This window comes from Flavobacterium aquiphilum (genome assembly GCF_027111335.1).
Taxonomy (GTDB): domain Bacteria; phylum Bacteroidota; class Bacteroidia; order Flavobacteriales; family Flavobacteriaceae; genus Flavobacterium; species Flavobacterium aquiphilum.
This window is the reverse complement of record NZ_CP114288.1, coordinates 4,786,316-4,843,986: the sequence shown is the minus strand read 5'-3', so window position 1 is coordinate 4,843,986 and position 57,671 is coordinate 4,786,316. Positions and strand designations below refer to the sequence as shown.

Genomic DNA, 57,671 nt, shown 5'->3' with positions numbered 1-57,671 from the left:
CTCGCCAATGCCGCCATCGCCAATGTTTGTGATGTGGCCAAATTGTTAATTCTGTCTGAAAGTGGATTACTCATTAAAATGTAATTTTTTGGTTTATTCTCTATTAGATAATTATTTATAATGCGGGTTCTAACCCCAATGTTTTTAAATGTTTAAAATGGGCAACAACAGCTGCTGTCATTGTTTTGTATTCGTAATAAGGTAATTGACATTCTTTTGCCGTTTCTTTTACAATTTTTGCAATTTTGCTATAATGAACATGACTAATATGAGGAAAAATGTGATGTTCGATTTGGTGGTTTAATCCTCCTGTGTACCAGTTCACAATCTTGTTTTTTGGAGCAAAATTAACTGTGGTAAACAATTGGTGAATGGCCCAGGTATTTTCCATTTCTCCCACCTCGTTTGGTTGTGGATTGGCTGCTTCGTCAACTACGTGTGCCAATTGGAAAACAATGCTAAGGATTAATCCGGCGGTGTAGTGCATTACAAAAAATCCAACCAAAACTTTCCACCAAGTGATTCCAATTATCATTGGTAAAACAATCCAGATAGCAATGTAAATTAATTTTGTGATGATTAATGTTGTCCAAAGGATTTTTGGGTTTTTGGGTTCACCGTAGGACAGTTTTCTTTTTAGATAACTGCGCATTTGCTTGAAATCGGTGGTGATGGCCCAATTGAAAGTCAATAAACCATATAGAAATACGGCATAATATTGTTGGAATTTGTGGAATTTATGCCATTTGGCATCTTTGGAGAAACGCATGATTCTTCCTGCCTCCAAGTCCTCGTCATGGCCTATGATATTGGTGTAAGTGTGATGTAAAACATTGTGCTGTACTTGCCAGTTGTGTACGTTTCCGGCCAATACATAGATGGTTCCTCCCATAAATTTATTAACCCAGCTTTTGTTGGAATAGGATCCGTGATTCGCATCGTGCATGACGTTCATTCCAATTCCCGCCATTCCAATTCCCATAACGATGGTCAAGAGTAGATGTGCCCAAAAAGGCATATCTAAAGTGAGTATCAAAAAATAAGGTACAAGGAAAACAGTAAAAAGTATTACAGTCTTTAAATGAATTTTCCAGTTTCCAGTTTTTTCAATGTTATTTTCTTTGAAATAACTGTTAACTCGAGAATTTAGAGTCCTGAAAAACTTTAAATTATCTTGTTTAGCAAATATAGGTGCGTTGTTGTTCATGTATTATTTTTGAATATCGGCAAAGGTAACCAATATAAATTTTCAAGATGCAATATTGAGTTAAATATTTCTAAGCGAAAAGCAGTACTTTTGTTAAAAATTTGTAAGATGGATGAGATTCTAAAGTATTTTCCTAACCTGTCTGATAATCAGATAGAACAGTTTAAAAAGTTGGATTTTTTATACCACGATTGGAATGAAAAAATCAACGTTATTTCCCGTAAAGATATTGAGTCGTTATATACCAAACATGTATTGCATTCATTGGCTATTGCCAAAGTAAATAAGTTTGAGCCCGGAACTTATGTTTTGGATGTTGGTACAGGCGGAGGATTTCCGGGAATTCCGTTGGCGATTCTTTTTCCCGAAACCCGTTTTTATCTTATTGATGTTATTGCGAAGAAAATCAAGGTGGTAAAAGCCGTAGCCGAAGCTTTGGAATTAAAAAATGTAAAAGCCGAGCAAATCCGTGCCGAAAATGTGAAAGGAGATTTTGATTTTATAGTGAGCCGTGCAGTGACCAATATGCCCGATTTTGTTTCTTGGGTTAAAACCAAAATCAAGAAGCAGCATAAACACGAATTGAAAAATGGTATTCTTTATTTGAAAGGCGGTGATTTAACGGAAGAATTAAAAGATTTTCCGAAAGCAACTGAATATAATATTTCGGACTTCTTTGAAGATGAATTTTTTGAGACTAAAAAAGTGGTACACCTTCCGTTGAAGTTTGTGGTGTAGAAAGTTTAAAAGGTTAATGTTAGACCCGACAGGTTTTAAAACCTGTCAGGTCTAAAAAAAAGTAAGCCCTCAAATTTACATTGAAATTTGAGGGCTTTTATTTATATAAAATCTTAAATCAGAATTTATTCTCCCAAAAACGGATATCTGTAATCTGTTGGAGTTACAAATGTTTCTTTGATAGTTCTTGGAGAAATCCAACGGAATAAGTTCAATGCAGAACCTGCTTTGTCATTAGTTCCTGAAGCTCTTGCTCCTCCAAATGGTTGCATTCCAACAATTGCTCCTGTTGGTTTGTCATTGATGTAGAAGTTTCCGGCTGCATTTTGCAAAGCAGTTGTAGCTTCTTCGATAGCGTAACGGTCTTGACTGAAAACAGCACCGGTTAAAGCGTATTCAGATGTAGTGTCAACCAATTTCAATGTTTCAGCCCATTTAGCATCTTCATAAACATAAATAGTGATCACAGGTCCGAATAATTCGGTTTCCATTGTTGTGTAATGTGGGTTTGTTGTTACGATGATAGTTGGTTCTACAAAGTAGCCAACAGATTTATCGTAATTTCCACCAACAATAATTTCAGCATCGGCATCATTTTTGGCTTGATCGATATATTTTGCCAATTTATCAAAAGATCCTTCGTGAATTACAGCAGTGATAAAGTTGCTAAAATCTTCGGGAGAACCCATTTTCATTGATTTGGTGTCGAAAATTAATTGTTCTTTAACGGCAGGCCATATACTTTGTGGAATATAAGCTCTCGAAGCAGCAGAACATTTTTGTCCCTGAAATTCGAATGCACCACGAACAATTCCTGTAGCTACTTGTTTAACATTTGCACTTGGATGTGCGATGATGAAATCTTTACCACCCGTTTCTCCAACGATTCTTGGGTATGTTTTGTAATGACTAATGTTTGTTCCAATTTTTGCCCAAATATCTTTGAATACATGAGTAGAACCTGTAAAGTGGATTCCGGCAAAATCACGACTTGCCAAAATAGTATCGGTAATCATCAATGCATCTCCAAAAACTACGTTGATTACACCATCGGGAACTCCTGCTTCTTTGAACACATCGATGATAACTTTGGCAGAGAATACTTGGCTGTCACTTGGTTTCCATACGACAACATTACCCATCATAGCGGCACTTGCAGGTAGGTTTCCTGCTATAGCTGTAAAGTTGAAAGGAGTGATTGCATAAACGAAACCTTCTAGTGGTCTGTACTCTAAACGGTTCCACATATCGGAGGCCGATTTTGGTTGGTCCGCATAGATTTGTGTCATGAATTCAACGTTGAAACGTAAAAAATCGATCAATTCACATGCTGAGTCAATTTCGGCTTGATGAATATTTTTGGATTGCCCAATCATTGTTGCGGCATTGATTTTTGCTCTGTAAGGGCCTGCAATTAATTCGGCTGCTTTTAAAAAGATAGCTGCTCTTTGTTCCCAAGCCATATTTGCCCATGCAGTTCTGGATTCTAATGCGTTTGCAATAGCTTTTTCTACATGTGATTTTTCAGCTAAATGATAGGTTCCAACAACATGTTGGTGATCGTGAGGAGCTGTAATGTTTTTGGTGTTTCCGGTTTTGATTTCTTCGCTTCCAATATAAAGAGGAACATCGACTTTAGAATTCCACATTTCTTTATAGGCAGATAAAATATTTGCCTTTTCAGGGGAATTAGGAGCGTAACTTTTTACAGGCTCGTTTACCGCTTTGGGTACATTGAAAAATCCTTTTAGCATGTCTTTAAATAATTTGAATAGTAAGCAATTATGTAATTTGACGCAAAAGTACAAAGGAAAAATTAAAATTATGACAAAAATATCACAATAAAAATCAGATTAATTCAATGCAAAGGGAGCACACAGTCTAAAAGTTGGAACAATAACCCTGAAAGATTTGGTCGAAGTAAAGTTAATCATATTGAAATAACCTTTCATAGCTCCATAAGGAGAAGATAACAGACACCCTGAGCTGTAAGTGTGTTGTTCACCTGGTTTCAAAACTGGTTTTTTGCCAATAACGCCTTCTCCGTCCACAAATTCTATATCATTTAAGGAATCGTGGATTTCCCAATGGCGTGAAGTTAGCTGAACAGAATCTTTACTATGGTTTTCAATTGTAATTTCATAACTAAAGGCAAAATGAATCTTGTAGTTTTTGAAGTACGTTCCCTCAAAACTAGTCAATACCGAAATTTTAATGCCTCTTGTTATTTGCGAAACCATGCTAATGAGCGGATTAAGTGCTGTATGTGGACAAATCTACAAAAAAATTGAATAATTTATTTAAAAAAAAATTAAAGTTTTCTAATTCGTTACATTTAATGAATTAGCTGTTCCTCTTCCAATAACTTTTTGGTATCGATCGGCACTTCCTTTATAGTAAACTAAAACGGTATACTCATTTTCAGTTTGGTAAAAATTTCCGTTTACAGCATGTTCCTGATCGATAATTCCTTTCGCGTTAACTGTTAGATATTGGTAGTTTGTAAATCCTTGTTTGATTAAAATAGCTTTTTCATAATAACCTGTTTTGGTGTTGAAATCCATTTTAAATTCTGGAGTATTGCTGTAATTATTGAACATTCCAACTACATAAATAGAGGAGCTTGGGTTGGCCAGAGGAGATGAAAGCGTGAAATATACCCAGGAATAGTCCGATTCGATAGTGTTGTTCTCGGCATCAAATTTTCGGATTGTAAAATTACCATTGACGTCCGAGTAGTTAGTGTACGGAAAATTGGCTTTATCATCGTTGGTGTACAAATGGGTGTTGTAAATACCATTGTCCGAGTTCACAAAACTTATATAGTTGTTAGCATTTTTGATGTCTTTGGAATCGAAGTTCAAAAATTCGTTACCCGCCCAAAATTGGGTTTCCTGATCGTATTTGTAAACAAAACTGTTTGCGACTGTATATTGCGGAGGAACATTTTTTATGGCTGTACAGAATTTTCCGTTTTGAAGCAAAAGTACTTTTAGGTTTTGCATCGGGTTTTGAAAAAGTATTTGATCATCGGCTTTGACTTCAAATTCTAGATCGTGCTTAGTGTAAATGTCTTTGACGGTTCGTGCTCTTTTGATTTTTAATGAGACAGAAACAATCTCTTCATATAAAACAAAATATCGTTTCATCACCACTTCTTTGTCAGAGTTTAAAATAGTGAGTACATAATTACCACTTAAGAGTATTCTGGAGTAATTGTTTGGTAGTGATAATTTATAATGGGTAAAAATCTGTAATGTGTTGAAAGAATTGACAGTCTCCTGAATTTTTTGATTGTCAAAACCAGACAGATATTCGCTTTTTGGGATGTCCGTTGGAATCCAGTTGTAATCACAATGAGTTATTTCGTAATAATAGTCGGCTTCATTGCCAAACAGATCATCAAATTCAAAACTAAATTCATCTCCCAATTTGAATATGGGAACTACGTTTAGATTGTTTTGAACAAAAGAAGCCGTTTTGATGTTGTAAGGAGGTGCTATTTCAGTTTGTACTTGGGCAGTTAGACTTAGACAAAAGAAAGAAAGTAGTAAAACGGCTATTGTTTTCATTATTGGCTTTTTATTGAAGTGCTGTAAATATACGAATTAAAGAAAACTTAAAAGGTTTTTAAAACTTGTTAGGTCTAAAAAATACTTCCAAAAATTCTCAAGTCTTGGCTCTTTAGCCCCGGCAGAAGTGAAAATCCTTGTGGACTGGGGTTCAGGTCACAAGATTGCAACGGATGGCGGGAATGATGCCTGCCGGGATGCCTTATCTTTCGCTCTTGATTATTCCAATATAAAATCTAGATTCTCCTCAATTTCGGTGTTGATGAAATTTTCGTCCAAAAGCGAATCGGATAAAAGCTTTTTGCTTTCCTGCAGGCGGATGATTTTTTCTTCGACAGTGTTTTTGGAGATAAACCGAACGACATTTACCTTATTCATTTGTCCAATGCGGTGAGCTCGGCCGATTCCCTGTTTTTCCGAAAAGGGATTCCACCACGGATCGAGAAAAACCACGTAGGAAGCCTTGGTGATGTTGAGACCTACGCCACCGGCTTTCAGGGAGATGAAAAACAATAACGGTTTTTCCTGTTGCTGAAAACGGTTGACTTGATATTCCCGTTCCTTCAAAGGGGTTTCGCCGGTGAGTTCGCAAAAATCGATCTTGTTTTCTTTGCACCACGTTTTGTAGAAATCCAAGTTGGACACAAACGAACTGAAAACAATCGTTTTTTGGTTAGACTGTACCAAGGTTTCTAAATATTGGGTCACAGCAATGTATTTTCCCGAATCTATTTCGGATTTGGAATCGATCATTTTCGGGTGATTGCTCAATTGTCTCAAGCGCATCAAGGTGTTGATGATACTGATTTTGTCAGCTTTATCTCCATCGGTTTTCAAAAGCGAATTGCGTGCTTTCGATTTTTCCTCTTCGTACAGTTTTTCCTGTTCCTGTTCCATTTCACAATAAAAAATCTGTTCGGACAGTTCCGGTAAGTCTTTTAAAACCTGTTCTTTGGTGCGTCGCAAAATAAAAGGGGCGATGAGGTTTTTCAGTTCCTGAAGGCTGTTTTCGTCCTGTTTTTTCTCGATTGGAAGTTTGTAATTTTCGGCAAAGAAAGAATAACTTCCCAATATATTCGGATTGATAAACTGCATTTGCGACCATAAATCATCGAGCGAATTCTCTATCGGTGTTCCGCTCAGCGAAATTTTGGAACTCGCTTTTATCTGATTAATCGCCTTGAAAATTTTGGAGTTTTTGTTTTTGATGTATTGGCTTTCGTCCAAAATCAAATATCTGAAATTGTATTTTTCTAAAATCGAAATGTCTCTGGAAACGATAGCGTAACTCGTGAAAATCAAGTCATATTTTTCGAGTTTTTTCGAAAGTATTTTTCGGTCGTTGCCAATGTATTGCACCCTGCGGAAATGCGGAGTGAATTTTCGGGCTTCGGTGTACCAATTAAAAACTAAGGAAGATGGTAAAACAATCAATGCTTTTAGGTATTCCTTTGCCATTGGAATTTCGTTTCCAAATAAATCTAGCTGAATATTTTCGGCTCTTTCAAAATCCAATTGTTCCTGTACGGCGACTAGTGTGGTTAGGGTCTGTAATGTTTTACCTAATCCCATATCGTCGGCAAGGCAAGCACCAAGGCCGTTATTGTAATGTTCCAAAAGCCATTTGACTCCGTCGATTTGATACGGTCGTAATGTTGCTTTTACCAAAGGCGAAGCTTGGTATTCAATGTCACTCTGTAAACCTGCAGAATCTTTCAGTTCGGGAATGTTTTCCAAAACCGCGAAATTGCTTTTGGGTAAACTAAGGTTTCCGTTTTGGATTTTTGCGAATTTTACCATCGGGCCGTAAAGCGTCATCCATTCTAGTGGAATCAGGAAATAATTGCCGTTTGGTAGAAGAAAAAGGCGGTTTCGGTTTTTTATGTTTGGAACTATTTCTGAGAAATTGAATTCGAATACTTCGCAAACAACCTTCATTTTGATGTCAAACCAATCGCTTTTGATTTCGTTCGAAAATTGAATGCTTACTTTGTGGGTATCAATTTTCTTACTGTCGATTTTTAAATCTTTAATCGAAAAACCATTGGTTTCAAGTGTTTCCTGGTTTTCTATTGCCCATTGTATGCTTGCGTAGGGATCTTGTTTTTCAGTTTTTGGTGAAAGCCCAAAAAAGCCATTTTCGGTTTTGGACAAACCCAATTCTATTAATTTATCTGCAAATGAAGATTCTGTTTCAGATCTTTTGAATTGAATAAGTTTGATGTTGTCCAAATCACTTAAATCAATCGAAGAATTGGTTTTTTTGTTTGAATTTAGTTCAAATGAATATTCATTATAATCAAAAACTAAATTGAGAAAATAGCTGTTTTTGAAAAAATCCAAAACCGGATGAATCGCACAGGAAATTATTTCGTTTCGGGTTTCAATTTCAAATCCCGTTCCGGTAATATTTGCTTTTTTTGCAATGTCTTTGATGAATTTTTCAAAATAGTCAGGAACCAATTTTGAAGGAATCTCAATTGATTTTTTCGTCAAAAAAGGAGTGATTTTTTTGGAATTTATATGTTGCAAATGAAAAAGCTTTTTGTTTAAAACAATCCAACTGGGCTCGTCCAAAAGTATTTCGATAGCAACATCTGATGGATAAAAAGCAGTTTCGTTTTCTTTTAGTGCCAATGTATAGGTGATTCCATTTTCGTGTTTGTCAAAATGGAGTTGGGTTTCCAATGCCGAATGATCGATTGTAATCCTGCTTTTTCTGAAATCTTTTTCAGGATTTAGATTCAGTGACAGCGGATAATTTTCTTGTTTTACCAAAGTGTAGAATTGACCCAAGTTGGTTTTGATGAATTGGCTAATGCCAAAAGCCAATTTGGAATCTTTGAGCAAATCATCAATGGTCTTGGCTGATTTACTGTTTTTGCTGAATTTTTTAAAGACCTTTTCGGGTTTTAAATCTTCGCAAATAGTCAGCGATTTTTTGGTGTTGTTGTCTAAATTGTCAAAAATAACTCCGAAACTTTCTAAGACTTCGGGGCTTGCTTTTTTATCTAAATAATTTATCTCGTTGGTTTGTTCAATGATATATGCCGTTGGAATAGGGCTGTTCAGTTTTTTTTCAAAACTAACATCAAAACAAAACAGAAATGAGGCTTCGGTTTTCAAAAGCGGTTATTTTAAATAAAACGGTTGGCTAAAGTTTTGTAGCCACAGATTCACAGATTAAAAAACATACAAACAAAGAAATCTATGGAAATCTGTGAATCTGTGGCTATTTTTATTAGTTACAGTGTTTTTTACTTGAAGCAAACGGGAATAATTTCGCCTTTTGCCAAACAATATTTTTCCACCAATTCGGGAGCAATTTTGTTGGTGTAATCTTCTTCGACAACGGTAAAACCTATGCTTCTTAATTTGTCAAAATAATCGCGGCCATAAATGCGTACGTGGTCGTACTGCCCAAATATTTTGGCGCGCTCTTTTTGGTCGGTAATGGTATCATCGGCAAAGGTTATGGCTCTTGATAAATCTTGTGGAATTTGTAAAATTGCCATTCCGCCCGGTTTCAAAACGCGGTACAATTCCTGCATGGCTTTGGTATCATCAGGAATGTGTTCCAATACGTGGTTGCAAAGGATTACGTCATATTGGTTGTCCTGAAAAGGCAAATTACAGATGTCAGCTTTTATATCCGCCAAAGGTGAAAATAAATCGGTTGTGGTGTAATCAAGGTTTTTTTGTTTGCGAAACATTTTATAAAAAGCCTGTTCCGGTGCAAAATGTAATACTTTTAATGCTGAATTTTCAGCATCTCTTAATTTAATTTGTTTAGTCTTAGTGATAGAAGAATCTGAATCTAGTTCAGATTGAAAAAAGTCAGTTTGTTCGTTTAGATATAACCAAAGCAAACGGTGTCTCTCTAACGAAAGCGTGCTGGGTGAAAGCACATTGTTACGCTGTGTTTCGTATCCATAAGGCAGGAATGATTTGAAACTTCTTCCGTCGATTGGGTCAGTGTACTTGTCTCCCTTTAATGAAAAAGCAATAAATGGACGAACAACATAACTCAGTCTTATTAATAATGGACGAGGAACGATATTAAGAATTTTTTTAAAAGCAGATTTCATTTGATAAAAATTTAAACACGAATTTACACGAATTAAAAGTGTGTAAAAAAAGAATTTCACGAATATTATGGTTAAAGAATTATTCTTTTGTATTTTAGGCTGTCCTCTCCAAAATTAACTAGTAATCCTAGTCGGTTTTGTGATGCAGCAAGATAATTTAATGTTTGTTTTATTTCACTGTTTGAAAGTTCTTGGATTGCTTTTATTTCTAAAATAATTTCATCAAAAATCACAAAATCTGCAAAATAATAGGTTGGTAAAATAATCTCTTTATATTCGATGTTGAATTTTGATTCTCTGGAATAAGGAATATTATTTTTCTTAAACTCATATTCTAAAGCATCTCCATAAACTTTTTCACTATGTCCTTTTCCAAGAATTTTATGAACCTCCATACAAAGACCAACAATTGTATAAGCTTCTTCCTTTAAATATAAATCGTGCATCTTTTGAAGTTAGTGAAATTTAATAGATTTAGAATTCGTGCCAATTCGTGAAATTAGTGTTTTTCAATTTTAGTTAGCGAAATTTTTTAGAATTTACAATTCGTGCCAATTCGTGGCTTGAGCAACAGCGAACAGGCGAAGCAAATTCGTATTTTTCAAATTTAGTTAGTGAAATTTTAGTGGATTTAAAATTCGTGCTAATTCGCGAAATTCTTATTTAAACAACCAAAGGCACTTTTCTAAATTCATCTTCTTCATTACTCACAATCCCCAATTCTTTGTAGATATAATAGAAAGTCGATAGAATCTCAGGTTTTCCGTCTATGATGGCTACATCATGCTCAAAGTGGGCAGATGGTTTACCGTCGGCGGTGGTGATTGTCCAACCGTCTTTGTGTTGTTTTATATTTTTGGTTCCCATATTGATCATTGGTTCAATGGCGACAACCATACCTTCAATCAAAAGTTTACCACGGCCTTTTTTTCCGTAGTTAGGCATCTCCGGATCTTCGTGCATTTTTTGTCCCACACCGTGGCCAACTAATTCACGAACCACACCATAACCATGTGATTCGGTATATTTTTGAATAGCATTCCCCACATCTTCCACTCGGTTTCCGGCGCGTAATTCGCGAATTCCTACGTAAAGCGATTCTTTGGTTACCTGAAGTAGCTTTTTGGTTTCGGGAGCGACTTCTCCAATTTCAAAAGAATAGGCGTGGTCTCCATGAAATCCATTTTTGAAAGCGCCACAGTCCACCGAAATAACGTCACCGCTTTCCAGAGGTTTGTTGTTTGGGATTCCGTGTACTACTTGTGAATTTGGACTCATGCATAATGAATTCGGGAAACCGTAAAGACCAAGAAAGCTTGGTACAGCTCCGTGATCCCTGATGAATTCTTCGGCTCTTTTGTCCAAATATAATGTTGTAACTCCTTCTTTTATTTCAGAAGCAATCATTCCTAACGTTTTTGATACGATCAACGCACTTTCGCGCATTAACTCTATTTCCTCACGGGTTTTTTGAATAATCATATTTTCAAATTTTCAGTTTGCAAAAATACACTTTTAAAATTATTTAATTTGGATTCGCCATAATTTTAAAAAGTTCTGAATTGGATATGTAAAAGCGATTAGCAAGATTGATTTGTGCTAGTTGTGCACTGACCAAATTGTTTTCGCGGGTGTTGATTAAAAACAATGAACTTTCTCCAAAAGAGAACAAACGCTCCTCCGATTGCAGCATCGTCTGGTTGTCTTTTGACAAGTCTTTAATTAATTTTAGTTGTTTAGCGAGTGAAGTGATTTCAGTTTTTTGAGCTTCAATTTTATTAGCGAGCTGTATTTTTTCTACATCTAAAATATATTCGGTTTCCTGAATTTTGAATTTTGTCAATTTTAATTTGCCTCGTTCTTTTCTTAAAAACAACGGAAACGAAAAGTCTAAACCTATTTTATAATCATCCGTTTCAAATTCATTAAAATATTTGGGTTCCGATAGATAGGAATAGCCAATATCTATTTTCGGCAGCAGTTCATTGGCATTCAGTTTTCGTTCTACATTCAGAATGTCAATCTTGCTTTGCAGCGCATTTATTTTAGGATGATTTTCAATCGAAAAATCGTCAGTGGCTAAATTGTTGGTTTTTAATGTCTCCTGAATCGTATTTTCGAGCTGTGTTTCTGGAATTAATTCATCCGAGATTTCCATTGGGACAGCATTCTCCAGCCATAAAAAATTGGATAATTCCAGTTTCGCTTTGATTAGTTTCAGTTTAGAATCCTCCAAACTCAAAATCCTGTTTTTTACAATGATTCCCGATTCCACACTATCAATAGCAGGTTTATCTCCTTGCTGTATCAAAGACTGAATTCCGGCATTTCGTTTCTTCGCATTTTTGGTATAGTTTTCATATAATTGTACTTCCTCATAGTTTTTTTTCCAGTTGAAATATGCCAAAGACGCATCATATAAAACGCCGATTGCTTCCAGTTTTACTTCAGCTGTGCTTAATTCTATCTGCATTTTTGCCTTGCGCAAATCTGCCATTCTTTTATTAATCCATAAACCTTGCCCTAGCGGAACACTTATTCCTAATGAGGTTAGACCTTGTGCGGGAGTTGTGTTCTGAGGATTCAGGTAATATCCTTCGTTGTCGTCAAAACCAGCTTTTATTTCGACTCCGTACCAAGTTGGAATTTTAAAACTGCTGTTTAAAATCGAATAATATTCTTTGCCCTTAAATTGTTTTTGGGCGTAATCCACTTCAATTTTTGGATCGAAGCTGCCACGCGCCATCATTAATTCGGCTTGCGCTTTATTGAGTTCAAGCTGTGCGTTTTTGACCAATGGATGGTATTTTTTTACATAACCCAAAAACTCATTGTAGCTCAGTTCTTTCGAGGCGGTTTCCTGTCCTTGAGTAACAATTGAAAAAAATAATAATAGGTAGAAAAGTCGTTTCATTATTTCTTTTCTTTAGATGGTTTTGCGTCTTTTTTATAATAATTAGGAGGAAATCCGTTTAAGGTTCTCCATATTTCAAACCAAATGGGTACGGTATCCAATAAAGCCAACGTTTGTGCTCCGGAACCAATACTTACTTGTTTTGGCCATGCTTCTTCGTCTTTGTCCGGAGCAATTAACACTCGGTATTTTCCATTATCGCTGATGAAGTTTTCGATAGCGACCACTTTACCGCCAAAGGTACCGTAAGAAGCATTGGGCCATCCGGAAAAAACGATAGTAGGCCATCCGTCAAACCAGACTCTGACTTTTTCACCTTTGCGGATTAACGGCAAGTCAATAGGATTCACATAGGTTTCTACAGCAATATCGTATACAGAAGGCATTATTGTTGCAATAGCGGTTCCTTCTTTTATGGTTTCTCCAATTCCAGATTGCAAAGCTCTGTTGATGTAGCCGCTTTGTGCCGCTCTGATGTAATACATATTATTACGGATGCTGTAATTGTTGTATTGATTTTCCAATTTGCTTACCTGTGCAGCAGCATCATATTGACTGCTTTTGGCTGTAAACTGATCGCTCTCTGATTTGGCAGCTTTTTCAGAATATTCAGCTGTGATGCGGCTTATTTCTACTTTTGTATTTATATAATCGTTTTTGCTGCTTAATAATTTGTTCTCCTGATTAATGATTTTGGCTTCTGCATCTTGCAGTTTTAGTCTTTTTTCTTCTACATCTGTCAAAGGTTTTAAGCCTTCCTTGTTTAATTGTAAGGAACGGTTGAGTTGTGTAGTGGCAATTTTCAGCTGGGTGTTGGCGGCGATCAAATCAATACTGTCACTTTTGATTTTCAAACGTGCCTGCTTGATTTTGTTTTGAGCCTGTTCGAGTTTGAGCCTTTTTTCAGATTCAATTGCCACTAACTGACTGTTCAGGCTTTCTACTTTCGATTCATAAGATTGTACGGATTGTTTTTTAGCTTCTACTTGGTTTTTGGTATTCGCAACCAAATTGGGGTCCATATAATCCTCTTTTATTTCTGAAATGTATAAAATAGTATCCCCTTTTTGTACAAAGTCGCCCTCTTGAACATACCATTTTTCAATTCTTCCCGAAATGACGCTTTGTATTGATTGAGGTCTTTGATTGGGTTTCAAAGTCGTGACTGCTCCGGAACCCGAGATGTTTTGGGTCCATGGAAGAAATAAAATACAAAAAGCAAGTATTGAAACACCGATTATTATTTTATTTAAAATTTTATAATCCTTCTTGTTTTTAAGCGTTTGCATCGTTTTAAAACGATCAAGCGATTGATTTATCTTGTTATTTTCAGAGATATTTAGCATCTTCTTAATTTTTAGAGTCTAATAAAATTTTACCGTCTTGCATTGTTATGATGCGATTGCATTTGGTTCTCCAATATGGATTTTTGGATGAAACTATAATGGTCCATGAATGTTCTTTGGCGGTTATAAAATCGATAATTTCATTAGTGATGCTTTCGTCCATAGCGTCAGTTGGGTCTTCGTAAAAAAGTATTTTTGGCTTATGGATGATACTTCTTGCCAATAATATTTTTTGACTGTTGGATGATGATAATTGTTTTCCTTCGGGAAAAACGATAGTGTCTAAGCCTTTTGGTAATGATTTTATATAATTGGTAAGTTGTACACCGTGTATTGCCCATTTTAAATCTTCGGTTGAGATTGCGGGATCTTTAAAAGTAATATTGTCAAAAATGCTTCCTTCAAATAAGGTTTCACCATAAATAATACTGCCAATTTGGGAGCGATATTGTTTTAAATTTATTTTCTTGAAGGTGTCGTCATTAATGTAAAAGGAACCAGTTGTAGGTTGCAACAGCCCTGATAGAATGCGGATTAAAGTTGTTTTTCCGGAGCCATTGATCCCATCGACAAAGATGCGTTCACCTTGATTGATTTTTAGACTGATCGTTCGCAAGGAGTTTTGTTTGGCATCAGGAAATTTAAAGGTTAAATTCTCTGTTTCCAAACTGATATTGGTATAGCAATTATCATATGGTTCGTCGGTTTCGTCTTCTAAATCCAAATCGGTTACTTGACCAATTTTTTCGAGAGCAGTTAAAATATCATAAAAAGTTTCCAAGCCCACCACAATTTTTTCTACAGAATTTATAACAAGCAAGATGATGATTTCGGCAGCGACAAATTGCCCGATATTCATTTCCTGTGATAATACTAAATAACCGCCAATAGCTAGCAAACTTGCCGTTATTAAAACTTTGAAAAGTATTAATTGTATAAATTGATTCTTAATTATATTGAAATGTTTTTCTCTGTAATTGAGATAGTCATTAACCAATAAGTCATTTTTATGTAATGCATAATCATAATTTAACTGATTGCGGAAACTGAAATTATTGCGTGCAACTTCCTGCAGCCACCCAGCAACTTTGTATTTAAATTTAGATTCTTTTAGGCTTGTTTCTAAACCAGTCTTGTATGAAAATTTAAAAATGAAGTACAATAAAAAGAATAGCATTATGCCAAAAACAATAAAAAACGGATGATACAATGAAAGCAGTATCAGTCCAAAAGCAATTTGTAATAAGGCTGCCGAAAAATCTATTAATAATTTAGAGGTTCCTTTTTGTATTGTTAATGTGTCGAAAAAGCGGTTGGCTAATTCGGGAGGATAAGTGCTGTAAAGAGCATCAAATTTTATTTTTGGTAAACGTGCTGCAAATTCAAAAGAAGAACGTACAAATATCTTCTGCTGTAAATTTTCTGTGATTCTAAGCTGCATAAGTGACAAAATTCCAACAAGTGCGACTCCAGCCACTACTATAATTGTCAAAACAATCCATGAAGCGCTCACTCGCCCCGATTGGATAAAATTGATGATGGCTTGAATTCCTAACGGCAGCGACAAGCTGATAAGTCCTGCGAAAATTGCGTAGAAAAAAATTTGCAGTACATCCTTTTTATCTAGCTCAAGCAAATTATAAAATCTTTTTAAAGGTGTCATAGGTAGGAGGTTTTTATGATTTTTTTATTTAGAAAGTATCCGGTTTACTAAATCTAAGTAAAATGAAGTTATAGTTTCGGGTGTATTGCAATCCGTGATTGTTTTTAGATGTTCGGTCAAAAAATGCTGATGTAAGCTTCCCTCCACAATACTTGATGCTAAACTTTTGGCATAGCTGTAATCTGGGTTTACTTCCTGTATAATACTGATAAGCCGGTTTATTACTCTTTTATAAACCAAAAAATAACCCTCTTTGTTATCGTCATCTACTTCCTTCGTGTACAGTGTTTTGCTAAATTCTGAAATTATTATTTTATTCAAAATAGCTTCATTAATATGTTTTGTGCTGAGATCATCAGTAATTTTTTCCGTGACAATTGTTATTGCTTTTTGCAGTTTTTCAGCCGGATTTGAAATATTGGTTGTGACAAAAACCAATTTATATTCCATCCATCCCCAATACCAAGATGATAAATAAACTACTAATTTGTGTTTGTTTTCAAAATACCTATAAATGGAACTTTCGTTGGAGCCAATTCTTTCACCTAGTTTTTTGAAAGTGAAATGTTCAATCCCGATTTCATCAATTAAAAGAATACTGTTCTCGATTATTTTTTTACCTAAATCGGAAGTCTCGGGATCCTTTACGTACAGCTTTTCGTTGACTTGAATTTTTATGTTTGATAGTATAGTGTTCATAAGTTGATAATTATGCCTGCAAATATAATAGTATTGCTTTTAATTGTGAAATTTTAACTTTTATTTAAGTTCTTTTATGTGCTGTGCTGCTATGGTATTTATTACATCACAGCTTTTAATGTGCTTTAACAGAACTTAAAGGAAATAGCAAAGAGGTGTTTCAAATTTATGGTATGTGAAAATGTTTTAAATTAGCTAAAAATCAATTTTATTGCATTATGAATACAACGGTAGAACAGGAAAACAGTAAAAAGGAAAAGGATTTGGTTAAAATGAAAAGAAGTGCTTTAATTCTTTTGGGAGCTGCAGTAGTTCTTTTTGTAATTGCCAATGTGTATAGAATTAATTGGCTGAAAGCTTTGAGCGAAGCAGCAATGGTGGGAGGCATCGCCGATTGGTTTGCAGTGGTAGCGTTGTTTAGGCACCCGCTGGGGATTCCGATTCCGCATACAGCTTTGATTCCGAGCAATAAGGACAAAATAGGGGAGAATCTAGGGGATTTTGTTTCTGACGAGTTTTTGACAAGGGAGAAATTAGAAGTAAAAATTGAACAATTTAACGTGGCGATAAAAGCTTCGGACTGGTTGATTGATGATAAAAATGCTCATTTGGTTGCCGATTTAATTGTGGAAAATGTAATTCCGGGAGTTCTGAAAACTGTTGATGACGAGGAAGTAAAGGGTTTTATTCATAGACAGTTCAATAGTCAATTGCGAAAAATAAACTTTAGTGAATGGATTGTCCTTGGTTTAGAATCATTGGTAAAAAGCGAAAAACAAGAGGAATTAGTAACTAATATTTTGAAAACACTAATAGTTGAGCTGAATAATAACAAACATCTGATTGAAGAAAAAGTAAAAAGTTCGACTCCATTTCTTTCTTTTGGCTTAGCCGATAAGAAAATAACTGAAGGTGTTTTTAACGGCTTGTATGATTTTTTGGTGGAGGCAAGCCATAAAGACAGTTCAATTCGGAAAAAAATCAGCGAGTATTTGATACGGTTTATACAAGATTTGAAGGAATCTCCTGAAATGCAGCAAAAAGTAAATGAGTTGGTTCTTGGCTTTGCCGATAAAAAAGAGGTGCAGGATTATATTAATGGGATTTGGCTGGAAATTAAAACGGCTATCGCCAATGATTTGGTACAAAAAGAAAAATCGGTGATAAAGAAAGGTGTTGCGAATATGATTCAGAGTTTTGGAAAAGGAATACAGGCAGACCAATTGATGGTCGATAAGATTAATAATTTTATTAAGAATGATGTGCTTTCGGTGCTTATCAATAATAAAAAAATGATTGGTGACCTGATAGCGTCTACTGTGAAAAGTTGGGATACCGATGAGGTTTCGAAAAAGCTAGAGCTGGAAATAGGAAGCGATCTTCAGTATATCAGAATTAATGGAACTCTCGTTGGAGGTTTGGTTGGGCTTTTGATTTATGCAGTGGAATGTGTACTGCATAGTTTAGTGGTGTAAAATTTTGAAATAAAAAAAAGCCTCAAATTTTCATTTGAGGCTTTTGGAGCGGAAGACGAGGCTCGAACTCGCGACAACCAGCTTGGAAGGCTGGAGCTCTACCAACTGAGCTACTTCCGCATTAATCATTAAAATTTACCCTTTACAATCAAAAAGATTGATTTAGAGCGGAAGACGAGGCTCGAACTCGCGACAACCAGCTTGGAAGGCTGGAGCTCTACCAACTGAGCTACTTCCGCATTTCTGAGGTGCAAAGATAAATAATTAAAAAACTTATTTGCAAATTTTTTTTGAAAAATAAATCGATATTTCTGTATCTGTTTTACAACCGTTTTAAAATTAAAAAGTTATACTTTTATTTTTTTTAAATATTTATGATAAACATTGAAAAAATAACCGATTTAGAGACTTATTCCGTAAGGCATGTTGTTCTTAGAAAGGGAAAACCAATTGAAACTTGTAAATTTGAAGGGGATGATTTACCTTCTACGAGCCATTTTGGATATTATATAAATGACGATTTGGTTGGGATTATATCAGTTTTCAAAACAAATAATAACAGTTTTTCAGATGATATTCAATACCAAATCCGAGGAATGGCCGTTTTAGAATCATATCAAAAAAAAGGAATCGGAGAATCATTGGTTAAACATTGTGAAATATACTGCAATGAACAACAAGCCGATTTAATTTGGTTTAACGCCAGAACAGCGGCTGTTGGCTTTTATGAAAAATTAGGCTACGTCAAAGTTGGGGAAGCCTTTGAAATAAAAGATGTTGGTGAACATTACTTAATGGTAAAAAGCATTTGAAATGAATAAAATTTGTTTTTTTATTGTTTTTACGTTTTTAATAAGTTGCAAAAAAGAGCCAGCCCTAAATTCGGACTCTACAAAAGGAGGTGAACCTACAGTCAAAACAGACAAAGAAGGAGAAGTTCTTGAAATTGACACTATGTTGATTGCTGCTTTTAAAAGTAAATCGCTCATGGATTTTTACAGGTCCAGAGAGGATAAAACCGTATGGCAGTCTGAAAAAAACAGAAAAATAATTCTTGAAACGATTAAGAAATGTGAAAATGAAGGGTTGAGCCCCTCGGATTACAGTGTCTTAAAATTAGAAAAGTTGGAGGAAAATTTCAATGAATTAGACGAAGAGCAACAAATACAATATGATTTATTGCTTTCCTATAACTTTGAAAAACTCTTGAAACAGCTCCATCGAGGAAAATTGAATCCAAAGAATTTGTATTATAATTGGGATTTGCGAATAGAAGATCCGGATGTGACATTGATTTTGAATAATGCTTTGGAAAAAGATTCTTTGGCTGCTGTAATAGAGAAATGCAAGCCTCAAGCTATAACTTACAATAAATTGATAGAGGCATTGGAAATCATTAATAAACTTCCAGAAGATAAGACACAGTCTTTGGATACGGCTTATGTGATGAAGCACAATCATTCAAAAAAGGGAATGATCGACGTCAAAAAGAAATTGATCTATTGGAAGGATTTAGAAACTAACGACAGCCTGACGGCTTTTTATGACGATAAGACATTTGAAGCAGTGAAAAAATTCCAAACCAGACATGGATTATTGTCTGACGGAGTTATTGGTAAAAGCACCATAAAAGCCCTAAATTTTACCAAAGAAGACAGGAAGCATCAGATCATTGCCAATTTAGAGCGATGGAGATGGTATGCCAAATCATTTGCTCCCAATTATGTTCTAATTAATATTCCTGATTATAGCCTGAAAGTAGTCGAAGACCAAAATGTTACTATGACTAAACGCATAGTTGTAGGGAAAAGAAAAAGGAGAACACCGGTATTGACCTCAGTTTTACAGACAGTTGTTTTTAATCCGACCTGGACAGTTCCTCCGACTATTTTGAAAGAAGATATTGTTCCTGAAATGATCAAAGACCGAAACTATTTGAAAAAAATGGGTATCGGAATTTTTGATTCTGATAGTAATGAAGTGAATCCGTCAAAATGGGATTCGACCAGGCCAAGAGGCTATCGTTACATTCAAAAACCGGGTTATAATAATGCGCTTGGAGTCGTTAAAATTAATTTTCCAAACCGATTCAGTGTTTATATGCACGATACCAATCATCGTGATTTGTTTGAACGAAACTTTCGATCACTGAGTTCCGGTTGTGTGCGTATTGAAGAACCTTTGGAATTGGTCGAGCTTTTATTGGATAATCCTGATAAATATTCCAGAGAAAAAATGGATTCTATTATCGACAAAAAGAAGACTCTTTATATCAAAATAATTAAGCGTTATGCTGTATATCAATGGTATTGGACGGCATGGAGTGAAAACGGAGAATTGTTTTTTGTGGATGATATCTACAATTTGGACGCCGATTTATATGCCCAATTACGAAATTAGTCTGGGTTGTTTCAAGTTGTTTAAAGAAGGATGATAGATGTACAAACAGGATTGGTCTTTTATCATTGAAATAATTTCAGATGCAAATTCAACAGGAACTGCCGGGCATCCCTGACTTCTTCCTAATCGGTTGTGTTGTTTTATAAATGATTCCGAAACATAATCGGCGCCATGAACGACAACGGCTCTTTTGCGTGCAGAATCATTTATACCTTTTTCTAAACCATCCAGTTTTAGTGAGATGCCGTGTTTTCCATTATACACTTCTCCTGTTACATAGAAGCCTAAACTGCTTTTGAAAGATTCTGGAGAATTGGAAAAGTTATTAGCGAATTCCTCTCCTGTGTTTCTTCCGTGAGCAACTAAAGATTGAAAAAGTATTTGATCGGTTGCCAAATCAATGATCCAAAGACGCTTTGAATTGGATGATAAACTAAAATCAATTAATGTTAAGATATCTTTCTTGATTGCACCTTTTTCTTTTAATGCATAGAATCCTTTCAAAGCTTCGGCAAAACACTCTTCATTCGGTAACTGAAACTGATTGGTTTGCAGAGAATCATAAATGGAGTGGATCTTACTGTCAATATTTGACAGCACATTTGAAACAATTAATTTTTTTGTTGTTATTTTAGGGGAAACTTCGGTATCACTTTTAAACGAGAAAGAAGCGAATAGAAATATTATTACGATAAAAATCTTATAAATCATTGAAATTCATTTAGTTGAATATTAATTTGGGGGCTACAAATATACAAACAAATTCAGGTTCAAAAAATAAAAATGCAGTTTAACGATAAATTTTGATTTTTTGTCGACTTTTAGTCACAAAATTGTAACCTATGTCAGTATATTTTTAAAATTTTACATTATTTTTGTTAGAAACCAATATCTTTTTATGACCAAAATTAGAAACAGTATTGTTTTTTTTGTAATTATTTGCACAAGCCTACTACTGCACGGTCAAAAAAAGACACTTAATGTGAAATCGATTGCGTCCAAGATTTCCATTGATGGTAAGATTTCGGAAGATACATGGAATTCGGCAGAAATTGCTACGGATTTTGTAATGTATCAACCTGATAACGGTAAGCTGATAAGTGAGAATAAAAAAACAGAGGTAAGAGTAGTTTATGATAATGACGCAATTTATATTGCTGCGACATTATATGACGAAAACCCAGCCAAAATAAAAAAGGAAATCACTAATAGGGATGTTTTCGGTGTGTCTGATTATTTTGCAATATTCATTAATGGATTTAATGACGGGCAACAGGATTTTCGGTTTTATGTAACCTCTGCCGGAGTTCAGTTGGATTGTATTGCTACCGAAGATAATAAAGATTTTTCATGGGATGCTATTTGGGACAGTAAGGCAGTGATAACCGATAAAGGGTGGGTTGTCGAAATGAAAATCCCTTATGCAGCTATACGTTTTCCAAATTCAAATAAACAAACTTGGGGTATCAACTTCCTTAGGAATATACAGCGTGATGTACAGGTGTATTCTTGGAATCGGATTGATACTAAAATTGGAGCGGAATTGACCCAAAACGGATTGTTAGAAGGAATCGAAAACATTAAGACACCAACCCGATTATTCTTCATTCCTTACGCGTCAGTCTACTATCAAAAAGACAAATTTCAATCGGATAAAACATTTAAGGGAGGTGTTGATATCAAATATGGAATCAATGATGCCTTTACTTTGGATGCTATTTTAGTACCTGATTTTGGTCAAACCAAATTTGATAATGCTATTTTGAATCTAGAACCTTTCGAACAACAATTGAATGAAAATCGACCTTTTTTTACAGAAGGAACAGAGCTGTTTTCTAAAGGGAATTTGTTTTATTCCAGAAGGATAGGCGGCTATCCAAGTTCTGAGCCAGAACTGAAGGAAAATGAAAAAATTACCGACTATCCAAGTACTGTTGATTTGCTTAACGCAATTAAAATATCAGGACGTACTAAAAATGGTTTGGGAATAGGTTTTTTGAATGCCCTTACCGAAAAAACATACGCAACCATAAAAGATACCGTAGCTATGACTACCAGAAAAGAAGTCATAGAACCACTTGCCAACTATAATATTATTGTTTTGGATCAGCGGTTCAATCAAAATTCATCGGTTACTTTTATTAATACCAATACTATTCGAAATGGTAGTTTTAGGGATGCTAATGTTGCCGGGCTTTTATTCGATTTGAATACAAAGAAAAACAGTTACAGTCTGAACGGGGATTTTAAATACAGTTCGGTAAATACGATTGATGATTATGACGGTTATAAAACAGCTCTGAATTTTGAAAAGACAAGCGGAAAAATTCGATATCAAGTTTCGGGAAAATACATTTCTGAAAATTATGATGTCAATGATTTAGGACTTATTTATTATACAAACTATCATAATGCTTATGGAAATGCGAGTTATAGAATCTTGAATCCTACCTCTGTTTTCAATACTTTTAAAGTGGTTCAGGAAGCTAGTTTGGAAATCCAAAATACAACAGGAAAAGTTCAGGACGATTATTTAAAGGCAACTATAGGGGCTTCTTCTTTAAAAAATACCTATTATGAATTTTCGTTGCTTTATACTCCAAGACCTACTTTCGATTTTTACGAGCCAAGGGTATATGGACGTTATGTTTATGTTCCAAAAAGAGTATCTTCTTATTTTGGGTTTGAGTTAAACAGGAATCACGCTTTTACAGTTGATGCGACAGTATCATTTGCGAAATTTGATGAAGATGACAGAGATACTTATGGAATTTATATTAATCCGAAATATCGTTTCAATAATCAATTTTCATTGGAGTATGCTTTAGATTATACAGATAAGAGAAATGATAGGGGACGCATAGACAATGATGATTCAGGCATTGTTTTTGCCGAAAGAAATAGAGAAATTCTCCAGAATACACTTACTGGTAAATTTGCTATTACCAATAGAATGTCTCTAAATCTTGATGTTCGTTATTATTGGTCTTATGCTGATAATCATGAGTTTTTTACGTTGCAGGATGATGGCTATCTAACTCCAAATCCAAGCTATAATCTTAATAAAAACAGAAACTTCAATTCCTGGAACTTAGATTTATCGTATTCATGGTGGTTTGCTCCTGGTAGCGAAATGATTGTTTTGTATCGTAATTATGCTTTGGAAGAAACTAATCAAATTGAGAAGGATCTTTCAAATAACTTGAAGAATGTTTTCAATAGCAATTTGACCAATATTATTTCTTTAAGTCTTCGTTATTATATTGATTACAATGTTGTTAAAAATAAATTCTAATCTTTTTTTTACAAAAGTGTAACATTAGTGGTAATCTGCAGTCTATTCTAGCACAAAATATTAAAATCAAATTTTAGAACCCGATTAGAGTTTGGTTTGCTATTTTTTTAAGTGACTAAAATTACCCTATTTCATGAAAAAGTATTTCTTCTTTTGTTTTCTTTTATTCTCAACTTTGATATATAGTCAGAAGAAATCTTTGCAAACAAAATTTACTACTGAAAAAATAACTTTAGATGGGAAACTGGATGAAGCAACCTGGCAATCTGTTCCTGTTGCTACTGATTTTGTTATGTTTCAACCAGACAACGGTAAAGCAATTCCTTATAACAAAAGAACTGAGGTTAGGATTTTGTTTGATAACGAAGCGATTTATGTTGGTGCTTTGATGTATGACGATGAACCAAATAAAATTTTGCGTGAATTAACCAAAAGAGATGATTTTGGTGCTTCCGATTTTTTTGGCGTGTTCATCAATGGTTATAACGATGGACAGCAAAATTTTGAATTTTTTGTAAATGCCGGTGACGGTCAAGCCGATTGTTTGGCGACAGATAACAATGGAGAAGATTATTCCTGGGATGCTGTTTGGGACAGTAAGGCAGTTATTACGGATTTTGGATGGGTTGTAGAAATGAGGATTCCTTATGCTGCATTACGATTTTCGAGCGAAAGCAAACAAAAATGGGGTGTTAACTTTTTCAGGGAAATAAGTAGGGATCGCCAAAAATATTCATGGAATTTAATCGATAACAAAATAGGAACATTTACCCAACAAAATGGAACAGTTGAGGGAATTGAAAATATAAAAACACCTACGAGACTTTTCTTTTTGCCATATGCTTCTTTTTATACGTATGCTAATGCTGACCAAAAAACCTATGGAGAACTAAAAGGAGGTTTGGATATTAAATATGGAATAAATGATGCTTTCACACTTGATGCGATGCTAATTCCTGATTTTGGACAAACCAAATACGATGATCGAATACTTAATTTGAGTCCGTTCGAACAGCAATTTAATGAAAATCGTGCTTTTTTTACCGAAGGAACTGATTTATTCAGCAAAGGAAATCTTTTTTATTCCCGAAGAATAGGTGGTTCACCTTCCTCTAGTCCTGAGACAAAAACTAATGAAGAAGTAATAGAAAGTCCATCAACTGTAGATCTTTATAATGCTACAAAAATTTCAGGAAGAACAAAAAGCGGATTGGGAATTGGATATCTTAATGCGGTTACCCAAAAGACATATGCCGTTATTAAGGACACAATCACTCAGGAAACCCGACGTGTTTTGGTAGAACCGTTGACTAATTACAATGTCTTGGTTTTTGATCAGCGTTTTCATAAAAATTCTTCGGCAACCTTAATCAATACAAATGTTACCCGAGAAGGATCTTTTAGAGATGGAAATGTGACAGGATTGGTATGGGATTTAAACACGGCCAAAAACACTTATAACTTAGCCGGAAATTTTAAATACAGTTATGTCAACGATATTGAAGATAAGAAAAAAGGGATCAATTCCTTATTGAGTTTTTCTAAAACAAGCGGCAAATATCGTTATTATGTTGAAAGTAATTTGGTTACTAAGGATTTTGATAACAACGATTTGGGAATCAATTTTGAAACCAATTATTATAGTTTTTATGGGAATACCAGTTATCGTATTCTTAACCCAACCAAAAGATTCAATTCTTTCAATACCAATGTCAATGCTTATACCCAATTTCAAAAGAAAACTGGAAAGTTGCAATCAGATCAGATTAATTGGAATGTGAACACCACTTCAAAGAAGAATCACTATGTGGGTTTTGGGTTGCAGTATCGCCCTGTTGAGACTTACAATTATTACGAACCCAGATCTGAAGGTCGTTACAGTATTGATCCTACTCGTTTTGGAGGTTGGTTTTCGATATCAACAAATTATAACAAAAAATTTGCTTTCGATTTTAATCCATCTTTTGCGTACTTAAATGAACCGGGCAGGGATTCGTATGGATTTTATCTGAGTCCGAGATACCGTTTTAGCGATCATTTGGCAGTAAACTATGAATTTAATTTTTTCCGCCAAAACAATAACAAAGGCTATGTTGATAATAGTTCCAATAATGATGCTTTGCCTCCGGATATGATAATTTATGCCAATCGTGATGTGATTAATTATACCAATACGCTCAATGGAAAATATTCACTGAACAGTAAAATGAATTTTAATCTTTCTGCCCGTTATTATTGGTCATATACCGAGAACAAAAACTTTTATGAACTTGAAAACAATGGTAGGTTGAGTTCTTATGATAGTTATACCGAGAACAAAAATCAAAATCTGATTACCTGGAATTTGGATGTGTCTTATAATTGGTGGTTTGCCCCAGGAAGTCAAATGACTATTTTGTACCGAAGCAATGCTGCAAAATATGATAATTTGATCAATAAGGATTTTGGAAATAATTATACCAGTTTACTTAATAACGAAGATTTAAGTCATGTTGTGTCTATAAGCGTGAAGTACTTCATCGATTATAATCGAGTTAAAAATATTTTTTAGTTAATAATTACGAAAACGTTTTATACGCAAAAGTATTTTTACAGGATAAAATTCTCTTCAAAATTCTCGATTTTTATACTGGTTTTTTGAGGATTTTTTTTGCGTTTTTTTTACAAAAAAAGGCTTTTTACAACACAATTTTAGGTATTTGTTGTACTTCGCTTTTTTATGTACAATAGTAGTTTTGACGAACTTATATTTTTTGGGAAAGCTTTATCTTTGCAAAAAATTTCATACCATGAACAAAAAAGTAATTTTAATGATTTTAGACGGTTGGGGAAAATCTCCTGACCCGAAAGTTTCTGCAATTGATAATGCAAATGTTCCGTTTATAAATAGTCTTTATACAAAGTATCCGAATGCACAACTTCGTACAGACGGATTAAATGTTGGTCTTCCGGAAGGACAAATGGGAAATAGCGAAGTAGGGCACATGAACCTTGGAGCGGGAAGAATTGTTTATCAAGATTTGGCCAAAATCAATCTTGCCGTTGAACACAAAACATTGGCAAAAGAGCCAGTATTAATTGAAGCTTTTGAATATGCCAAACAAAACAATAAAAAAGTACACTTTTTAGGTTTACTTTCAGATGGAGGTGTTCACTCACACACTTCTCACTTAAGAGGATTAATCGATGCCACTCAAGAGTACGGATTACAAAATGTATTTGTACATGCTTTTACGGATGGTCGTGACGTAGATCCTAAATCAGGGAAAAAATACGTTCAGGATTTAGAAAACTATATTTACCCTACTACTGTGAAATTAGCATCGATAACAGGTCGTTACTATGCAATGGACAGAGATAAACGTTGGGAAAGAGTAAAATTGGCCTATGATGCAGTGGTTAATGGAGAAGGAATCTATTCAACAGATGCCGAGGCAAGTATTAAAGAAAGCTACAAAAAAGATGTAACCGATGAGTTTATCCAACCAATTATTATGGTTGATGGAAATAACCAGCCTGTTGCAACAATTAAAGAGGATGACGTTGTTATTTTCTTCAACTTTAGAACGGACAGAGGTCGTGAGTTGACTGAAGCACTTTCGCAAAAAGACTTCCACGAGCAAAACATGCACAAATTACAGTTGTACTATGTGACGCTTACAAACTATGATGAAACTTACGAAAATGTAAAAGTGGTTTATAATAAAGATAATATCACTGAAACATTGGGTGAAGTTTTGGAAAAAGCCAATAAAAAACAAATTCGTATTGCCGAAACAGAAAAATATCCACACGTAACATTTTTCTTCTCAGGAGGTCGTGAAACTCCATTTGAGGGTGAAACCAGAATTTTGAGAAACTCTCCAAAAGTAGCTACTTACGATTTGCAACCAGAAATGAGTGCTTATGAATTGAAAGATGCTTTGGTACCTGAATTGAACAAAGGAGAAGTTGATTTCGTGTGTTTAAACTTTGCTAATGGTGACATGGTTGGGCATACAGGAGTTATGGAGGCTGCAATTAAAGCTTGCGAGGCTGTTGATGCCTGCGTGAAAGAAGTTGTTGAAGCGGCTCTTGCCAATGACTACACAACTATTGTAATTGCTGACCACGGTAATTGTGAGACGATGATTAACCCTGACGGTACTCCAAATACGGCTCACACTACGAATCCAGTGCCAATTATTTTGGTGGATAAAGAATTGAAAAACATCAACAATGGTGTTTTAGGAGATATTGCGCCAACAATTCTTGCTTTGATGGGAATCGAGCAACCAGCTGCAATGACTAGTCATTCTTTGCTATAAAAAGACGCCGATTGGTACTTTTGAAATAAATAAAAATGGGTGTGAAATTAATTTTTCGCACCCATTTTCTTTACATTTTATCCAATAAATAAAAATACTCCCGCTCGATACTTTCCTGATGATTGGGATGGGCAATTCTGACCATTTCGGCGGCACGTTGTTTTAAGGTTTTACCGTATAAATCGGCAATTCCGTTTTCGGTGATGACATAATGGATATGACCTCTGGTGGTTACCACTCCAGCACCTTGTTTCAAAAATGGAACAATCCTGCTTACCCCGTTTTTTGTGGTTGATGGCAAAGCAATAATAGCTTTTCCTCCATCGCTTAAAGAGGCGCCACGAATAAAATCCATTTGACCTCCAACTCCCGAATACATTCTTGGGCCTATAGAATCGGCACAAACTTGTCCGGTTAAATCAACTTCTATTGCCGAATTAATAGCTATCATTTTTGGATTTTTTCGGATTCTGGCGGTATCATTCACCGTTGAAGATTCCCGTAATTCAATAAACGGATTGTCGTTTACAAAATCATACAAACGCTTAGAACCTAGTACAAAAGTGGATAGCACTCTTCCTCTTAATGAACCTTTATAATTACAATTTATTACATTGCTTTCAATCAGGTCAATAACGCCATCCGAAAACATTTCGGTATGCAATCCTAAGTCTTTGTGATCTCCTAATTTGCTCAAAGCGGCATTCGGAATTGAACCAATGCCCATTTGAAGTGTACTTTTGTTCTCAATCAAAGAGGCGATATAATGCCCTATTTTATCTTCCTCGACTGTAAAAGGTTCTACTTCGTGAGAATAAATAGGCATATCTACATCTACCAAATAATTTATTTCTGAAACATGCAGAATTCCGTCACCAAAAGTTCGGGGCATTTGAGGATTTACTTGTGCAATTACAATTTTTGCATTTTCAATCGCTGCAACCGAAGCTTCCACCGAAACTCCCAAAGAACAATATCCATGACTGTCCGGTGGAGATACATGAATAAAAGCGACATCAATAGGTAAAACATTTCTTCGGAACAAGCGCGGTAATTCGCTTAAAAACACAGGAGTGTAGGAACCGTTCCCAGCTTTTAAAGTATGTCGAACATTTCCGCCAATAAAAAATGAATTGACATGGAAACTTTCGGCAAGCTCAGGATTTGCATATCGGGCTTCGCCTTCCGTGTGCAAATGACATATTTCCACATTTCTTAGTTCCGGAGCTCTTTCGGTCAGTGCATTGGCCAGAATTGTTGGTGTTGCTGCGGCGGCTTGGAGATAAACTCGATTACCTGATTTTATTCTTTTGACAGCCTCTTCGGCAGTGACATATTTTCCCATAAACTATGTATTTGTGACAAATGTATTTAATTAGAGTAATCCAATATATGACAATGCTCATGCTCAATTTGAAAATTCACGAATTCGAATTTATCAGTGATTTGGAAAAATTCCTTTCTTGAGACTGGGCAGGTTTTTTACTTTTTTGGAATATAAATATTTCGTTCAGGTTAGCTATTCTAAAATAGTCACAATCATAAAAACGGTATTTTTTTGTTTTCGACTAGTTCAAAAAACTCAAATCTGCTCCGCTCTCCAGTTCTTCAGGTGATTGATTTTGTCTAAAAAGACGCGCTTGTAAGTTTCCTTTTAAAGTAATTTTGTTTCCTTTTACATCTAACCAACTTCCTTCGCGTAATCCCAAAACCGGCAATGTGTTAAAAGCATGAAACTCTTTGATTCTCGTTTCTCTGGTTTCTCCCATGTGTTTGGATTGTAAGTCTGGATCCAAATAATGCGGATTCAAATTAAACGGTATCAATCCCAAAGTTTGAAAACTTGGTGGATAGATTATTGGCATATCGTTGGTCGTTTGCATGGTCATTCCGCAAATGTTGCTTCCTGCACTGGTTCCAAGGTAAGGGGTTCCGTTTTTTACAGTATCGGCAAGAATTGTCATCAGGTCGTTTTTATACAATTGAGTAACCAATAGAAAAGTGTTTCCACCGCCTGTGAAAATACCTTCGGCTTTTTGAACAGCTTCTTTTGGATTTTCAAATTCGTGCAAGCCTTTTACAGCTATGTTTATTTTTTCGAAAGCCGTAGCAACTTTGGAAGTGTACTCATCATGTGATATTCCGCTTGGTCTGGCAAATGGAATAAACAGAATAGTTTTGCAATCTTTGAAATGTAATTGTAATTCAGGCAGTAAGTATTCCAAGTATTCTCCTTCGTGTAAGGTCGAAGTACTGGCTATGATACAGTTTTTCATTTTTTTTGTTTTTTGTTTTGAGTAAAATTTGGCATAAAGGTATAAAATGATTGTTTTTTAATGTGTTGCCTAAAGATTTTAATTAACAAACTTTTACCAACTAGTTAATAATTAATTTGGATGGCTTTGGGATACTTTTACATTTTATAAATGAGGTTGAGATGAAGTTTTTCTCTTAAAGAACTTATAGGTTAATAGTCAAAGAGAAATGTTTCTGATGGATAATTCAAAAGAATAATAATCAACTCCCAAATTGCGTGTGAAGAAGAATTTTACTTTTTTATTTATTGCCTTTTTTTTGACACAGCTAATCGTTGCACAAGCGAGTATGGAAAAATGGTTAAAAGGGCAGGTGAGTTCGGATGGGATTCCAGTAGAAGGAATTAATATTACAAATGCTTCTACCAAAGTAATGGTTGTGTCCGATTCTAATGGTGCTTTTACAATTCTAGCAAAAGAAGGTGATATATTGAATTTCTCATCAGTGAATTATGAGGATTTACGGAAATACATTAAGATTCAGGAATTCAAGTTGGGAATTATAGCAGTCGATTTGACACCCAAAAGTATCGAATTGAAGGAAGTGATTATTAATGAACATCCGGAAATAAGTGCCGAAAATCTTGGAATAATTCCTCGTAATCAAGTTAAGTTAACTCCGGCAGAGCGAAGATTGCAAACAGCAGGCGATTTTAAACCGATTCAGTTATTGGGGATTTTGGGTGGGGCATTGCCTATTGATCCTATTTTAAACGCCATAAACGGACGGACCAAAATGCTCAAAAAAGAGTTAAGTATTGAGAAAAAAGAGTTTTTGATAGCTAAACTTGATGGTTTGTTTGAAGATAGATATTACATGGAAACCCTGAAAATACCAGAAGATTACATCAAGGGGTTTCAATATTATTGTGTCGAAGACCAAGATTTTGCTAGGTCTTTGAATGAAAAAAATAAAACAATGAGTATGTTTTTAATTGTGGGTTTAGCCTCCACTTTTAATAAATACAGAGAAAGTAATTCAGAGAAACGTTAGTCCAAAATATTTTGAATTGTGAAGAATAGTTTAATAGTACTGCTTGTTTTGTTGGGGCAAAATCAATTATTGATTGCTCAAACCAATGTAGAGAAAATGATAACAGGAATTGTTGCGTCTAACGGCATTAAGTTGGAGGGGATAAGCATTGTTAATTGCTCCAATAAAATGATAGCAGTTACTGATGTTGATGGCTGTTTTTCTATTCAGGCAAAAGATGGAGATATTTTAAACTTTTCAGGGATTGACTATAAGTACCTTCGAAAATATGTTTATATGTTCGAATACAGTTCAGGAACCATGGAGGTAAATATGAATCCTAAGGCAATAGAATTGGATGAGGTAATTATAAATAAGTATGCAAATATAACGGCCGAAAATTTAGGGATAATTCCGAAGGGAATGGTTAGACTCACGCCGCAACAAAGAAAATTGTATGATAATTCTGGAGGAATTCAGGGGCTTTATAGTTATTTGTCTGGTGAAAAGAGTTTTCTAAAAATGAATGTTGAGGTCGAAAAGAAAGAGACGATGCTGAAAAAACTAGACTATCTTTTTGGAAATAAATATTATACCGAAAGGTTGAAAATACCCGAAGAATATATCAAAGGGTTTCAGTATTATTGTGTAGAAAACTCTGAATTTGTTGAATCTTTGAATTTAAAGAATAGAACTAAAACCATGTTTTTGATGACAAATTTAGCGATTGCATATAATCAGAACAGATTAAGTGAATAAATCTGGTTTTGATTTTACTGTGAAAGGATTGGAAAGTGTTGATTGATTGTCTTTTGCTTTGTTAAGCAGTTGCTTTGACTAAAATTATAGTAAAAATAACAGAAGTGTATATCAGTGGGATTAAAATAAATTTGTAATTTTAATAGTTGTAAAAGTATCATTTGGGTACTAAAAATGCTTTTGAGGTTGCTAATCTTTATTTAATTTTAAATGAAAACACTGGTAGGAATATTGATTTTGTTTTTAAGTTGCCAGCTTGGCTTTAGTCAGATTTTGACACGTAAACCTTTGCAGGGAATGGTGGTAAACGATTCGGTTGCTATAGAAAGCGGTTTGGTGTTTAATTTGAATGCAAAATCGGGTGTCATTATTAGTAACAAAGGCTATTTCAGTATTATGGCTAAGGTAAAAGATACCTTGGTTTTTTCCAGTTTAGGTTTTAAAAGCAAAAGAATAGTAATCTCTCAAACGGATCTAAATTCTTCTTTTTTTAGAGTAAAATTAGATGCAGTAGCCAAACAATTATTGACAGTTCTTGTTTATGCCAAACATGGGCCACATGCTGATTTTGGAAACACCCAAAAAATTGTTGACACCCAATATTTCGATGATAATCAAGCTTCACCAGACAATATTTTAATGATGCCGACAGGTACAGGCGATCCGAATGCCATGGACGTTATCCGTGTTTATAAAAAGATTTTTAAAAATTTGTTTAAAAATAATCCTGAAAAAGCTGATTTAGTTTCGGATGTTGGATTTACAACTGTTGCAATGAATCGTATCAGTTATTCCTTTTTTACAGATCAACTAAAATTGAAAGATGATCAAGTTGGATTGTTTTTGATGTTTTGTGAAAACGATCCAAAATCAAAAACATTTGTCAATACCACAAGTCAGGAATTTGAAATCATGGATTTTTTGATTACAAAAAATACGGAGTTCAGAAATATTACTACTTTTGAAAAATGAAATCGCCATTAACCAATAGGTTTGTTGCAAACAAATACCAATAAATAAAAGGCGACCCGAGTGGTAGCGAATTGGCAAAGCATACCATATATGGCCTATGGCAAATAACTTTTACATATATGAAAAAAGGATTAGTAGTTACCCTTTTATTGTTTTTTGCGTTTTCAATAAGCAGTTTTGGCGTGCATAAATTTTATATGGGTATTTTCCAAATTAACTATGCTTCCGAAAAAAAAATGCTTCAGGTTACTTCCCGCATATTTGTTGATGATCTCAATAAAACTTTGGAAAAAAAATACAGCAAAAAGTTTTTTTTAGGAACTGATAAAGAAACTCCCGAATCAGTAGAGTTGTTTAAAAAATACCTTTTAGAAAAGTTTGTCTTAAAAGTAAACGGGCAATCCAAAACGATGAATTTCCTCAGTAAAGAAATGGATGGAGACGTATTGATTTGTTATTTAAACTTAAAAGATGTTTCAAAAATATGTTCACTCGAAATTTATAATTCGGTCTTGATCGATGGTTTTCCCGAACAGCAAAATATAGTTCATGTAACGGCATTTGGTACTAAGAAAAGTTTTCTTTTTACAGAGACTTCTACGAAACAAGTGTTAAAATATTGACAAAAAACAACAATTCTGTTTAAAATTGTTATTTTCACCGCCTGAAATTATTTCAATTCGGGTTTATGAAAAAACTATCACTATTATTTATTCTTCCAACAATCTTATTGGCACAGGAAAAAGCAGTAACACCAACTGCGAAACAATCCGGTAAATATGATACCAATAAATTTAGTCAGATGTATGATTTATTGGCAACGCCAAATATGTTTCGTACAGCAGCAGGGGCGCCAGGTCCGGCTTATTACCAGCAACAAGCTGACTATAAAATTGATGTAGAACTGGATGATAAAATTGCTAAATTAAGCGGTTCCGAAGCGATTACTTACTACAACAATTCGCCTGATAATTTAGAATATCTGTGGATACAATTGGATCAAAACCAAGGTGCTAAAAACTCTCAAACACCATTGGCCGAGAGCAAGAAGATAGTTCCTGTTTTAACTCCGGAAAAATTTACAAATGAATATTTAAAACAAGATTTAGATCGTGGTTTTAATATTGAATATGTAAAAGATGCTAAAGGCAATCCGATGTCGTATGCAATCAATCAAACTATGATGCGTATTAATTTGGCCACTCCAATGAAACCGGGAACAAGTATGACTTTCTCGATAAAATGGTGGTACAATATCAATAATTATCAAAAGGAAACCATTAATGGGCGTTCAGGTTATGAATCTTTTCCTAAAGATGGAAACCGATTATATGTTATAGCTCAATTTTATCCAAGAATGGCTGTCTATAATGATGTTGAAGGATGGCAAAACATGCAGTTTTGGGGTGGAGGTGAATTTGCTTTACCGTTTGGGAATTTTGATGTAAATATTACAGTGCCAGCGGATCATGTAATTGACGCGACAGGTGAATTAATGAACAGAAGCGAAGTTTTTACACCTGAACAGGTAAAAAGATACCAATTGGCTCAAAAATCATTCGACAAGCCTGTGGTTATCGTAACACAAGCTGAAGCTGAAGCCGCCGAAAAAGGATTTTCGGATAAAAAGAAAACATGGAAATTCAGTGCCAAAAACGTTAGGGATTTTGGAATAGCTACTTCAAGGAAATTCATTTATGATGCGATGGCAGTACAAATGGGAGATAGAGTAGTTATGGCTGAATCTGTTTATCCAAAAGAAGCCAATCCGCTTTGGGGAGAATCTTCGACAAAGATAGTTGCACATACGTTAAAAAGTTATTCTTCACATACTTTTGATTATCCTTATCCGAAAGCTGTTTCTGTTTCGGCTGAAGATCAAGGTATGGAATATCCTATGATTTGCTGGAATTACGGACGCCCAGATGAGAATGGATTTGTGAGCGAGCAAGTTAAAAACGGAATGACAGGGGTGATAATTCACGAAGTTGGGCATAACTTTTTCCCTATGATTGTAAATTCTGATGAGCGTCAATGGACATGGATGGACGAAGGTTTGAATTCATTTATGGAATATATGGCCGAACAGGAGTTAAACCCAAATTTTCCTTCCAGACGTGGACCTGCTAAGAATATTGTTCCTTATATGAGCGGGGATCAAAAATTTTTGGAACCGATAATGTCTAATTCCGAAAATATTATTCAGTTTGGTAATAACGCTTATGGTAAACCTGCAACTGGACTTAATATACTGAGAGAAACTATTATGGGACGTGAATTGTTTGATTATGCATTTAAAATGTATGCAAATAGATGGAAGTTCAAGCATCCAACTCCGGAAGATTTTTTTAGAACAATGGAAGATGCTTCTGCAGTAGATTTGGACTGGTTTTTTAGAGGGTGGTTTTATTCTACTGACTTCGTGGATATTGGTGTTAATGATGTAAAGCAATATTACGTTTCAGAAACTCCAACTTTAGCATTGAAAGACTCTAAAATCAATAAAAAACGTTTTGGAACTGAAAAAGGGCCGTTTGTATATTTAATCGCTGGAGATAATTCAGAATTAAATCAGGATTCAAAGAAACCGTTGCAAATAGAGGATGTAAAATTATTATCAGATTATGTTGCCCAAAATGTGACTCCAGAAGACAAACTGAATTTGAAAAACCCTAAATACTTTTACGAAGTAGAATTCAATAAACCTGGTGGGATGCCAATGCCAATTATCGTCCAAATTACCTATGAAGACGGTACAGTTGATAATTATAAATATCCGGCGCAAATTTGGAGACAAAATAATGAAATAGCCAAGAAAGTATATGCTACCACAAAGGCTATTAAGCAGATTCAAATTGATCCAAAACTAGAAACTGCTGATATTGATGTGACCAATAATTCATGGCCAAAAGGAGAAACAAAATCTAAATTCGATTAGTTTAGAAGTAACGAAGATACTAAGATGCTGAGTCACTAAGATTTTTTAAGCGGAATAAGCTTTGAAACCTTAATGACTTAGCATCTTTTTTTAAGACAATTTTAAAAAACAAAGTTTTAAATTTTAATATCTTTGTCCATTAAATAAACTGAAAAATTATGTTTGGAATAGGAGGAGGTGAATTGGTTTTTATTATGTTCATCGTGTTGATGCTTTTTGGGTCTGATAAAGTGCCTGAAATTGCTAGAACTATGGGTAAAGCAATGGCGCAACTTAAAAATGCTACCAACGATATCAAAAGTGAAATTCAAAAAGGAGCTGAGGCTAATGGTTTTGATCAAAAAACCTTGGATGATTTGACTGGCGGAATCAATTCTGAAATCAATAAGGTTAAGTCAAATCTTTTAGGGGATACTTCCAATTCATTAAATAGTATTACCGAAAGTTTCAATAACGAAGTTAATAAAACTGCTGAAAGTGTTGTTAGTGGTACAAAAAATCCTGATGGGACGAGCGTTTTAGATGATCTTGCAGGGCCAATAAAACGTCAGATGTAATGCTTGAAAAATTACTTTCCCTAGATACCCAATTATTTATTTATCTTAATGGTTTAGGTTCTGAAACCTATGATGGTCTTTGGCTTATCATAACCAAACAAGTTAATTGGATTCCCTTTTTTTTACTGTTACTTTATCTTATTTATAAAAAAATAGGTGTAAAGCAAACGGGTTACTTATTGCTTTTTGTAGCTGTTTTAGTTTTGGCTACTGACCAAATCACTAATCTTTTCAAATATATGGTGCAAAGAGAGCGACCATGTAATAATCCGGAAATCAAATCAATTATAAGAGTTGTACAGGTTCGTAATTCGTTTAGTTTCTTTTCGGGTCACGCTGCTAATACAATGGCTGTATCCACTTTTTTATATCTACTATTCAAGAAACAATTCAAATATTTTGGATTCTTGTTTCTCTGGCCTTTAATTTTTGCCTACAGCCGAATTTATTTAGGGCTGCATTACCCATTAGATATTCTTTCGGGATATTTGTGTGGGTTAATAACTGGCTATTTGATGTATAAAGTCTATCAATGGGCGCTTAGGAGATTTAAGGTTTTAAAAGAAGAGTAAAAAAACTACGTATGTTTTTTAGTAATTTGACGATTTTTTGGTAAATCAGAAATTGTTAATCTAAAATCTGCAATCTTTAAAGTACTCTACTTACTGTCAATCCATCTCTTATAGGCAATAAAACCGTTTCTACTCTTGGATCCTCTTTCAATAATTGATTGTATTCAACCAGTACTTTGGTACTAATGTCATTTGGATGTATCGGTTCCAAAACTTTACCACTCCACAAAACATTATCGGATAAAATGATACCGCCTTTGTTCATTTTTGGCAGAATTATTTCAAAATAGTTCAGGTAGTTTTCTTTGTCTGCATCAATGAAAACTAAATCAAATTTCAGTTCTAAAGTTGGAATAATAGCAACGGCTTCTCCCAAATGTTGCACAATTTGATTTCCCCAAGGAGATTTGTCAAAATGCTTGCGTTGGAAATCAACTAATTCTTCTTTGATATCAATCGTGTGTAATTGTCCATTTTCCTGCATTCCTTCGCATAAACACAAAGCAGAATAGCCTGTGTAAGTCCCAATTTCAAGAATATTTACAGGACGAATCAATTTGGATAACATACTCAAAACGCGTCCTTGGAAATGACCGCTTAGCATTCTTGGCAATAATATTTTTTGGTATGTTTCCTTGTTAAGAGCAGCCAGTAATTCTGGTTCTTTTTCAGAATGTTGCTCGATATAATCTTCTAATTCCTGGGAAATGAAATGCATTTTGTGAGTTGTTGAAATTTGCCACAAAGTTATTCATTTAACATTTATAAAAAGAAATATTATTTGATTTTATATGACATGAAAGCGGTGCGTTAAAAATAAAAAATCCTAATTGAGAAATTAGGAATAGTGTATGTGAGTGTGAAAAGAGATTATGATTTAAAAAGAACAAAATGAATTACAAACTCATCTTTTACTTTTATGATACCTCCCATTTTTGTAGGTGGTTCAAGGGCAATGTCTGAGAATTTTACCGCTACGGTTCCGTCTAATGTTTCTTTGGTGTTTTTTAGGACTAGATTTTGATAGGAAAGGGTTTTGTCTGTTATTTTAAAATTCAAACTGCATTTGTAATTGGTTCCAAATGGTTTTATGTTGGTAATAGTTACGGTACTTTTAGGGAATTTTGTTGCCTTAACAGTAGTTTTAAGGTCTTTGTTCATAATCCTGTTTCCGCACTCAAAATTGTTCATTGAAATTTCCGACTTTAAGCTGTTTTTAGTATTTGAGTTAAAGAAAATGGTATCCCTGAAAGAAAATGAGTTTCCACAATTGTATTTCCCTACTGTGGAATTTCCAAGTATTTCGATATCTAGCCTGTCAATAATGACAGTGTTGGGATCAATTACTGTTGAAATGGGCTTAGCGCTTCCCATTAATAAGGAAAGTGCTAAACCCATAACTAGTATTGTTGTTTTTTGCAACATTTTTTTTTTTTTAGAATGAAATTGCTGCTTCAAATACTAGACCGTTGAATTTACCACCATAAAAGTTATTCGCATTAGAAGTTGGTCCTCCAACAAATTGTGTATAATTTTTATAGTTTTGACTAACATAATCTAATTTCGCAACAATGTTTTTAGTCATGAACCAACCAATACTTGATTCAAATCTGTCTACAGTAACTTTTTCAGCATCAGCATTAGATAGTTTCCCAGATACAGTGTTGTATTTTCCAGCTAAATAGAATTGTTCTTTTTTACCGAATCTGTAAACAACGTCTCCAGCAAATTGGTTAGCAGTACGTTTGTCATCGACACCTGCTTTATCACCTCCTGAAGCTAATTCAATAGTTCCAAAGAATTCAAGACCTTTGTATTTTACAAATGGGTTGAACATGTATGAAGTTGCCCAGTTTTTGAAGTTAGGGTTGTATGTTGCCTCTGGTGTAGAAGTTGAATTATAATTAGTAGGAACATCAACACCGTTGTTTTTATAAGCACCATTGTTTAATACACCCCAGAAACCAAATCCTGATCTAGAAGAAGAGTATAAGTTTGAGTTACCTAAGTTTGAATTATGGTATAGTGAACCTGTAATTCTAACTCTCAAATCTTTGTTCAATTGTTTGTCATATCCAAGTTTAGCCAGGATTGTAGGGCTTACTGCTGTATTTGCATCTGGAGTTGCAGGAGAAAGCGTTGGATAAGTAACTTCTTGAGTACCTTGATTTAAATTTCCATTTGTAGCACCCAACATACTTACCAATCCATTTCTGTTGTAGTAAACTTCAATTCCCATCTCAGTAGTGAATGCGTTCATGATGTTATTTCCAACAAATGCATTTCTAAGGGTAGCACCGTTGTCTGAACTTTTGAAGTGGGCATCACCAAAGTTGTTTTCCATTTGTCCGATTTTAATTGTAGCATATTTCATGATATCGGCCAAGAAGTCTTTTTTGATGAAGTCTAACTTGTCAATTTGTAAATATCCACCTCTTGCATAAGTGTCATTGTGGTGTCTTGAAGCTAAATAAATATCAAGATTTACTCTAACACCATCAAACAATTGAGCTCCAATAGTCATATCAGCTGCAGGAAGAACAAAATTGTTTTCTGTATTCATTAATCTATATCCAGTAATTTTTGATGGAGCTGGAAAATTTGTAGGTTGGTCATTGAACGAATTTATAGCTTGGAAATCCATATTGAATGCTCCTCCAAGATCAACACTGAGTCCTTTAAACTCTCTGTCGTCTTTTTGTACATCAAAAACGTTGATTCCATCTTTACTTCTTGGAATTTGATTTTGCATATCCCCAAAAGTTACTTGGGCATTAACCGCTGTCAGGGACAGCATACCCGCGACTAGAAATATTATCTTTTTCATTTTGTTTTGATTAAAGTTAGTTGTTTTATTTAGTGATAGTTGTCTTATTTGAAATTAATATTAAATTTTATCGTCAAATCTTCGCCTGTTTTTATAGTACCAAGCATAGCGGTTGGCGATTTCATGCCAAATTCTTTGAAAGTTATTTTATTTGATCCTTGCATGTTGACAATTCCATTGCTAACAGAGGTTTTTACTTGTGTTTTAAAATCTTTGCTTACTCCGGCAATAGTATAAGTTCCAGTTAAGTTCCAAGTTGTTTCGTTTACTTTTTCTGCAGATTTTAAAACATATTTGATGTTTTTGTTTTTGTCTGTTTTTAAAGTTTCGTAAGCAATTTTATCCATTTTTGTCTTCTCGCTTTTTATAGTTTCTGCGGGAAGGGTAATGTCAATACTGGTGATAGCTGTCAACTTTGCGCCAGTCACAGTTAAATTTGCTGTTCCGCTTTTAGATTCAGATTTCATAGACCAATCGTGGAGTGTGGAGGTCCCAGATACCGTAAAATTTGTTTTAGCGTCTAATGTGTAGTTTTTTTGTGCATTTGCAGATAGTATAAATGCAAATAACGCCAGCCCCGTGGAGATTTTCTTAATAGTTGTGTTCATGACTTTTTATAGATTAGTTAGTAATTTTTCTTGAAAATGAACTTTGTTTTTTTGTCGTTTTGTCTTTTTTTAATATCATTTTGGTTTTGGTAGTTGTGTCAAAATTGATATCAAAAACATAAAAATAATAATAATCTTGTTAAATAGGCAGGTTGAATTTATGTTAGTATTTGTTTCTTGAATAACAGCATTGGCAATTTTTTTATTGAAAATAATATTTTGCCCTTTTTTAGAATAGAATAAAATAACCTCACAGTTTTTTAATTGTACTTTTTGTATTCATCAATTATGCTTCGTTTTCAGGGCTTCTTAACATAATTGTACTAATTTCTGTTATATGTAAAAAATTATAAAAATTCTTTTTTTGATCAGATTTTGTTGTAATTAATCGATTCAGAAAGTGAGTTTTTTGCTTTGGGTTAAGACAAATTTAGTAAAACTAATTTTAAAAAAAACGTACCAAATCAAATTGGCTGCAGATTTTCTATTGTTTTAACAGTATAACTTTGTTTTGGAAGTTGTTTTGAAGAAATGTTTAAGCTATTGTTATGAGTAATGAAAAGCTTAGGCTTTTAATAGAAAAGGTGGAATATTTATGGAAGGTAAGAGGATTTTTTTGACCAGTCATAAATAAAAAATCCTAATGAAAGCAATTGCTTTATTAGGAATAGGGAGATGAAGAATGTGGGGATTATGCTTTATGTAGGTTGAAATGAATTACAAATTCATCTTTTACTTTTATGATGCCTCCCATTTTTGTTGGGGGCTCTAATGCAATTTCTGAAAATGTTACCGCTACACTTCCTTCGAGGGATTCTTTGTTGTTTTTTAGAATCAAATTTTGATAGGAAAGGATCTTATCGGTAATCTTAAAGTTTAAATTGCATTTATAATTGAGACCGAAAGGTTTTATGTTGGTAATGGTGACAGTACTTTTGGGAAATTTGGTTGACTTAACTGTTGTTCTTAGGTCTTTTTCCATTATTCTGTTGCCACAATCAAAATTGCTCATTGAGATTTCAGACTTCAAACTGTTTTTTACGTTTGAATTCAGATATATGGTATCTCTGTAGGAAAGGGAATTGGAACAATTATATTTTCCAATAGTAGAACTACCAAGAATTTCGATTTCTAGTTTGTCAATGATAATGGTATTAGGATCAGTTAAAAAGGAAATGGGCTTAGCACTTTCCAGAAAAAATGAAAGTACTAAACCCAAAACCATTAACGAAACTCTTTGCAACATTTTTTTTAGAATGAAATTGCTGCTTCAAATACTAGACCGTTGAATTTACCACCATAAAAGTTATTCGCATTAGAAGTTGGTCCTCCAACAAATTGTGTATAATTTTTATAGTTTTGACTAACATAATCTAATTTTGCAACAATGTTTTTAGTCATGAACCAACCAATACTTGATTCAAATCTGTCTACAGTAACTTTTTCAGCATCAGCATTAGATAGTTTCCCAGATACAGTGTTGTATTTTCCAGCTAAATAGAATTGTTCTTTTTTACCGAATCTGTAAACAACGTCTCCAGCAAATTGGTTAGCAGTACGTTTGTCATCGACACCTGCTTTATCACCTCCTGAAGCCAATTCAATAGTTCCAAAGAATTCAAGACCTTTGTATTTTACAAATGGGTTGAACATGTATGAAGTAGCCCAGTTTTTGAAGTTAGGGTTGTATGTTGCCTCTGGTGTAGAAGTTGAATTATAGTTAGTAGGAACATCAACACCGTTGTTTTTATAAGCACTATTGTTTAATACACCCCAGAAACCAAATCCTGATCTAGAAGAAGAGTATAAGTTTGAGTTACCCAAGTTTGAATTATGGTATAGAGAACCTGTAATTCTAACTCTTAAATCTTTGTTCAATTGTTTGTCATATCCAAGTTTAGCCAGGATTGTAGGGCTTACTGCTGTATTTGCATCTGGAGTTGCAGGAGAAAGCGTTGGATAAGTAACTTCTTGAGTACCTTGATTTAAATTTCCATTTGTAGCCCCCAACATACTTACCAATCCATTTCTGTTGTAGTATACTTCAATTCCCATCTCAGTAGTGAATGCGTTCATGATGTTATTTCCAACAAATGCATTTCTAAGGGTAGCACCGTTGTCTGAACTTTTGAAGTGGGCATCACCAAAGTTGTTTTCCATTTGTCCGATTTTAATTGTAGCATATTTCATGATATCGGCCAAGAAGTCTTTTTTGATGAAGTCTAACTTGTCAATTTGTAAATATCCACCTCTTGCATAAGTGTCATTGTGGTGTCTTGAAGCTAAATAAATATCAAGATTTACTCTAACACCATCAAACAATTGAGCTCCAATAGTCATATCAGCTGCAGGAAGAACAAAATTGTTTTCTGTATTCATTAATCGATATCCAGTAATTTTTGAAGGTGCTGGAAAATTTACAGGTTGGTCATTGAACGAATTTATTGCTTGGAAATCCATATTGAATGCTCCTCCAAGATCAACACTAAGTCCTTTAAACTCTCTGTCGTCTTTTTGTACATCAAAAACGTTGATTCCATCTTTACTTCTTGGAATTTGATTTTGCATATCCCCAAAAGTTACTTGGGCATTTGCTGCAGCCATTGATAATAGACCAGCAGCTAAGAGATATATTCTTCTCATGGTTATGGTATTTAGTTAAAATTTAAATTGAATTTAATTGTTAAATCTTCTCCTGTTTTTATTGCTCCAAACATGGCAGTTGGAGATTTCATGCCAAATTCAGTAAATGTTATTTTATTTGATCCTTGTAATGTTACCACTCCGTTTGCGGCTACTGTTGATTTTACTTGTGTTTTTAGCACTTTGGAAACACCAGCGATAGTATAGGTTCCTGTAAGGTTCCATGTAGTTTCGTTTACTTTTTCTGCAGATTTCAAAACATATTTGATGTTTTTGAATTTGTCTGTTTTTAAAGTCTCGTAAGCTACTTTATCCATGCTCTTTTTTTCGCTTTTAATACTCTCAGCAGGAAGGGTGATATCGATGCTACTTATATCTGTTAATTTTGAATTGGCCACTGTAAAATTAGCGGTACCAGTTCTTGAAGGTGATTGCATTTCCCAATCGTGTAATGTTGAAGTTCCTAGTACTGAAAAACTTGTTTTTGCATCTAAATTGTAAGCTTTTTGTGCATTTGCCATAGTCGCTCCAAATAAAGCTACTATAGCAATAAGTGTTTTAAATTTTGATTTCATAACTTTTTATTTAAGGTTGATCTTGGTTAAGGAGGCTTTATTGAGATTTTCTTAATTTCTGCTTAAATTTCTTTGCCTTCTTAACTGATACAAAATTAGAATGGAAATCAAAATAGGAATATGACAAAAATCATGTTAACGAAAGTATAAAAATTGTATTTTTTTTAAAGATTAGGGGTGGTTGCTAACTATATCGTTTTTCTTAGTGCCTTTTGATGCGATTATTTTAAGGAGCAAAAGAGCTTAAAGTGCTGTATATATGGGATTTTAGGGTCTTTTAGTAATATTAAGCAATAAAAGATAAAATTCTCTTTTATAAAGCGTTAGCACCGGTTATTTTTTTTTTAATTTTTTTAATTTTTTTTTAAATCGTAAAGTATTTCTTGTAAATAAATTTTAGTCGAACACAATATATGTGATTTTAACATTTTTGATTGCTTGTGTGAGTATTTTAGGATAACAAAGAGGAAGTTTTAAATGCAATTATTAAAGACGCTGTTTTTTGATGATTTGAAGAATAATAAATTAAATATGGAAAAAAGAGTTAAGTAGTATTTGAATATCATTTGTTTAAAATTTTGTTATCAAAAGAACAATTCGACAAAATGTCACTAAATTTGCGCCATGCAAATTGAAAAGAAAGATATACGGGCATTATCCAAAGACCAACTAAGGGAATTTTTTGTGACTAATGGTGACAAAGCTTTCCGCGGTAATCAAGTCTACGAATGGTTGTGGAGCAAAGGAGCCCATAGTTTTGAAGATATGACCAATGTGGCCAAAGGTACCCGCGCCATGTTGGAAACCAACTTTGTTATAAATCATATCCAGGTGGATACAATGCAGCGAAGTGAGGACGGAACAGTTAAAAATGCTGTTCGTTTGCACGACGGATTGGTGGTGGAAAGTGTTTTGATTCCAACCGAAACCCGAACAACTGCTTGTGTATCTAGTCAGGTGGGATGCAGTTTGGATTGCAATTTTTGCGCAACTGCAAGATTAAAGAGAATGCGTAATTTGGAACCGGCCGAGATTTACGATCAGGTAATCTCAATAGACAAAGAAAGTAGGTTGTATTACAATCATCCTTTGTCAAATATTGTTTTTATGGGAATGGGAGAGCCGCTCATGAATTACAATAACGTGATGAAAGCGATCGAAATGATAACTTCCAATGAAGGTTTGGGGATGTCTCCAAAAAGGATCACGGTTTCGACTTCGGGAATTCCCAAAATGATAAAAAAAATGGCTGATGATGAGGTTAAATTTAAGTTGGCAGTTTCGTTGCACTCCGCAATAGATGAGATTCGTTCTCGAATTATGCCGTTTAGTGAAAATTTCCCTTTAGTTGATTTAAGAGAGGCCTTAGAATATTGGTACAAAAAAACAAAAAGTAAAGTTTCTTACGAATATGTAGTTTGGAAGGGAATCAATGACAATAAGGCTTCTGTCGATGCTTTGGTGAAATTTTGCAAATATGTTCCCTGCAAAGTAAATTTGATCGAATACAATCCTATTGACGATGGTGAATTCCAGCAAGCTTCAGAAGAATCCATAAATGCTTATATAAAAGCACTCGAAAATGTCGGAATTGTGGTAAAAGTTAGAAGAAGCCGAGGAAAGGATATTGATGCAGCTTGCGGACAATTGGCCAATAAAGAAGCTTAGTTATACCATTTATACCCACAAATGGTATTAGTTTTAAATCATAAAAAAAAGCATTAAAAGAAATTGATTCTTTTAATGCTTTTTCATTTTATATAAAGAAGGTTATTTTTTTAAGTCAATAGAGGTAGTTACACCATTTGTTGTCGCGGAGGCTAGATTGTCACATGTTCCGGTTCCAAAATCGATTAATGTTTCAACACCGTTGTTGACTTTCAACACCGTACCTGAAACAGGGAATGGTCTTTTGCAGGCCATTTCATAGCGTAGCGGAGTTTGGATGGTAGATGACCATGTGTTGCCGTTGGGTTTGCTTGTGGTGTAGTTTCCTGTCACCAAGAAAACATTGTCGCTCCAATTGTCTTTTGTGGCATAGCCCGCAACCATTTCTTTTGTTCTGTTTCCGACTCTGCTATAAACAGATCCGTCTTCAAAAGTTACGGTCAAATCAATTGTATGGGTCAATACCGGATGAATGTCTGCAAGTAAACTAGTGCTTTTTAGGCTTCGGGTAATGGACTTGCTACCTTGAATCTTGATCCCGTTGTGGTAAAATCCGTCAAAACTATAGGTAATTGTTTGTTCGGAGGTGGTAAAATTACCCGAAAAGGAAAGCGTGATTTTGCCTTTTAGGACATTTCCGTTCTCAAGGGCACATCCATCAGTTCCAAAATCAATTGAACCTGTAAATATTCCGTTTGCATAGGTCCAAGTGGTAACTGCACAGGCGGGTAAAAAACTTTTAAAAACTTCGCTTTTTGCGGTAATACTAGTTTGTTTCATCGAAAATTGATCTTCTACTATATTTGATACATCTTCGACGGAAGCGTCAATTTTGGAATCAATGACAACTTGATCGTTCGCGGTGGCGGAGGGATTCGTATTGTCTTTAGAATCGTCCGAAGAGTTACAGCCAATAAAAAAGACAAATGCTACAAATGTGGCAATGGTAAAAAGTTTTGTTTTCATAATTTGCGGTTTAATGGTTTGGTATTTTGATGTTTGATTTTTGAAAAGGTTTAACGTGAGCCTTTTTTTCAATATAATAAACAGAGTAATATTTTCTTTAAAAATTATTGTTGGGGCAATAAAGGGAACGACATAATTTGAATAAAATCAAATTGAGTTTGTTTGGGGCGTATTGAGTAGAATTATTTGCGTCTTAGTAAAGGAGATTGTTCTAAAACACTATTTTTATAAAGTTGTAATCATACTTAAAACCATTTTACAAGAATCTCTAAATCGCATAAAAGAATAATAAACTAATTACCGTTTTAAAAATTTTACGGTAATTTAATCATACTTGCATATAATGGTTAACGTTTTTTTATTTAAAATAGTATATTTGGCATCTAAATGAACATTACTACACAAATAAAGCAGCCGATAGTTTTTGAAATGGAACTTTTTGAGAAAAAGTTCTATGAATCGATGACCTCCAAAGTGGCGCTTTTAAACCGTATCACCTATTATATTGTTAATAGAAAAGGTAAGCAAATGAGGCCTATGTTTGTTTTTCTGATGGCCAAAATGGTTTCCAAAGGAGAAGTAAACGAAAGAACTTATAGAGGTGCTTGTGTAATCGAGTTGATTCATACTGCAACTTTGGTTCATGACGATGTGGTGGATGACAGTAACCGTCGTAGGGGGTTTTTCTCGATAAATGCGCTTTGGAAAAATAAAATTGCCGTTTTGGTAGGTGATTATTTATTGTCCAAAGGTCTTTTGTTGTCCATCGATCATGGTGATTTTGATTTGTTGCGAATTATTTCTGTAGCTGTAAGAGAAATGAGCGAAGGAGAATTGCTTCAAATAGAAAAAGCAAGAAGACTCGACATTACCGAAGAAGTATATTATGATATTATCCGAAAAAAGACAGCCACCCTTATTGCTGCTTGTTGTGCCCTAGGTGCGAGATCGGTTGTGGAGGATGAGGTTGAAGTGGAGAAGATGAGAAAATTTGGTGAACTCATCGGAATGGCATTTCAGATAAAAGACGACTTATTCGATTACTCCGAAGAGGCAATCGGAAAACCAACCGGAATCGATATCAAAGAGCAAAAAATGACTTTGCCTTTGATTCACGTGCTTAACAATTGTTCTCCAAAAGAAAAAAGTTGGCTTATCAATTCGATAAAAAACCATAATAAGGATAAAAAAAGGGTCAAAGAGGTAATCGCTTTTGTAAAAAACAATAATGGTTTGGCTTACGCCGAAAACAAAATGGTCGAGTTTCAGCAAGAAGCACTACAATTGCTGAACGATTATCCCGAATCCGACTATAAATCGGCACTTGTTTTAATGGTTAACTACGTTATCGAACGAAAAAAATAATGCCATTCATTATAGTTATTAAACAATTCGAAATTTTTGGTGTAATACCGATTATGTATTCAATATAGTCTAATAGAAATTAGACTATATTGAATACATAATCGGTATAAAAATTTCGTTCAAAAAACACTTTTTTATAATTTTAATTATCTGACAAATAGCTATTTGAGTTATTTGTTGCGATAAATCGTATTTTTGTTTTAACTTTTTTTGAAACCCATGCAACCTTTTTAGGTTGATTCTCGTCTATACTTATAGAAACACTTTTTAAACGACTTTGAAAGTAATTAATTTATATCAGGAAGAAAACGAAGCAATTACATTAGCTGTTAAAAATGACCGGCAGGCACAGCAATGGATTTATTCTAAGTATTCGCCAAAGATGTTAAGTGTTTGCCGGCAGTACATTAAGGATTTGCAATTGGCCGAAGATGTAATGATTACCGCTTTTATGAAAGTGTTTGTCAATTTAGGACGATTTGAAAACAGGGGAAGTTTTGAAGGTTGGATTAGGCGAACGATGATTAATGAATGTATATCATATATCAGGGTTCAAAAGAAAGTTCATTTTATAGAAGATTCGACAGATTTAGAGAAAATTGATGATGCGACTGATACTCAGTTCTCAATAGAAGATATTCAAAATTTAATAGATAGCTTACCTGATGGTTATAAAATTATTTTCAATTTATTTGTTATAGAAGGGTATAAGCACAAAGAAATCGCAAGTATGTTGGGTATTAATGAAGGGACGTCAAAATCACAGTTTGCACATGCGCGAAGAATTTTGAAAAGTAAAATAAATAGTCTGAAAGATAATGAGAAGAACTATTGAGTAAAATCAATTGCAAAATTTACAAATCAGGAAAATACCACACAATGAAAAGGACTGACATAGAAAATCAAATTAAGGAAAAAATTAATGCAAGGGAGATTACCCCTTCAAAAGCTTCTTGGGATCGATTGGATGCTATGCTTGCCGTTGCCGAAAAGCCAAAACGTAATTTTGGATGGATGTATGTTGCGGCTAGTTTTTTAGGTTTTTTGTTATTGGGGACTTTCTATTTTAATCAAAATAATAAGGAAACAGTTGTTGCAAAAGATACAGTTGTAGTTAATGAACCTAAAGTTGTTTCGGAAATAAAAGCTTTGCCGGAGAAAGCAAATACGGTTGAAACAGTCAAAATCACTGAAAAACAATTGAAATCAAAAGAAGTTATATTAAAGGTTGATTCCAATATTGTTTTATCCAATAAAGAAAGTCAGGTTCTAGAAAAAGAAGTAATTGAAGAAGCACAAATACCAATCATCAATCAAAAAACGGAACAGCCAGCCGTATTGCAGAAATCAAAGTATGTTAATGTTGACGAACTATTAGCATCTGTTGATAATGGCTCTCAAAAAAAGAATCCAACGCCAATGAAATCCAATGTCAAAGTCAATTCGAATGAATTACTGACTCAGGTTGATGGAGAATTGGATCTCAGTTTTAGAGAGAAAGCAATTAAAACGGTCAATCAAAAAGTCAAAGCAGTAAAAGTTGCCTTGAACAATCGAAATTCAGAATAAATCATCAATCACATTTAAAAAAAAACAATCATGAGAAATTTTAAAATTTACTTAGCAGCATTCGTATGCCTTTTTGCCAACCAAATAAAGGCACAGGAAACATTTGAAGGGAAAGCTAAAGAAATTGCTTCGAGGATAGAAAATATCGTAAAAGAAGAAAAGAAAGAACTAAAAGCTGAAGTTGAAACTGTTAATGACGAACTGAATCAAGGTAAACTTACGAATGAACAAGCGGAGGAAAAGAAGAAAGCTTTGGCCGAAGCCCGTGCCAAAATAATTGAGGAGAAAGTTACTAAGTTGGAAGAGGAATTGCATGTGCTTGTTCAGGAAAAAGTCGATGGAAAAATTAAAAGCATTGATACTTCCCAAACAATTACAATTCATTTTAGCAAAGACTATTTTGCCCATCATAAAAAATGTTCTAGCGGTGAAAAAAGAACCACTTCCCAATTTGTCTTTGCATTTGGAGTAAATAATTTGGTAACAGACATGCAGGTTGCCAACTCGGATTTTAAATATTGGAAGTCTCATTTTTATGAATGGGGAGTAACCGGTAATACCAGAATTTTGAAAGATGATAATCTGTTGCACTTTAAGTACGGAATGTCGCTGATGTATAACAATCTGCGACCTACTGATGATCGCTACTTTGTGAAAAACGGTTTGCAGACTGATTTGGTTACCAGTACTGTGCATTTAGAGGAATCTAGATTTAGAAATGTTTATGTTATGGTACCGTTACATTTGGAGTTTGATTTTACCAAAAAAGAAATACGCGATGGTGGAGATTATTTCAGAACCCATAAGAGTGCGAGAATTGGTATAGGTGGTTATGCCGGATTTAGGGTGAAATCGAAGCAAATACTTTGTTTTGATGATGCCGTCGGGAATGATGTAGAACAAAAAACAAAAGGGAATTATAATGTAAACGATTTTAATTATGGTTTGAGTACCTATGTAGGGTATAAAGCAACAAGTTTGTATTTGAAATATGATTTACAGCCTTTATTTGAAAAAAATCCAGTTGATCAAAATAACATTTCGTTGGGACTTCGTTTCGATTTTAATTAAAAAAAGTTTTAGTTAGTTTTTTTAGAGCCCTTTTAGAGTTTAAAATTCTGAAAGGGTTTGTATTTTCAAAAACTTAGTAACTTAGCGACTTGGTAACTTAGAAACTTAAAAATAAATTGATATCACAAACAACCATAGATAAGGTCTTTGAAACTGCTCGAGTAGAGGAGGTTATTGGAGATTTTGTACAGTTAAAAAGAGCGGGAAGTAATTTCAAGGGGCTGAGTCCGTTTTCGGATGAGCGTTCCCCCTCCTTTATGGTGTCGCCTGTCAAAGGAATTTGGAAAGATTTTAGTTCGGGAAAAGGAGGCAATTCAGTGGCTTTTCTGATGGAGCACTCACATTTTACTTATCCGGAAGCGATTCGTTATTTGGCCAAAAAATACAATATCGAGATTGAAGAAACCGAACAGTCAGATGAGGAAAAATTAAATACTGATGTTCGCGAAAGTATGTATTTGGTTTCTGAATTTGCCAAAAAATATTTCAGCGATATCCTTTTAAATTCGGAAGAAGGAAAAGCTATTGGGCTTTCCTATTTCAAGGAACGCGGTTTTACCAATGAAACGATCAAGAAATTTTCTTTGGGTTATTCTCCCGAAACTTGGGACGCTTTTACAAAGGAGGCCTTGGGAAAAGGTTATAAATTGGAGTTCTTGGAAAGTACCGGATTGACCATTGCCAGGGAAGATCGTCCTTTTGATAGGTTTAAAGGAAGGGTAATGTTCCCTATTCAGAGTATGTCGGGAAGGGTGCTCGGTTTTGGAGGCAGAATTTTGACAAATGATAAAAAAGCTGCTAAATATTTAAACTCACCAGAGAGTGAAATTTACCATAAAAGTAAGGTGCTTTACGGTATTTTTCAGGCTAAGCAGTCAATAGCCAAATTAAATAATTGTTTTTTGGTTGAAGGTTATACAGATGTTATACAATTTAATCAGGCGGGAATTGAGAATGTTGTGGCTTCTTCGGGAACGGCACTCACGCCGGATCAAATTCGTTTGATTAATAGATTGACCAAAAATATTACCGTATTGTTTGATGGTGATGCTGCGGGACTTCGTGCTTCGATTCGTGGAATTGATTTGATTCTTGAAGAAGGTATGAATGTACGAGTTTGTGCATTTCCTGATGGAGAAGACCCGGATAGTTTTGCCAAAAAAACGCCTTACGAAGATTTAGTGGCTTATTTGGAGGATAATGCTAAGGATTTTATTCAGTTCAAGGCTTCTCTTTTGATGAATGAAGCCAAAAACGATCCAATAAAAAAAGCCGATTTGATTCGGGACATGGTTGCCAGTATTTCGAAAATTCCGGACAGAATTCAACGTGAAATTTACATTCAGGAATGTTCCCGAATTATGGATATTTCTGAACAGGTTTTGACTAGCACTTTGGCGCAGTTAGTTCAAAAGGATGTTGCCGAAGTTGGAAAGAAAGTCAAACAAGAGCAAAAGGCTTTTGAGGTAGTAAAAAACGAAAACCCTGTTCAGGCCGCAAAAGTTGATGTGCTGTATCGTTTGGAGCGTAAAATAATTGAAATTCTTTTGTTGTATGGAAATAAAACAGAGGAATTTGAAGATGTTTACATGCGAACCAATGAAGCAGGTGAAATCGAAACGGTTACTGAGAAAAAAGAATATAAAGTTTATCAAAGGATATATCTGAGTTTGCAGGAAGATGAGGTGGAACTTGCAAATCCTTTGTTTCGTGATATTTTTAATGACCTAATTCAATATTACCTTCAAAATGAAAATGTAGAATTTGAAAAATATTTAATGCATTTGAATTCTGATTTTGCTCAGGAAGTAACCGATATTTTGATGGAAGATGAACGATTGGTGTTACATAATTGGGAAGGCCAAAATATTTTTCCTAAAAATAAAAATGAAACTATTGCCCAATATGTATCGGAAACTATTTTGACGATGCGTTGGTATTTGGTTGATAAAATTATTGAGGAATTAAAAAACTCTGTATCAAATGAACCAGGTTCAGATAATACAGAGTTTATGTCAATGGTGATGGACTACTATAAACTAATTAATTCATTTTCGAAAAAATTAGGAAGAGTTATGTCCCGCTACAGTTAAACGATTTCCAGCGTTTTAGCTTTGTTTACTAAATCTACTAGATTCGTAACGTTTAATTTAGTTAACAATCTTAGTTTATAAGTACTGATTGTTTTTTCATTGAGCGACAAAATCTCAGCGATTTCGTGGTTTTTCTTACCATCACTTAAGTAACGCAATACTTCCACTTCACGATTTGAAAGTTTTCTGTATAAACGTTCGCTTTTACTTTGTTTTGCAATCAAAGCAATGTTTTTCATGACTGCTTCATTCATGATGATTTTCCCTTGGTTCACTTTGATGATCGATTGACCCAAAGTTTCCAGTTTTTCGGTTTTGTGAACAAATCCAGAAACCCCTGCCTTTATGGCGTTTGGAGCGTAAATTTGTTCTGAAAGACCGCTGTAAAAAATGATTTTTGTTTTTGGAAAATTTTTCAAAACCGATTTGATTTCGAAAATGCTTGAAAGTCCTTCAAGCTCTAGATCTAATACAAGAACATCTATTTCTTTGGTAAGAAGGATGTCTTTTACCATTGCAAAATTACCAACGTTAGCAACGATGGAGATGTCCGAATGGTCTTTGAAGTACGATTTTATTCCAAAATGTACGACAGGATAGTTATCTGCTAAACAAACTTTAATCATGGTATTTAGTTTTAGGATTGTTTTTGAAGATATAAAATTAAAAAAATATTTTCATATAAGTCTAATTTTTCGGACAAAACATTTTTTTTTAACAGTTTATTATGCAAACAGGTATAGGGTTCATCTTATGTTGATTGTTGGAATTCAGTTTCTTATATATTTTTATGACTTCTTTTTCGCGTTCAGAAAAAGCACTTGTTTTTTGTTCTTCATCGGTCAAAAGCATGGCCCATTCCAGTTCATCGTAGCTTGCACCCAATTGATCTTCGTCAGTTCGGCTGTCGCCAAATAATCCGTCAGTAGGAGCAGCTGTTAAAATAGAGTCTGGAATTTTTAGATAAGTACCTAATTGATACACTTCTGATTTCATCAAATCGGCAATTGGACTTAAATCGACTCCGCCATCACCATATTTTGTATAAAATCCCACTCCAAAATCTTCTACTTTATTTCCTGTTCCTGCCACCAGTAAACCATGGATTCCGGCAAAATAGTACAAAGTTGTCATTCTTAAACGGGCGCGGCTGTTGGCAAGTGATAAATGCAGGGCATGTTCGTTATCGGTTGTAGGAACTTCATTTTTAAAAGTGTCAAAAACAGAAGTCAGATCGGCCACAGCGCTGCTTACATTTGGAAATCTACTTTTTAATTGTTCAATGTGTTCTCTACCTCTTGAAACCTGGCTTGGAGCTTGGTGTATTGGCATTTCAACGCATATTACTTTTAAACCGGTTTGAGCGCAAAGTGTTGAGGTTACTGCCGAATCAACTCCACCGGATATTCCGATTACAAATCCATTAACTTTTGATGCGGTAGCGTAGTCTTTTAGCCATTCTACGATATGGGTATTTACTTTTTCAATTTCGAGGGTTCTTTTTTTAGTCATAATAGTTCAAGTTTTAAAAAGCAGGAATGTATATTTGCAAAAAAAAAATGCAAGTTTTTTGGGGTTCCCTGAAAAACAAATTTAGCTAAAATAATGCAATTGAATAGAGGATGTTTGGTTTAGGTTTAAAAATCCTATGAAGATTTGCGAATTGTTCTCTAAATGTATCAGGTAACTGATAATTAAATAAAATTTATATGAGATTATTTTTTTTATCGATGGTTTGCGGTTTATTTTTAGTGTCTTGTGACCAAAAAAGTAAAGTTGAAAAAGCTATCGAAGAAACACCGGTTGAGGCCGTTAAGGTGGAACGTTTTGATAAAGCGTTTTTTGAAACATCGCCAAAGGATTTGCCAAAATTAAAATTGAAATATCCTTATTTTTTTTCGCCAAATATACCAGATACAGTTTGGATAAATAAAATGCAGGCACCAATATGGAGAGAAGTTTATGCTGAAGTTGAAAAAAAGTATTCCTCTTCAGAAGTTATCCAAAAAGAGGTAGAAGATTTGGTTCAGCATATGAAATATTATTTTCCAAAGACAAAAACTCCGAAAGTTATCACGTTGATTTCGGATATGGATTATACGAATAAAGCGATTTATGCCGATTCTTTGGTTTTGATTTCATTGGAATTGTACTTAGGGAAAGAACACAAGTTTTATACTTTTCCGAAATATTTGAAGCAAAATTTTGAACAAAGACAAATGATGCCTGATGTTGTGAAGAGTTTTGCATTCAGAAAAATTACACCTCCAACAGATAATAATTTGTTGTCACAAATGATTTATCATGGGAAAGAACTTTATTTGAAAGATCTTTTGTTACCAGAATATACAGATGCAGAAAAAATGGGCTATACACCCGAAGAAATTGTTTGGTGCCAAGAAAATGAAAGTTATATTTGGCGCTATTTTATTGAAAGAGAAATGCTTTTTAGTGATGAGCAAAAGTTGGCTTCCCGTTTTATTGACGAAGCTCCTTTTTCAAAATTTTATTTAGAAATAGACAATGAATCGCCAGGGCAGGTGGGTTCATGGATTGGCTGGCAAATTGTTAGATCGTATATGGAAAACAATGATACTAAGCTTGATCAAATGTTAAAGATGAATGCCAAAGAAATCTTCGAAAAATCAAAATACAAACCCAAGAAATAATGTCAAATAGCAATACCTCAGAGATAAAATTTTTAATTGAATTAGACGAAAACCGTGTTCCTGAAAAACTTTTGTGGACAGCTAAAGACGGTGGAGTAGAGCTGCAAGAATCTAAGGCGATTATGCTTAATGTTTGGGACAGCAAAGCCAAGGAAAGTATGCGTATCGATTTGTGGACAAAAGATATGCCGGTAGATGAAATGAAAGTCTTCTTTCATCAAACATTGGTTTCTATGGCCGAAACGTTCAGAAGAGCCACAAATGATGAAAAAATGTCAGATACGATGTTGGATTTCTGCGATTACTTTGCCGAGAAATTAGATTTGAAACAACAATAAAAATAAAAAATCCCAAAACCGAATTTTCAGTTTTGGGATTTTTTTATCTTAAAATCAAGCCTTAAAACCCTGAATTGTTTTTGAAAACTTCTTGGTTTACTTCGTCTATATAGTTTAATAGTGTTTCTTTTCCTATTGTTTCTGTTGATGAGGTAACAAAGTATAGTGGCATTTCTTCCCAGTTGTTGGCAAACATTTGTTTTCTGTAAGCGGCAATATGGGAATCAATTTTTGTTTTACTGATTTTATCTGCTTTGGTGAAAATAATACAAAACGGAATTTCACTTTCTCCCATATAATTCATGAATTCAATATCGATAGCCTGCGCTTCATGTCGAATGTCAATTAAAACAAAAGCACAAACCAATTGCTGTCTTTTTTCGAAATAGTCAGTGATAAATTGTTGAAAAATGGACTTTGTTTTTTTGGAAACTTTGGCAAAACCATATCCGGGTAAATCAACAAGAAACCAATTGTTGTTAATCAAAAAATGGTTGATTAGTTGTGTTTTACCAGGTTTTCCTGAAGTTTTAGCCAAATTTTTGTTATTGGTCAGCATGTTGATCAATGAAGATTTTCCAACATTGGAACGGCCAATAAAAGCATATTCAGGCAAAATATCCTTAGGGCATTTGCTTACGTCTGAGTTGCTTATTATGAATTCGGCAGTATTGATTTTCATTTTCTTGAGTATAAAATTCCTCTTTCTGATTAATGTTCTGCTAAATGCGTGTGGGTAAGCCAGTCTTCAAGATGTGCATTGAATTCTTCAGGCTGTTCCATCATGGCAGCATGACCACATTTGTCAATCCAATATAAAGTTGAATTAGGTAACAATTTGTGGAATTCCTCAGCTACATCAGGAGGAGTTACTTGATCGTTTTTTCCCCAAATAATACAGGTTTGAACGTGCATTTTTGGCAAATCTTTGGCCATGTTATGGCGTATTGCGCTCTTGGCGATAGCCAAGGTTTTAATCAATTTTAAACGGTCATTTACAGTGGCATATACTTCATCGACCAATTCTGGTGTCGCAATTTTCGGGTCGTAAAATACGTCTTCGGCTTTTTTCTTGATGTATTCGTAGTCGCCTCTTTTAGGATAACTATCTCCCATGGCACTTTCGTATAAACCGGAACTTCCTGTAATTACAAGTCCTGAAACCTTCTCTGGGAATAATTTTGTGTGGTATAAAGCAATATGACCACCCAATGAATTGCCCAAAAGAATAACTCTGTCTAATTTTTTGAAAGTAATAAAGTTTTTTACATAAATCGCAAAACTCTTTACGTTGGTCTTTAATATATTTTGAGTGTAAATTGGTAAATCTGGAATTATGATGCGGTAACCTTTGTTAGAAAAATAGCTGGCCACAGCATCAAAATTACTTAAGCCACCCATTAAACCATGTAAGATGACAATCGGAATTCCCTCTCCTGCTTCGTAATATCCGTATTTGCCCTCTTTTTTGTAATATTTTTCCATCTTTTAAATGACAATTTTCAATTTTTCACAAATATAGGGTTTATAAAATTAAAATGAATTTTGGTGGCTATTTTTTAACCTTTTATTCTATAAGCTAAAATTGCTGGTTTTTGGGGCGATTTATGCTATTTTTTTAACTAATGAATAATAGATAGTTTAAGCTTTTAAGAAGATGTTTTTATTATTAAAAATGCAGGCTTTTTGTTCAAAAGCAATCTTTCTTACAAATTATTGTTGCAAAGGCTAACTTTCTGATAGTCTATAAACTAGATGTTTTTGTCTCAAAATGGCTAAACTTATTAACAAAGTGGTATATAGTGGTAAAATGTGGTAAAATTTTACATAATTTTGCTTCATACAAATAATATTATTCACTTGGACACAATTATAGGGACATATGAGTGTAAAGTTGATGCAAAAGGACGGGTTCTTTTACCTGCTCCATTAAAAAAGCAATTGGCTTCCTCGCTTCAAGACGGTTTCGTTTTGAAGCGTTCTGTATTTCAGCCCTGTCTGGAATTGTATCCAATGGAAGAGTGGAATTTGATGATGAAAAAAATCAACAAACTTAACCGATTCGTAAAGAAAAACAATGACTTCATTCGTCGTTTTACCGCAGGTGTAAAAACGGTTGAAATAGATGCTTTGGGCAGATTATTGGTTCCTAAGGATTTAGTGTCTTTTGCCAGTATTGATAAAGATGTGGTTTTTTCTTCTGCAGTTAATATTGTAGAGATTTGGGATAAGGATTTGTATGAGAAATCAATTGATGGATCTGATGTTGATTTTGCTGATTTAGCCGAAGAAGTAATGGGTAATTTAAATGACGACGAAGATGGAATATCATAATCCCGTATTGCTGCACGCTTCTGTAGACGGCTTGAATATAAATCCAAGTGGGGTTTATGTAGATGTGACTTTTGGAGGAGGTGGTCATTCAAAAGAGATTTTGAAAAGACTAGGGCCAGATGGTAAATTATTTGCTTTTGATCAAGATGAAGATG

52 protein-coding genes and 2 tRNA genes (2 of these 54 running past the window's edge) are annotated in these 57,671 nt (G+C 34.4%); 24 read left to right on the top strand and 30 right to left on the bottom strand.

Features of this window, described 5'->3' with window-relative positions; all coding sequences use genetic code 11:
* Positions 1-74: the start of a pyridoxal phosphate-dependent aminotransferase gene (locus OZP12_RS19660; protein ID WP_281226786.1), read on the bottom strand. 1,132 nt of this gene lie to the left of the window's left edge; the window shows 74 of its 1,206 coding nt (coding positions 1-74); it begins with the start codon at positions 72-74; the stop codon falls past the left edge of the window.
* Positions 75-115: 41 nt separating this feature from the next.
* Positions 116-1,207 carry a fatty acid desaturase family protein gene (locus OZP12_RS19655; protein WP_281226785.1) on the bottom strand — a complete coding sequence of 364 codons (1,092 nt, stop codon included), beginning with the start codon at positions 1,205-1,207 and terminating at the stop codon, positions 116-118.
* Between the two features lie 108 nt (positions 1,208-1,315).
* Between OZP12_RS19655 and rsmG the strand changes: the two genes are divergently transcribed.
* Entirely contained in the window at positions 1,316-1,945 is a 630-nt protein-coding gene (gene rsmG, locus OZP12_RS19650; RefSeq protein ID WP_281226784.1) for a 16S rRNA (guanine(527)-N(7))-methyltransferase RsmG, read from the top strand.
* Positions 1,946-2,070: 125 nt separating this feature from the next.
* Here the strand turns inward: rsmG and pruA are convergent, their stop codons facing one another.
* The 11 genes from pruA to OZP12_RS19595 form a co-directional block, all read right to left on the bottom strand.
* Positions 2,071-3,699 carry an L-glutamate gamma-semialdehyde dehydrogenase gene (gene pruA / locus OZP12_RS19645; protein WP_281226783.1) on the bottom strand — a complete coding sequence of 543 codons (1,629 nt, stop codon included), beginning with the start codon at positions 3,697-3,699 and terminating at the stop codon, positions 2,071-2,073.
* A 99-nt stretch (positions 3,700-3,798) separates the two neighbouring features.
* On the bottom strand, positions 3,799-4,185 hold the full coding sequence (gene apaG / locus OZP12_RS19640) for a Co2+/Mg2+ efflux protein ApaG (protein ID WP_281226782.1): 387 nt from the start codon (positions 4,183-4,185) through the stop codon (positions 3,799-3,801).
* A gap of 81 nt (positions 4,186-4,266) precedes the next feature.
* A complete protein-coding gene (locus tag OZP12_RS19635; RefSeq protein ID WP_281226781.1) occupies positions 4,267-5,517 on the bottom strand; it encodes a type IX secretion system plug protein in 1,251 nt (416 codons plus the stop codon).
* Positions 5,518-5,736: 219 nt separating this feature from the next.
* The gene (locus OZP12_RS19630) at positions 5,737-8,643 is read right to left on the bottom strand and encodes a DEAD/DEAH box helicase (protein WP_281226780.1); all 2,907 of its coding nucleotides are present in this window, start codon (positions 8,641-8,643) and stop codon (positions 5,737-5,739) included.
* A 131-nt stretch (positions 8,644-8,774) separates the two neighbouring features.
* The gene (locus OZP12_RS19625; protein WP_281226779.1) at positions 8,775-9,605 is read right to left on the bottom strand and encodes a class I SAM-dependent methyltransferase; all 831 of its coding nucleotides are present in this window, start codon (positions 9,603-9,605) and stop codon (positions 8,775-8,777) included.
* 71 nt (positions 9,606-9,676) lie between these two features.
* On the bottom strand, positions 9,677-10,051 hold the full coding sequence (locus OZP12_RS19620) for a GxxExxY protein (protein ID WP_281226778.1): 375 nt from the start codon (positions 10,049-10,051) through the stop codon (positions 9,677-9,679).
* Positions 10,052-10,268: 217 nt separating this feature from the next.
* Entirely contained in the window at positions 10,269-11,087 is an 819-nt protein-coding gene (gene map / locus OZP12_RS19615; RefSeq protein WP_281226777.1) for a type I methionyl aminopeptidase, read from the bottom strand.
* 43 nt (positions 11,088-11,130) lie between these two features.
* Positions 11,131-12,519 carry a TolC family protein gene (locus tag OZP12_RS19610; protein ID WP_281226776.1) on the bottom strand — a complete coding sequence of 463 codons (1,389 nt, stop codon included), beginning with the start codon at positions 12,517-12,519 and terminating at the stop codon, positions 11,131-11,133.
* Complete coding sequence (locus OZP12_RS19605) at positions 12,519-13,865, bottom strand: HlyD family secretion protein (protein WP_281226774.1); 1,347 nt, start codon at positions 13,863-13,865, stop codon at positions 12,519-12,521. Before OZP12_RS19605 ends, OZP12_RS19610 begins: the two co-directional genes overlap by 1 nt.
* Before the next feature lie 4 nt (positions 13,866-13,869).
* The gene (locus OZP12_RS19600; RefSeq protein ID WP_281226773.1) at positions 13,870-15,528 is read right to left on the bottom strand and encodes a peptidase domain-containing ABC transporter; all 1,659 of its coding nucleotides are present in this window, start codon (positions 15,526-15,528) and stop codon (positions 13,870-13,872) included.
* Between the two features lie 24 nt (positions 15,529-15,552).
* Complete coding sequence (locus tag OZP12_RS19595; protein ID WP_281226772.1) at positions 15,553-16,227, bottom strand: TetR/AcrR family transcriptional regulator; 675 nt, start codon at positions 16,225-16,227, stop codon at positions 15,553-15,555.
* A gap of 218 nt (positions 16,228-16,445) precedes the next feature.
* Between OZP12_RS19595 and OZP12_RS19590 the strand changes: the two genes are divergently transcribed.
* Entirely contained in the window at positions 16,446-17,702 is a 1,257-nt protein-coding gene (locus OZP12_RS19590; protein ID WP_281226771.1) for a DUF445 domain-containing protein, read from the top strand.
* Between the two features lie 44 nt (positions 17,703-17,746).
* On the opposite strand, the gene OZP12_RS19585 is transcribed toward OZP12_RS19590, so the two are convergent.
* Positions 17,747-17,822: transfer RNA gene (locus OZP12_RS19585), tRNA-Gly, on the bottom strand.
* Between the two features lie 46 nt (positions 17,823-17,868).
* A tRNA-Gly gene (locus OZP12_RS19580) sits at positions 17,869-17,941 on the bottom strand.
* Between the two features lie 135 nt (positions 17,942-18,076).
* Between OZP12_RS19580 and OZP12_RS19575 the strand changes: the two genes are divergently transcribed.
* Together OZP12_RS19575 and OZP12_RS19570 are read left to right on the top strand one after the other, a co-directional pair.
* Complete coding sequence (locus tag OZP12_RS19575) at positions 18,077-18,514, top strand: GNAT family N-acetyltransferase (RefSeq protein WP_281226769.1); 438 nt, start codon at positions 18,077-18,079, stop codon at positions 18,512-18,514.
* A gap of 1 nt (position 18,515) precedes the next feature.
* On the top strand, positions 18,516-20,102 hold the full coding sequence (locus tag OZP12_RS19570; protein WP_281226768.1) for a L,D-transpeptidase family protein: 1,587 nt from the start codon (positions 18,516-18,518) through the stop codon (positions 20,100-20,102).
* On the opposite strand, the gene OZP12_RS19565 is transcribed toward OZP12_RS19570, so the two are convergent.
* Positions 20,091-20,813, bottom strand: a complete 723-nt coding sequence (locus OZP12_RS19565; RefSeq protein WP_281226767.1) for a murein L,D-transpeptidase catalytic domain family protein — start codon at positions 20,811-20,813, stop codon at positions 20,091-20,093. The two genes, OZP12_RS19570 and OZP12_RS19565, sit on opposite strands and share 12 nt — an antisense overlap.
* Positions 20,814-21,000: 187 nt before the next feature.
* Between OZP12_RS19565 and OZP12_RS19560 the strand changes: the two genes are divergently transcribed.
* The 3 genes from OZP12_RS19560 to gpmI all read left to right on the top strand — a co-directional run bounded on the left by OZP12_RS19560 (position 21,001) and on the right by gpmI (position 27,704).
* Positions 21,001-23,397: a DUF5916 domain-containing protein gene (locus tag OZP12_RS19560; RefSeq protein WP_281226766.1), complete on the top strand. Its 2,397-nt coding sequence runs from the start codon at positions 21,001-21,003 to the stop codon at positions 23,395-23,397.
* A gap of 133 nt (positions 23,398-23,530) precedes the next feature.
* Positions 23,531-25,948, top strand: coding sequence for a DUF5916 domain-containing protein (locus OZP12_RS19555; RefSeq protein ID WP_281226765.1), 2,418 nt, complete (start codon positions 23,531-23,533; stop codon positions 25,946-25,948).
* 238 nt (positions 25,949-26,186) lie between these two features.
* The gene (gene gpmI / locus OZP12_RS19550) at positions 26,187-27,704 is read left to right on the top strand and encodes a 2,3-bisphosphoglycerate-independent phosphoglycerate mutase (protein ID WP_281226764.1); all 1,518 of its coding nucleotides are present in this window, start codon (positions 26,187-26,189) and stop codon (positions 27,702-27,704) included.
* Between the two features lie 70 nt (positions 27,705-27,774).
* Here the strand turns inward: gpmI and OZP12_RS19545 are convergent, their stop codons facing one another.
* Both OZP12_RS19545 and pepE read right to left on the bottom strand, forming a co-directional pair.
* Complete coding sequence (locus OZP12_RS19545; protein ID WP_281226763.1) at positions 27,775-29,049, bottom strand: acetyl-CoA hydrolase/transferase family protein; 1,275 nt, start codon at positions 29,047-29,049, stop codon at positions 27,775-27,777.
* Between the two features lie 223 nt (positions 29,050-29,272).
* Positions 29,273-29,980: a dipeptidase PepE gene (gene pepE / locus OZP12_RS19540; protein WP_281226762.1), complete on the bottom strand. Its 708-nt coding sequence runs from the start codon at positions 29,978-29,980 to the stop codon at positions 29,273-29,275.
* A gap of 298 nt (positions 29,981-30,278) precedes the next feature.
* On the opposite strand from pepE, the gene OZP12_RS19535 reads away from it, so the two are divergent.
* From OZP12_RS19535 to OZP12_RS19505, 7 genes are all read left to right on the top strand, one after another.
* Positions 30,279-31,013 carry a carboxypeptidase-like regulatory domain-containing protein gene (locus OZP12_RS19535; RefSeq protein ID WP_281226761.1) on the top strand — a complete coding sequence of 245 codons (735 nt, stop codon included), beginning with the start codon at positions 30,279-30,281 and terminating at the stop codon, positions 31,011-31,013.
* Positions 31,014-31,031: 18 nt separating this feature from the next.
* Positions 31,032-31,751, top strand: a complete 720-nt coding sequence (locus tag OZP12_RS19530) for a hypothetical protein (protein WP_281226760.1) — start codon at positions 31,032-31,034, stop codon at positions 31,749-31,751.
* A 210-nt stretch (positions 31,752-31,961) separates the two neighbouring features.
* Positions 31,962-32,723 carry a BamP family beta-barrel-assembly machinery protein gene (gene bamP, locus OZP12_RS19525; RefSeq protein WP_281226759.1) on the top strand — a complete coding sequence of 254 codons (762 nt, stop codon included), beginning with the start codon at positions 31,962-31,964 and terminating at the stop codon, positions 32,721-32,723.
* 119 nt (positions 32,724-32,842) lie between these two features.
* On the top strand, positions 32,843-33,346 hold the full coding sequence (locus tag OZP12_RS19520) for a DUF6702 family protein (protein WP_281226758.1): 504 nt from the start codon (positions 32,843-32,845) through the stop codon (positions 33,344-33,346).
* A gap of 65 nt (positions 33,347-33,411) precedes the next feature.
* Positions 33,412-35,661 (top strand): M1 family metallopeptidase, encoded by a 2,250-nt coding sequence (locus tag OZP12_RS19515; protein ID WP_281226757.1) that lies wholly within the window; start codon positions 33,412-33,414, stop codon positions 35,659-35,661.
* Positions 35,662-35,819: 158 nt separating this feature from the next.
* Entirely contained in the window at positions 35,820-36,218 is a 399-nt protein-coding gene (locus OZP12_RS19510; protein WP_281226756.1) for a Sec-independent protein translocase subunit TatA/TatB, read from the top strand.
* Entirely contained in the window at positions 36,218-36,790 is a 573-nt protein-coding gene (locus tag OZP12_RS19505; RefSeq protein ID WP_281226755.1) for a phosphatase PAP2 family protein, read from the top strand. The genes OZP12_RS19510 and OZP12_RS19505 overlap by 1 nt, the downstream gene beginning before the upstream one ends.
* Before the next feature lie 76 nt (positions 36,791-36,866).
* On the opposite strand, the gene OZP12_RS19500 is transcribed toward OZP12_RS19505, so the two are convergent.
* The 7 genes from OZP12_RS19500 to OZP12_RS19470 form a co-directional block, all read right to left on the bottom strand.
* Positions 36,867-37,508 carry an O-methyltransferase gene (locus OZP12_RS19500; RefSeq protein WP_281226754.1) on the bottom strand — a complete coding sequence of 214 codons (642 nt, stop codon included), beginning with the start codon at positions 37,506-37,508 and terminating at the stop codon, positions 36,867-36,869.
* Positions 37,509-37,660: 152 nt separating this feature from the next.
* Positions 37,661-38,188 carry a YceI family protein gene (locus tag OZP12_RS19495; RefSeq protein WP_281226753.1) on the bottom strand — a complete coding sequence of 176 codons (528 nt, stop codon included), beginning with the start codon at positions 38,186-38,188 and terminating at the stop codon, positions 37,661-37,663.
* Positions 38,189-38,225: 37 nt separating this feature from the next.
* Positions 38,226-39,617 carry a hypothetical protein gene (locus OZP12_RS19490; protein ID WP_281226752.1) on the bottom strand — a complete coding sequence of 464 codons (1,392 nt, stop codon included), beginning with the start codon at positions 39,615-39,617 and terminating at the stop codon, positions 38,226-38,228.
* 44 nt (positions 39,618-39,661) lie between these two features.
* Positions 39,662-40,225 (bottom strand): YceI family protein, encoded by a 564-nt coding sequence (locus OZP12_RS19485; RefSeq protein WP_281226751.1) that lies wholly within the window; start codon positions 40,223-40,225, stop codon positions 39,662-39,664.
* 691 nt (positions 40,226-40,916) lie between these two features.
* Complete coding sequence (locus tag OZP12_RS19480) at positions 40,917-41,471, bottom strand: hypothetical protein (protein WP_281226750.1); 555 nt, start codon at positions 41,469-41,471, stop codon at positions 40,917-40,919.
* 5 nt (positions 41,472-41,476) lie between these two features.
* Positions 41,477-42,868 carry a hypothetical protein gene (locus OZP12_RS19475; RefSeq protein WP_281226749.1) on the bottom strand — a complete coding sequence of 464 codons (1,392 nt, stop codon included), beginning with the start codon at positions 42,866-42,868 and terminating at the stop codon, positions 41,477-41,479.
* A gap of 11 nt (positions 42,869-42,879) precedes the next feature.
* Complete coding sequence (locus tag OZP12_RS19470) at positions 42,880-43,443, bottom strand: YceI family protein (protein ID WP_281226748.1); 564 nt, start codon at positions 43,441-43,443, stop codon at positions 42,880-42,882.
* Between the two features lie 624 nt (positions 43,444-44,067).
* Here OZP12_RS19470 and rlmN point away from each other — a divergent pair.
* Complete coding sequence (rlmN, locus tag OZP12_RS19465) at positions 44,068-45,111, top strand: dual-specificity RNA methyltransferase RlmN (RefSeq protein WP_281226747.1); 1,044 nt, start codon at positions 44,068-44,070, stop codon at positions 45,109-45,111.
* Positions 45,112-45,213: 102 nt separating this feature from the next.
* Here the strand turns inward: rlmN and OZP12_RS19460 are convergent, their stop codons facing one another.
* Positions 45,214-46,077 carry a hypothetical protein gene (locus OZP12_RS19460; RefSeq protein ID WP_281226746.1) on the bottom strand — a complete coding sequence of 288 codons (864 nt, stop codon included), beginning with the start codon at positions 46,075-46,077 and terminating at the stop codon, positions 45,214-45,216.
* Positions 46,078-46,464: 387 nt separating this feature from the next.
* On the opposite strand from OZP12_RS19460, the gene OZP12_RS19455 reads away from it, so the two are divergent.
* From OZP12_RS19455 to dnaG, 5 genes are all read left to right on the top strand, one after another.
* Positions 46,465-47,442 (top strand): polyprenyl synthetase family protein, encoded by a 978-nt coding sequence (locus OZP12_RS19455; protein WP_281226745.1) that lies wholly within the window; start codon positions 46,465-46,467, stop codon positions 47,440-47,442.
* A gap of 277 nt (positions 47,443-47,719) precedes the next feature.
* The gene (locus OZP12_RS19450; protein WP_281226744.1) at positions 47,720-48,277 is read left to right on the top strand and encodes an RNA polymerase sigma factor; all 558 of its coding nucleotides are present in this window, start codon (positions 47,720-47,722) and stop codon (positions 48,275-48,277) included.
* Positions 48,278-48,321: 44 nt separating this feature from the next.
* Entirely contained in the window at positions 48,322-49,011 is a 690-nt protein-coding gene (locus OZP12_RS19445; protein ID WP_281226743.1) for a hypothetical protein, read from the top strand.
* Positions 49,012-49,041: 30 nt separating this feature from the next.
* A complete protein-coding gene (locus OZP12_RS19440; protein WP_281226742.1) occupies positions 49,042-50,082 on the top strand; it encodes a hypothetical protein in 1,041 nt (346 codons plus the stop codon).
* A 116-nt stretch (positions 50,083-50,198) separates the two neighbouring features.
* Positions 50,199-52,175, top strand: a complete 1,977-nt coding sequence (gene dnaG / locus OZP12_RS19435; RefSeq protein WP_281226741.1) for a DNA primase — start codon at positions 50,199-50,201, stop codon at positions 52,173-52,175.
* Here dnaG and OZP12_RS19430 read toward each other — a convergent pair.
* A complete protein-coding gene (locus OZP12_RS19430; protein WP_077373388.1) occupies positions 52,172-52,801 on the bottom strand; it encodes a response regulator transcription factor in 630 nt (209 codons plus the stop codon). The two genes, dnaG and OZP12_RS19430, sit on opposite strands and share 4 nt — an antisense overlap.
* 88 nt (positions 52,802-52,889) lie before the next feature.
* Entirely contained in the window at positions 52,890-53,687 is a 798-nt protein-coding gene (gene nadE / locus OZP12_RS19425; protein WP_281226740.1) for an NAD(+) synthase, read from the bottom strand.
* 197 nt (positions 53,688-53,884) lie between these two features.
* Between nadE and gldB the strand changes: the two genes are divergently transcribed.
* Together gldB and gldC are read left to right on the top strand one after the other, a co-directional pair.
* A complete protein-coding gene (gldB, locus tag OZP12_RS19420; RefSeq protein ID WP_281226739.1) occupies positions 53,885-54,844 on the top strand; it encodes a gliding motility lipoprotein GldB in 960 nt (319 codons plus the stop codon).
* On the top strand, positions 54,844-55,182 hold the full coding sequence (gldC, locus tag OZP12_RS19415; protein ID WP_281226738.1) for a gliding motility protein GldC: 339 nt from the start codon (positions 54,844-54,846) through the stop codon (positions 55,180-55,182). The genes gldB and gldC overlap by 1 nt, the downstream gene beginning before the upstream one ends.
* 61 nt (positions 55,183-55,243) lie before the next feature.
* Here gldC and yihA read toward each other — a convergent pair whose 3' ends face one another.
* Together yihA and OZP12_RS19405 are read right to left on the bottom strand one after the other, a co-directional pair.
* Positions 55,244-55,864 (bottom strand): ribosome biogenesis GTP-binding protein YihA/YsxC, encoded by a 621-nt coding sequence (yihA, locus tag OZP12_RS19410; protein WP_281226737.1) that lies wholly within the window; start codon positions 55,862-55,864, stop codon positions 55,244-55,246.
* Between the two features lie 29 nt (positions 55,865-55,893).
* The gene (locus tag OZP12_RS19405; RefSeq protein WP_281226736.1) at positions 55,894-56,667 is read right to left on the bottom strand and encodes an alpha/beta fold hydrolase; all 774 of its coding nucleotides are present in this window, start codon (positions 56,665-56,667) and stop codon (positions 55,894-55,896) included.
* Between the two features lie 375 nt (positions 56,668-57,042).
* Between OZP12_RS19405 and mraZ the strand changes: the two genes are divergently transcribed.
* Positions 57,043-57,516 carry a division/cell wall cluster transcriptional repressor MraZ gene (gene mraZ / locus OZP12_RS19400; protein WP_281226735.1) on the top strand — a complete coding sequence of 158 codons (474 nt, stop codon included), beginning with the start codon at positions 57,043-57,045 and terminating at the stop codon, positions 57,514-57,516.
* Positions 57,491-57,671: the beginning of a 16S rRNA (cytosine(1402)-N(4))-methyltransferase RsmH gene (gene rsmH / locus OZP12_RS19395; RefSeq protein WP_281226734.1), read on the top strand. 728 nt of this gene lie beyond the right edge of the window; 181 of the gene's 909 nt are visible here — the first part of the coding sequence; the start codon lies at positions 57,491-57,493; its stop codon lies off the right edge, out of view. Before mraZ ends, rsmH begins: the two co-directional genes overlap by 26 nt.

Coding starts and splice junctions, on each gene's coding strand:
- gldB (WP_281226739.1), top strand. CDS start 53,885: ATGAGATTATTTTTTTTATCGATGGTTTGCGGTTTATTTTTAGTGTCT.
- rlmN (WP_281226747.1), top strand. CDS start 44,068: ATGCAAATTGAAAAGAAAGATATACGGGCATTATCCAAAGACCAACTA.
- OZP12_RS19475 (WP_281226749.1), bottom strand. CDS start 42,868: ATGAGAAGAATATATCTCTTAGCTGCTGGTCTATTATCAATGGCTGCA.
- gpmI (WP_281226764.1), top strand. CDS start 26,187: ATGAACAAAAAAGTAATTTTAATGATTTTAGACGGTTGGGGAAAATCT.
- OZP12_RS19405 (WP_281226736.1), bottom strand. CDS start 56,667: ATGGAAAAATATTACAAAAAAGAGGGCAAATACGGATATTACGAAGCA.
- OZP12_RS19485 (WP_281226751.1), bottom strand. CDS start 40,225: ATGAACACAACTATTAAGAAAATCTCCACGGGGCTGGCGTTATTTGCA.
- gldC (WP_281226738.1), top strand. CDS start 54,844: ATGTCAAATAGCAATACCTCAGAGATAAAATTTTTAATTGAATTAGAC.
- OZP12_RS19565 (WP_281226767.1), bottom strand. CDS start 20,813: ATGATTTATAAGATTTTTATCGTAATAATATTTCTATTCGCTTCTTTC.
- OZP12_RS19495 (WP_281226753.1), bottom strand. CDS start 38,188: ATGGGTTTAGCACTTTCCTTATTAATGGGAAGCGCTAAGCCCATTTCA.
- OZP12_RS19510 (WP_281226756.1), top strand. CDS start 35,820: ATGTTTGGAATAGGAGGAGGTGAATTGGTTTTTATTATGTTCATCGTG.
- OZP12_RS19625 (WP_281226779.1), bottom strand. CDS start 9,605: ATGAAATCTGCTTTTAAAAAAATTCTTAATATCGTTCCTCGTCCATTA.
- bamP (WP_281226759.1), top strand. CDS start 31,962: ATGAAAACACTGGTAGGAATATTGATTTTGTTTTTAAGTTGCCAGCTT.
- OZP12_RS19505 (WP_281226755.1), top strand. CDS start 36,218: ATGCTTGAAAAATTACTTTCCCTAGATACCCAATTATTTATTTATCTT.
- OZP12_RS19515 (WP_281226757.1), top strand. CDS start 33,412: ATGAAAAAACTATCACTATTATTTATTCTTCCAACAATCTTATTGGCA.
- pruA (WP_281226783.1), bottom strand. CDS start 3,699: ATGCTAAAAGGATTTTTCAATGTACCCAAAGCGGTAAACGAGCCTGTA.
- OZP12_RS19430 (WP_077373388.1), bottom strand. CDS start 52,801: ATGATTAAAGTTTGTTTAGCAGATAACTATCCTGTCGTACATTTTGGA.
- OZP12_RS19490 (WP_281226752.1), bottom strand. CDS start 39,617: ATGAAAAAGATAATATTTCTAGTCGCGGGTATGCTGTCCCTGACAGCG.
- OZP12_RS19600 (WP_281226773.1), bottom strand. CDS start 15,528: ATGACACCTTTAAAAAGATTTTATAATTTGCTTGAGCTAGATAAAAAG.
- OZP12_RS19445 (WP_281226743.1), top strand. CDS start 48,322: ATGAAAAGGACTGACATAGAAAATCAAATTAAGGAAAAAATTAATGCA.
- OZP12_RS19595 (WP_281226772.1), bottom strand. CDS start 16,227: ATGAACACTATACTATCAAACATAAAAATTCAAGTCAACGAAAAGCTG.
- OZP12_RS19605 (WP_281226774.1), bottom strand. CDS start 13,865: ATGCTAAATATCTCTGAAAATAACAAGATAAATCAATCGCTTGATCGT.
- OZP12_RS19545 (WP_281226763.1), bottom strand. CDS start 29,049: ATGGGAAAATATGTCACTGCCGAAGAGGCTGTCAAAAGAATAAAATCA.
- nadE (WP_281226740.1), bottom strand. CDS start 53,687: ATGACTAAAAAAAGAACCCTCGAAATTGAAAAAGTAAATACCCATATC.
- OZP12_RS19455 (WP_281226745.1), top strand. CDS start 46,465: ATGAACATTACTACACAAATAAAGCAGCCGATAGTTTTTGAAATGGAA.
- rsmG (WP_281226784.1), top strand. CDS start 1,316: ATGGATGAGATTCTAAAGTATTTTCCTAACCTGTCTGATAATCAGATA.
- OZP12_RS19520 (WP_281226758.1), top strand. CDS start 32,843: ATGAAAAAAGGATTAGTAGTTACCCTTTTATTGTTTTTTGCGTTTTCA.
- OZP12_RS19575 (WP_281226769.1), top strand. CDS start 18,077: ATGATAAACATTGAAAAAATAACCGATTTAGAGACTTATTCCGTAAGG.
- apaG (WP_281226782.1), bottom strand. CDS start 4,185: ATGGTTTCGCAAATAACAAGAGGCATTAAAATTTCGGTATTGACTAGT.
- OZP12_RS19470 (WP_281226748.1), bottom strand. CDS start 43,443: ATGAAATCAAAATTTAAAACACTTATTGCTATAGTAGCTTTATTTGGA.
- OZP12_RS19655 (WP_281226785.1), bottom strand. CDS start 1,207: ATGAACAACAACGCACCTATATTTGCTAAACAAGATAATTTAAAGTTT.
- pepE (WP_281226762.1), bottom strand. CDS start 29,980: ATGAAAAACTGTATCATAGCCAGTACTTCGACCTTACACGAAGGAGAA.
- OZP12_RS19555 (WP_281226765.1), top strand. CDS start 23,531: ATGAAAAAGTATTTCTTCTTTTGTTTTCTTTTATTCTCAACTTTGATA.
- OZP12_RS19480 (WP_281226750.1), bottom strand. CDS start 41,471: ATGTTGCAAAGAGTTTCGTTAATGGTTTTGGGTTTAGTACTTTCATTT.
- OZP12_RS19620 (WP_281226778.1), bottom strand. CDS start 10,051: ATGCACGATTTATATTTAAAGGAAGAAGCTTATACAATTGTTGGTCTT.
- OZP12_RS19635 (WP_281226781.1), bottom strand. CDS start 5,517: ATGAAAACAATAGCCGTTTTACTACTTTCTTTCTTTTGTCTAAGTCTA.
- OZP12_RS19440 (WP_281226742.1), top strand. CDS start 49,042: ATGAGAAATTTTAAAATTTACTTAGCAGCATTCGTATGCCTTTTTGCC.
- OZP12_RS19500 (WP_281226754.1), bottom strand. CDS start 37,508: ATGCATTTCATTTCCCAGGAATTAGAAGATTATATCGAGCAACATTCT.
- map (WP_281226777.1), bottom strand. CDS start 11,087: ATGATTATTCAAAAAACCCGTGAGGAAATAGAGTTAATGCGCGAAAGT.
- OZP12_RS19460 (WP_281226746.1), bottom strand. CDS start 46,077: ATGAAAACAAAACTTTTTACCATTGCCACATTTGTAGCATTTGTCTTT.
- yihA (WP_281226737.1), bottom strand. CDS start 55,864: ATGAAAATCAATACTGCCGAATTCATAATAAGCAACTCAGACGTAAGC.
- OZP12_RS19560 (WP_281226766.1), top strand. CDS start 21,001: ATGACCAAAATTAGAAACAGTATTGTTTTTTTTGTAATTATTTGCACA.
- OZP12_RS19570 (WP_281226768.1), top strand. CDS start 18,516: ATGAATAAAATTTGTTTTTTTATTGTTTTTACGTTTTTAATAAGTTGC.
- OZP12_RS19610 (WP_281226776.1), bottom strand. CDS start 12,519: ATGAAACGACTTTTCTACCTATTATTATTTTTTTCAATTGTTACTCAA.
- OZP12_RS19590 (WP_281226771.1), top strand. CDS start 16,446: ATGAATACAACGGTAGAACAGGAAAACAGTAAAAAGGAAAAGGATTTG.